45 protein-coding genes (1 of these 45 only partly in view) are annotated in these 57,671 nt (G+C 73.2%); 26 read left to right on the forward strand and 19 right to left on the reverse strand.

Annotation, left to right across the window (positions count from 1 at the left end):
- From ACZ6Y1_RS27455 to ACZ6Y1_RS27470, 4 genes are all read left to right on the forward strand, one after another.
- On the forward strand, window positions 1–142 hold the 3' portion of the coding sequence (locus ACZ6Y1_RS27455; RefSeq protein WP_469635282.1) for a DUF5685 family protein. 1,148 nt of this gene lie to the left of the window's left edge; the window shows 142 of its 1,290 coding nt (coding positions 1,149–1,290); its start codon lies off the left edge, out of view; the stop codon is at window positions 140–142.
- Window positions 143–263: 121 nt separating this feature from the next.
- Window positions 264–1,079: a DUF1684 domain-containing protein gene (locus ACZ6Y1_RS27460; protein WP_469635285.1), complete on the forward strand. Its 816-nt coding sequence runs from the start codon at window positions 264–266 to the stop codon at window positions 1,077–1,079.
- Between the two features lie 136 nt (window positions 1,080–1,215).
- Window positions 1,216–2,100 carry a S1 family peptidase gene (locus tag ACZ6Y1_RS27465; RefSeq protein ID WP_469635288.1) on the forward strand — a complete coding sequence of 295 codons (885 nt, stop codon included), beginning with the start codon at window positions 1,216–1,218 and terminating at the stop codon, window positions 2,098–2,100.
- Between the two features lie 98 nt (window positions 2,101–2,198).
- Window positions 2,199–2,678: a hypothetical protein gene (locus ACZ6Y1_RS27470; protein WP_469635292.1), complete on the forward strand. Its 480-nt coding sequence runs from the start codon at window positions 2,199–2,201 to the stop codon at window positions 2,676–2,678.
- A 23-nt stretch (window positions 2,679–2,701) separates the two neighbouring features.
- Here the strand turns inward: ACZ6Y1_RS27470 and ACZ6Y1_RS27475 are convergent, their stop codons facing one another.
- The 6 genes from ACZ6Y1_RS27475 to ACZ6Y1_RS27500 all read right to left on the reverse strand — a co-directional run bounded on the left by ACZ6Y1_RS27475 (window position 2,702) and on the right by ACZ6Y1_RS27500 (window position 12,736).
- Entirely contained in the window at window positions 2,702–3,598 is an 897-nt protein-coding gene (locus ACZ6Y1_RS27475) for a DUF4231 domain-containing protein (RefSeq protein ID WP_469635295.1), read from the reverse strand.
- A gap of 98 nt (window positions 3,599–3,696) precedes the next feature.
- Complete coding sequence (gene fxsT, locus ACZ6Y1_RS27480) at window positions 3,697–7,683, reverse strand: FxSxx-COOH system tetratricopeptide repeat protein (protein WP_469635298.1); 3,987 nt, start codon at window positions 7,681–7,683, stop codon at window positions 3,697–3,699.
- On the reverse strand, window positions 7,667–9,061 hold the full coding sequence (locus ACZ6Y1_RS27485; RefSeq protein WP_469635301.1) for a TIR-like protein FxsC: 1,395 nt from the start codon (window positions 9,059–9,061) through the stop codon (window positions 7,667–7,669). Before ACZ6Y1_RS27485 ends, fxsT begins: the two co-directional genes overlap by 17 nt.
- A gap of 80 nt (window positions 9,062–9,141) precedes the next feature.
- Window positions 9,142–10,263: an AAC(3) family N-acetyltransferase gene (locus ACZ6Y1_RS27490; RefSeq protein WP_469635304.1), complete on the reverse strand. Its 1,122-nt coding sequence runs from the start codon at window positions 10,261–10,263 to the stop codon at window positions 9,142–9,144.
- Entirely contained in the window at window positions 10,260–12,542 is a 2,283-nt protein-coding gene (gene fxsBH / locus ACZ6Y1_RS27495; RefSeq protein WP_469635308.1) for a radical SAM/SPASM protein FxsBH, inactivated beta-hydroxylase extension form, read from the reverse strand. Before fxsBH ends, ACZ6Y1_RS27490 begins: the two co-directional genes overlap by 4 nt.
- A 29-nt stretch (window positions 12,543–12,571) precedes the next feature.
- On the reverse strand, window positions 12,572–12,736 hold the full coding sequence (locus ACZ6Y1_RS27500; RefSeq protein ID WP_469635312.1) for an FxSxx-COOH cyclophane-containing RiPP peptide: 165 nt from the start codon (window positions 12,734–12,736) through the stop codon (window positions 12,572–12,574).
- Window positions 12,737–13,017: 281 nt separating this feature from the next.
- On the opposite strand from ACZ6Y1_RS27500, the gene ACZ6Y1_RS27505 reads away from it, so the two are divergent.
- Window positions 13,018–13,578 (forward strand): NADPH-dependent FMN reductase, encoded by a 561-nt coding sequence (locus ACZ6Y1_RS27505; protein WP_469635317.1) that lies wholly within the window; start codon window positions 13,018–13,020, stop codon window positions 13,576–13,578.
- A gap of 105 nt (window positions 13,579–13,683) precedes the next feature.
- On the opposite strand, the gene ACZ6Y1_RS27510 is transcribed toward ACZ6Y1_RS27505, so the two are convergent.
- Window positions 13,684–14,586 (reverse strand): alpha/beta fold hydrolase, encoded by a 903-nt coding sequence (locus ACZ6Y1_RS27510; protein ID WP_469635320.1) that lies wholly within the window; start codon window positions 14,584–14,586, stop codon window positions 13,684–13,686.
- 319 nt (window positions 14,587–14,905) lie between these two features.
- Between ACZ6Y1_RS27510 and adhE the strand changes: the two genes are divergently transcribed.
- Entirely contained in the window at window positions 14,906–17,512 is a 2,607-nt protein-coding gene (adhE, locus tag ACZ6Y1_RS27515) for a bifunctional acetaldehyde-CoA/alcohol dehydrogenase (protein WP_469635323.1), read from the forward strand.
- Between the two features lie 96 nt (window positions 17,513–17,608).
- Here adhE and ACZ6Y1_RS27520 read toward each other — a convergent pair whose 3' ends face one another.
- Complete coding sequence (locus ACZ6Y1_RS27520) at window positions 17,609–18,211, reverse strand: TetR/AcrR family transcriptional regulator (RefSeq protein ID WP_469635326.1); 603 nt, start codon at window positions 18,209–18,211, stop codon at window positions 17,609–17,611.
- A gap of 134 nt (window positions 18,212–18,345) precedes the next feature.
- On the opposite strand from ACZ6Y1_RS27520, the gene ACZ6Y1_RS27525 reads away from it, so the two are divergent.
- From ACZ6Y1_RS27525 to ACZ6Y1_RS27540, 4 genes are all read left to right on the forward strand, one after another.
- Window positions 18,346–19,734: a purine-cytosine permease family protein gene (locus ACZ6Y1_RS27525; protein WP_469635332.1), complete on the forward strand. Its 1,389-nt coding sequence runs from the start codon at window positions 18,346–18,348 to the stop codon at window positions 19,732–19,734.
- 118 nt (window positions 19,735–19,852) lie between these two features.
- Window positions 19,853–21,526, forward strand: a complete 1,674-nt coding sequence (locus ACZ6Y1_RS27530) for an amidohydrolase (protein WP_469635335.1) — start codon at window positions 19,853–19,855, stop codon at window positions 21,524–21,526.
- 903 nt (window positions 21,527–22,429) lie between these two features.
- On the forward strand, window positions 22,430–22,504 hold the full coding sequence (locus ACZ6Y1_RS27535) for a putative leader peptide (RefSeq protein WP_469635600.1): 75 nt from the start codon (window positions 22,430–22,432) through the stop codon (window positions 22,502–22,504).
- 42 nt (window positions 22,505–22,546) lie between these two features.
- A complete protein-coding gene (locus tag ACZ6Y1_RS27540) occupies window positions 22,547–23,794 on the forward strand; it encodes a vanadium-dependent haloperoxidase (protein ID WP_469635338.1) in 1,248 nt (415 codons plus the stop codon).
- Window positions 23,795–23,800: 6 nt separating this feature from the next.
- Here the strand turns inward: ACZ6Y1_RS27540 and ACZ6Y1_RS27545 are convergent, their stop codons facing one another.
- A complete protein-coding gene (locus ACZ6Y1_RS27545; RefSeq protein WP_469635343.1) occupies window positions 23,801–24,916 on the reverse strand; it encodes an ABC-2 transporter permease in 1,116 nt (371 codons plus the stop codon).
- 110 nt (window positions 24,917–25,026) lie between these two features.
- On the opposite strand from ACZ6Y1_RS27545, the gene ACZ6Y1_RS27550 reads away from it, so the two are divergent.
- The 3 genes from ACZ6Y1_RS27550 (at window position 25,027) to ACZ6Y1_RS27560 (ending at window position 30,794) form a co-directional block, all read left to right on the forward strand.
- Window positions 25,027–28,752: a DNA polymerase III subunit alpha gene (locus tag ACZ6Y1_RS27550; protein ID WP_469635348.1), complete on the forward strand. Its 3,726-nt coding sequence runs from the start codon at window positions 25,027–25,029 to the stop codon at window positions 28,750–28,752.
- The gene (locus tag ACZ6Y1_RS27555) at window positions 28,749–29,765 is read left to right on the forward strand and encodes a DNA polymerase Y family protein (protein WP_469635352.1); all 1,017 of its coding nucleotides are present in this window, start codon (window positions 28,749–28,751) and stop codon (window positions 29,763–29,765) included. The genes ACZ6Y1_RS27550 and ACZ6Y1_RS27555 overlap by 4 nt, the downstream gene beginning before the upstream one ends.
- Before the next feature lie 168 nt (window positions 29,766–29,933).
- Entirely contained in the window at window positions 29,934–30,794 is an 861-nt protein-coding gene (locus tag ACZ6Y1_RS27560; protein ID WP_469635356.1) for an esterase/lipase family protein, read from the forward strand.
- Here the strand turns inward: ACZ6Y1_RS27560 and ACZ6Y1_RS27565 are convergent.
- Both ACZ6Y1_RS27565 and ACZ6Y1_RS27570 read right to left on the reverse strand, forming a co-directional pair.
- On the reverse strand, window positions 30,791–31,828 hold the full coding sequence (locus tag ACZ6Y1_RS27565; RefSeq protein ID WP_469635359.1) for a lytic polysaccharide monooxygenase: 1,038 nt from the start codon (window positions 31,826–31,828) through the stop codon (window positions 30,791–30,793). The two genes, ACZ6Y1_RS27560 and ACZ6Y1_RS27565, sit on opposite strands and share 4 nt — an antisense overlap.
- Window positions 31,829–32,289: 461 nt before the next feature.
- The gene (locus ACZ6Y1_RS27570; protein WP_469635362.1) at window positions 32,290–32,775 is read right to left on the reverse strand and encodes a ribonuclease FAU-1 family protein; all 486 of its coding nucleotides are present in this window, start codon (window positions 32,773–32,775) and stop codon (window positions 32,290–32,292) included.
- Window positions 32,776–32,872: 97 nt separating this feature from the next.
- Here ACZ6Y1_RS27570 and ACZ6Y1_RS27575 point away from each other — a divergent pair, with 97 nt between their 5' ends.
- Window positions 32,873–33,259, forward strand: coding sequence for a GntR family transcriptional regulator (locus tag ACZ6Y1_RS27575; protein ID WP_469635368.1), 387 nt, complete (start codon window positions 32,873–32,875; stop codon window positions 33,257–33,259).
- Between the two features lie 162 nt (window positions 33,260–33,421).
- Here the strand turns inward: ACZ6Y1_RS27575 and ACZ6Y1_RS27580 are convergent, their stop codons facing one another.
- Complete coding sequence (locus ACZ6Y1_RS27580) at window positions 33,422–34,513, reverse strand: DUF5925 domain-containing protein (RefSeq protein WP_469635371.1); 1,092 nt, start codon at window positions 34,511–34,513, stop codon at window positions 33,422–33,424.
- Between the two features lie 241 nt (window positions 34,514–34,754).
- Here ACZ6Y1_RS27580 and ACZ6Y1_RS27585 point away from each other — a divergent pair, with 241 nt between their 5' ends.
- A complete protein-coding gene (locus tag ACZ6Y1_RS27585; RefSeq protein WP_469635603.1) occupies window positions 34,755–35,561 on the forward strand; it encodes an SGNH/GDSL hydrolase family protein in 807 nt (268 codons plus the stop codon).
- Here the strand turns inward: ACZ6Y1_RS27585 and ACZ6Y1_RS27590 are convergent.
- Window positions 35,531–37,222, reverse strand: coding sequence for a serine/threonine-protein kinase (locus ACZ6Y1_RS27590; protein WP_469635606.1), 1,692 nt, complete (start codon window positions 37,220–37,222; stop codon window positions 35,531–35,533). The two genes, ACZ6Y1_RS27585 and ACZ6Y1_RS27590, sit on opposite strands and share 31 nt — an antisense overlap.
- Before the next feature lie 291 nt (window positions 37,223–37,513).
- Between ACZ6Y1_RS27590 and ACZ6Y1_RS27595 the strand changes: the two genes are divergently transcribed.
- Complete coding sequence (locus ACZ6Y1_RS27595; RefSeq protein WP_469635376.1) at window positions 37,514–37,783, forward strand: hypothetical protein; 270 nt, start codon at window positions 37,514–37,516, stop codon at window positions 37,781–37,783.
- Between the two features lie 59 nt (window positions 37,784–37,842).
- Here the strand turns inward: ACZ6Y1_RS27595 and ACZ6Y1_RS27600 are convergent, their stop codons facing one another.
- From ACZ6Y1_RS27600 to ACZ6Y1_RS27610, 3 genes are read right to left on the reverse strand one after another with little or no spacing between them, the layout of a single operon-like run.
- Complete coding sequence (locus tag ACZ6Y1_RS27600; RefSeq protein ID WP_469635379.1) at window positions 37,843–39,063, reverse strand: CaiB/BaiF CoA transferase family protein; 1,221 nt, start codon at window positions 39,061–39,063, stop codon at window positions 37,843–37,845.
- Between the two features lie 51 nt (window positions 39,064–39,114).
- Window positions 39,115–39,906 (reverse strand): ABC transporter permease, encoded by a 792-nt coding sequence (locus ACZ6Y1_RS27605; protein WP_469635383.1) that lies wholly within the window; start codon window positions 39,904–39,906, stop codon window positions 39,115–39,117.
- Window positions 39,903–40,871, reverse strand: coding sequence for an ATP-binding cassette domain-containing protein (locus ACZ6Y1_RS27610; protein ID WP_469635386.1), 969 nt, complete (start codon window positions 40,869–40,871; stop codon window positions 39,903–39,905). The genes ACZ6Y1_RS27605 and ACZ6Y1_RS27610 overlap by 4 nt, the downstream gene beginning before the upstream one ends.
- 73 nt (window positions 40,872–40,944) lie before the next feature.
- On the opposite strand from ACZ6Y1_RS27610, the gene ACZ6Y1_RS27615 reads away from it, so the two are divergent.
- Window positions 40,945–41,673 carry a TetR/AcrR family transcriptional regulator gene (locus ACZ6Y1_RS27615; RefSeq protein ID WP_469635389.1) on the forward strand — a complete coding sequence of 243 codons (729 nt, stop codon included), beginning with the start codon at window positions 40,945–40,947 and terminating at the stop codon, window positions 41,671–41,673.
- Window positions 41,674–41,687: 14 nt separating this feature from the next.
- On the opposite strand, the gene ACZ6Y1_RS27620 is transcribed toward ACZ6Y1_RS27615, so the two are convergent.
- Window positions 41,688–42,812, reverse strand: a complete 1,125-nt coding sequence (locus ACZ6Y1_RS27620) for a type ISP restriction/modification enzyme (RefSeq protein ID WP_469635609.1) — start codon at window positions 42,810–42,812, stop codon at window positions 41,688–41,690.
- Window positions 42,813–42,962: 150 nt separating this feature from the next.
- Between ACZ6Y1_RS27620 and ACZ6Y1_RS27625 the strand changes: the two genes are divergently transcribed.
- Window positions 42,963–43,130 carry a hypothetical protein gene (locus ACZ6Y1_RS27625; RefSeq protein WP_469635394.1) on the forward strand — a complete coding sequence of 56 codons (168 nt, stop codon included), beginning with the start codon at window positions 42,963–42,965 and terminating at the stop codon, window positions 43,128–43,130.
- 19 nt (window positions 43,131–43,149) lie between these two features.
- Here the strand turns inward: ACZ6Y1_RS27625 and ACZ6Y1_RS27630 are convergent, their stop codons facing one another.
- Together ACZ6Y1_RS27630 and hmgA are read right to left on the reverse strand one after the other, a co-directional pair.
- Complete coding sequence (locus ACZ6Y1_RS27630; protein WP_469635398.1) at window positions 43,150–43,899, reverse strand: GntR family transcriptional regulator; 750 nt, start codon at window positions 43,897–43,899, stop codon at window positions 43,150–43,152.
- 45 nt (window positions 43,900–43,944) lie between these two features.
- Entirely contained in the window at window positions 43,945–45,258 is a 1,314-nt protein-coding gene (gene hmgA / locus ACZ6Y1_RS27635) for a homogentisate 1,2-dioxygenase (RefSeq protein ID WP_469635402.1), read from the reverse strand.
- Between the two features lie 149 nt (window positions 45,259–45,407).
- Here hmgA and ACZ6Y1_RS27640 point away from each other — a divergent pair, with 149 nt between their 5' ends.
- From ACZ6Y1_RS27640 to ACZ6Y1_RS27675, 8 genes are all read left to right on the forward strand, one after another.
- Window positions 45,408–47,546, forward strand: coding sequence for a right-handed parallel beta-helix repeat-containing protein (locus ACZ6Y1_RS27640; protein ID WP_469635405.1), 2,139 nt, complete (start codon window positions 45,408–45,410; stop codon window positions 47,544–47,546).
- Between the two features lie 268 nt (window positions 47,547–47,814).
- Window positions 47,815–48,642 (forward strand): cupredoxin domain-containing protein, encoded by an 828-nt coding sequence (locus ACZ6Y1_RS27645; RefSeq protein WP_469635612.1) that lies wholly within the window; start codon window positions 47,815–47,817, stop codon window positions 48,640–48,642.
- Window positions 48,643–48,883: 241 nt separating this feature from the next.
- Window positions 48,884–50,185, forward strand: coding sequence for a hypothetical protein (locus ACZ6Y1_RS27650; RefSeq protein WP_469635408.1), 1,302 nt, complete (start codon window positions 48,884–48,886; stop codon window positions 50,183–50,185).
- A gap of 54 nt (window positions 50,186–50,239) precedes the next feature.
- Window positions 50,240–50,860: a TetR/AcrR family transcriptional regulator gene (locus tag ACZ6Y1_RS27655; RefSeq protein ID WP_469635615.1), complete on the forward strand. Its 621-nt coding sequence runs from the start codon at window positions 50,240–50,242 to the stop codon at window positions 50,858–50,860.
- Window positions 50,861–51,090: 230 nt separating this feature from the next.
- Complete coding sequence (locus tag ACZ6Y1_RS27660) at window positions 51,091–53,352, forward strand: molybdopterin oxidoreductase family protein (RefSeq protein WP_469635412.1); 2,262 nt, start codon at window positions 51,091–51,093, stop codon at window positions 53,350–53,352.
- 73 nt (window positions 53,353–53,425) lie between these two features.
- Window positions 53,426–54,910: a CitMHS family transporter gene (locus tag ACZ6Y1_RS27665; protein ID WP_469635417.1), complete on the forward strand. Its 1,485-nt coding sequence runs from the start codon at window positions 53,426–53,428 to the stop codon at window positions 54,908–54,910.
- 98 nt (window positions 54,911–55,008) lie between these two features.
- The gene (locus ACZ6Y1_RS27670; protein WP_469635423.1) at window positions 55,009–56,421 is read left to right on the forward strand and encodes an aldehyde dehydrogenase family protein; all 1,413 of its coding nucleotides are present in this window, start codon (window positions 55,009–55,011) and stop codon (window positions 56,419–56,421) included.
- Between the two features lie 17 nt (window positions 56,422–56,438).
- Entirely contained in the window at window positions 56,439–57,518 is a 1,080-nt protein-coding gene (locus ACZ6Y1_RS27675; protein ID WP_469635427.1) for a Zn-dependent alcohol dehydrogenase, read from the forward strand.
- Window positions 57,519–57,671: the final 153 nt, after the last annotated feature.

Genomic DNA, 57,671 nt, shown 5'->3' on the forward strand with positions numbered 1-57,671 from the left:
GTGCTGCACCGAGCACGAGGGCCCGTGGTCCCGGGAGCGCAAGCAGCCCTGGTGCGACAACTGTGACGGATGCGACGGCTGTGACTGCTGCAACTGTGACGGCTGCTGCTGCGACGGGTGCGACTGCGGCTGCGACTGCTGAGGCTCGCTCGGCCTGAGGGCCCGTCAGGCCCGTTCCCCCTTCCGATCCGTGCAGGTCCGGACGGCGTACCCCGGCTCCACCAGGGGTTTCCGTCCGGACCGGTGTGGAAGGGTTGAGCGGCATGAGCGATGACGCAAATGATCCGCAGGCCGCCTGGCACGCATGGCACGAGCATCGGGTGGCCACCGTCTCCGCCCCTTATGGTCCCCTCGCGCTGATCGGCACCCACTGGCTCGCCGATTACCCGGAAGGTCGAATTCCGGCCGTTCCGGGGCAGTGGCGCGCGGCCGGCGGCGCGGTGGAGCTGACGGCCGCCCCCGGGGATTCCCTTCGGCTCGACGGCGAGCCCTTCAGCGGTGACGCCGTGCTCGCCGCCGACGAGGGGCCGCCCTCGCGCTCCCGGCTCACCGCCGGGGACCTGAGGCTCGTCGTGATCCGCCGCGAGGGGGAGTGGGCGGTACGCGTCTTCGACCCCGCGTCCGAGGCCCGCCGGAGCTTCCGCGGCATCGAGGCGACCCCGTACGATCCCGCATTCGTCCTGCCCGGCCGGTTCACGCCGTACGGCGAGCAGCGGACCGTCCAGGTGGACAACGTCGACGGGCAGGTGCGCGGACTCGGCCTCGGCGGTGAGCTCGCCTTCCGATTCGGCGGGGTCGAGCACACCCTCCAGGTCGCCGTCGACGAGGACGACGGCAGCCTCTGGGCCGTCTTCGGCGACGCCACCGGCGGACGCTCCAGCTACCGGTTCCGTTTCCTCAAACCCGGTGTCCCCGGGGAGGACGGCTCGATCACCGTCGACCTGAACCGGGCCCTGCTGCCGCCCTGCGCGTTCGCGGACCACTTCATCTGCCCCTTCCCACCCCCGGGGAACGTGCTGCCCTTCGAGGTGGCGGCGGGCGAGCGGCGGCTGAAAGACGCCCTTGCGACCGGTATCTGACGACAGGACACTCCCGACAGCGCTTGTCAGGGGCACGGCCAAAATTCACGCGCCGGTCATGCCTCCGACTGCGCCTCACGGGCGCCGGCACCCCCACAGCCGCCGGGCCCCCGAACCCTCTCCAGGAGGACGAGAAGTGAGGATCAAGCGCATCACCCGTACCAGGCTCCTCGCGGTGGCCACCGGCCTGGCCGCCGTCGCGGCGCTCGCGGCCCCCACCGTGGCGAGCGCGAAACCGCAGGACAGCGGTTTCAGCGAAGCACGGCTCGCCTCCGTCGGCGCGTCCGTGCTGCGCGCCGACGTCGCGGGCACCGCCTGGTACACCGACACCGCCACCGGCACCCTGGTGGTCTCCGCCGACTCCACGGTCTCCGCCGCCGACATCGCCAGAATCAAGCGCGAGGCCGGAGCCGACGCCGGCGCCCTGCGCATCGAGCGCACCCCCGGCAAGCTGTCGAAGCTGATCTCCGGCGGCGACGCGATCTACGCGTCCAGCTGGCGCTGCTCGCTGGGCTTCAACGTGCGCAGCGGCACCACGTACTACATCCTCACCGCCGGGCACTGCACCGACGGCGCGGGCACCTGGTGGACCAACTCCTCCCACACCACCACGATCGGCGCGACGGTCGGCTCCAGCTTCCCCACCAACGACTACGGACTGATCCGCTACGACAACACCTCGCTCGCCCACCCCGGCACGGTCGGCAGCCAGGACATCACCAGCGCCGTCAACGCCACCGTCGGCATGTCCGTGACCCGGCGCGGCTCCACCACCGGCATCCACAGCGGCTCGGTGACCGGACTCAACGCCACCGTCAACTACGGCGGCGGCGACATCGTCTACGGCATGATCAAGACCAACGTCTGCGCCGAGCCCGGCGACAGCGGCGGCCCGCTCTACTCGGGCACCCGCGCCGTCGGCCTCACCTCCGGCGGCAGCGGCAACTGCTCCTCGGGCGGCACCACCTACTTCCAGCCCGTGGTCGAGGCCCTCAACGCCTACGGGGTCAGCGTCTACTGACGCGTGACCCACGCGCCCCCGCCGCACCCCTGGACGTCCTCCCGCCTTCTGGGAGGATGTCCAGGGTGTCCGTGTCCACGGGGGAGGCAGGGTTCCGAATGAAGCGAATCGGCGTGACCGGGCACCGGTCCATCCCGGACGAGGTGCTCGCCCATGTGGACAGCGGCCTGCGTGCCGTACTGGGCGGCCACGAAGGGCCGTTGGAGGCCCTCTCCAGTCTCGCCGAGGGAGCGGACCAGCTCTTCGCCGCCATCGCCCTGGAATACGGCGCCGGCCTCACCGTGGTCATCCCCAGCGGGGACTACGAGGACTCCTTCGAGGACACCGAGTCCCTCGCCCGCTACCGCGGCCTCAAGCGGCGGGCCACCCAGGAGGTCCGGATGGACTTCCCCCGCTCCACCGACGAGGCCTACTACGCCGCCGGCACCTACATCGCCGACTCCTGCGACCGGCTCGTCGCCGTCTGGGACGGACTGCCCGCGCGCGGGCACGGCGGCACCGCCGAGATCGTCGCCTACGCCCGCGCCCTCGGCAAGCCGGTCACCGTGATCTGGCGCGAGGGCGTGACCCGGGACTGAGCCACGCCCTCGGCGCAGGTGCCTCAACTACTGTGCCGGGCCAGCCAGTCCGTGTGCTGGGGCGAGACGTACCGCTCGGTCTCGTACACCGCCGAAGGCCACTGCGACTCGGTGATGGTGGTCTGCATCACGACCATCATCGCCGCCAGGTCCTGCTCGATCAGCGTGTGCGCCTCGATCAGCGGATGGTGGCGGCGCACCTCGTTCCACGCGATGCCGGCCGCCGCCGCCGTGCTCAGCAGCCCCGTCAGCTCCGGCCCGGGCCCCGAACCGAACGCCCCGAACGCGGCGAACAGCAGGGCCAGACAGGTCAGCAACACGATCGTCCACGACCACAGGGCCGTCGCCCGCCGCGAGACCTCGGTCTTGCGCCGGTACCAGTTGCGCTGCTCGATCAGCCGGTCCCGGACGTACGTCTCCCGCCGCACCTGGTAGTCCAGGCCGCGCAGCCTGAACATCGCGCCGGTGATCTCCCCGCCCTCGGGGACCGCCCCGGAGCTCCGCGGATCCTCCCAGCCCATCTTCTTCAGCTCGTCCAGCCCCGCCTCCAGCCGCACCCGGTACGTGGCCTCCGCCCCCGCCTCGTCGCTGCCGAACGGCGCCCCGTGCACGGCGTACCGCCAGGCCAGAGACTTGATGAACTCGGCCGCGCTCCGGTTGAGCTGCCACTGCGGACGGGCCCGGCGCCTCGTCGCCCGTACGCCCACGCCCAGCACTCCGGCGTACGCGACCACGCTCACCAGCCCGAACAGGTACAACGAGCCCAGCCTGGGGCCCGTGGGCAGGGCCGCGGCCGCCGCGGCCGCGACGAGGAGCAGCAGCTGCGCGCGCGTCGCCTGGGTGGACTCGCGCTGCCGGGAGATCGCCGCCTGGTCGGTGTGGTGGAAGAGGGCCGGCAGGTCCTCGTTTCGAAAGGTCATGCTGTCGGGCACAGCGCCCCCCTGCTGTCGATCGGATCGATCGGATCGATCGCGTTTCGGCGGCGGGGACCGGTGGGGTCCCCGCCGCCCTCCTCGGATCACACGGCGAGCGGCTCCAGGTCGCGGTGGACCCGCCGCTCGTCACGGGCGTACCGGGTCAGACCGTGCTCCTCGCCGAGCAGCCGCGTCAGCTCGCCGACCGCCTCCGCGCGCAGCCGGGCCGCCTCCTCCTTGCGGCCCATGGAGTCCAGGCTGACCGCCATGTTGGAGGCGCTCGCCAGGGTCTCCGGGTGGTGTGCCCCGAGCGCCTCCCGCAGCCGCATCACCGCGAGCCGCTCCAGCTCCAGGGCGCCCTCCGGATCGCCCAGGTCGGCCCGGGTGTTGGCCAGGTTGAGGTTGGCGAAGACCGTGTGCGGGTGGTTGTCGCCCAGCACGTCACGCATCAGCCGGATCGTCTGCCGCAGCATCGTCTCCGCCGTGTCGGCGGCGCCCGTGCCCCAGTGGAAGACCGCCAGGTTGTTCACGGCCGCCAGGGTGTACGGGTGCCGCTCGCCCGGCACCTTCATGTACTCGTCCACCACCTCCTGCGCCAGGTCCCGGGCCGCGCCCGGCTCCCCGGTCGCGAAGAGGTCCGAGGCCAGGTTCAGCTCGCAGGACAGCAGGTCCGGGTTGACCGAGGTGTACTTGGCCCGGTAGCGGGCCCGGGTGGCCGTGGTCAGCCGGAGCGCGTCCTCCAGCTGGCCGGCCCGGCGCAGCGACACCGCGAGGTTCTTCGCCGCGGCCAGGGTGCCCGGGAAGGCCCGGCCCAGTGTGCGCTTGTAGCTCTCGTACGTCCGGCTGAGCAGCTGCACCGAGTCCTCGTACCGGCCGACCTCGCGCAGGTCGCGGGCGAGGTTCTGCGCGGAGGACAGGGTGTACGGGTGTTCCGGCCCCAGCACCTCCGTACGCAGGTCGTGCACCTCCTGGTCGATCTCGCGGGCTCTGGTGTACTGCCCGACGAGCCGCAGGTTCAGCGCCAGGTTGTTCGCCGCGGCCAGCGTGCGCGGGTGCGCCTCGTGGAAGATCTGGCTGAAGCCCTCGTGCGCGTCGGTCGCCAGCTCCATCGCCTCGCCGTACTGGCCCAGGGCGCCGAGGGTGTTGGCGAGACCGCTCATGGTCATGTACGTGTGCGGGTGCGAGGGGCCGAGGACGGCCTTCTGCCGCTCCAGGGTGACCTCGTCCAGCTCCTTCGCCTCCACGAACCGGCCCTGCGAGCGCAGGATGTTCGACAGGTGGAAACGCAGGTACAGGTACTGCAGGTCGTCGTTGCCCAGCATCTCCTTCCAGGCTTCCCGCAGCTCCTCGCCGAGCGCGTACGCGGCCTTGAAGTCACCGCGCTTCCACAGGTAGCGGACCCGGTCGATCAGCAGCCTGCGGGTCTCCGGCTCCTTGCAGTACCGGGCCTCCGACGGGGTCAGGTGCGACCAGATCGTGTTGAACCGCGGCCAGGTCTCCGGGTTGTCGATCGGCTCGTCGTCGTCCGGGCGGGCGCCGGCCAGGATCCGGTGGACGGCGTGCCGGGCCTCGCGCTGCTCCTCCTCGGTCATCTGCGACCGGATCACCGCCTGCACCAGGCGGTGCACCTGGATGCTGTTGCTGACCTGGTCGACCTTGGCCAGCGCGAACCGGCCGATCTCCCGGATCACCCGGCCCAGCACCAGCTTCTCCTGGAGCGAGGAGTCGTACGGCTTGAGGGCGTCGATCATCTCCTTGCTGTACAGCAGGTTCGCCGAGATCGGCTCCGGCGCCAGGAAGGCACAGAGCTGGAGCAGCCGCACCGCGGCCGGGGAGCGGGACTGCAGCCGCTCGATGGAGATGTTCCAGGTGGCGGCCACCGGCTCCGGGTATCCCGGCGGCTGGTTCAGCCCGAGCACCCGGGCCGCCTGCTGGGCCAGCTGCTCGATGTACGCGGACACCGGGGTCGCGGTCTCCGCGATCCACGCGCCCGCCTGTTCGACGGCGAGCGGCAGGTCCCCCACCGCTATGGCCACCTGCTCGGCGTCCTCCTTGCTGAGCCCGGGGGCCCGGCGCTGGAGGTGCTCGATGGACTCCTCGCGCAGGAACACGTCCACCGGGAGCGCGTCGCCGTACTGCGACCAGGACTGGTTGCGCGAGGTCACCAGCACGTGACCCGGGCCGCCCGGCGGGAAGAACCGCTTGAGCGTCTCCGGATCGTCCGCGTTGTCGAAGACCAGCAGCCAGCGCGAGGACGGCACCCCCCGCCGCAGCAGGTCTATCGCCTCCTGCGAGGCGGCCGCCATGTCCTCGCCGGTCTGCGCGCCGAGGCGCACGGCCAGCTCGGCGAGGGCCGCGACCACGTCGTCGGTCTGCTCCGAGGAGATCCACCACACCAGGTCGTAGTCGGCCATGAACCGGTGGACGTACTCCAGCGCCACCTGGGTCTTGCCGACGCCGCCGAGACCGAACAGGGTCTGCGGCTGCGGCAGCACCACGGAGATGCCGCCGCCGAGCTGGTCGCGCATCCGCTCCAGCACCATGGAACGCCCCGTGAAACCGGGGTTGCGGGGCGGCGCGTTCCAGATCTTCGGGACGGTCCCCGGGAAGCGCGGGCCCGGCTGGGTGGCGCTGGCCACGGTGTCGGTCAGGGCCGCCGGCCGCTCCACCGCGCGCAGCAGCGCGGTCGTGGCGTGCACCTCGTCGAGGCGGAAGAGGTCCACCGGATTGCGGTCGATGTACGGCGTGGCGAGGCGCACGTCGCCCACGCGCAGCGCCACCAGATGGCGCCGGCCCCCGGTCGGGTCCTCGGCGGCGGCCCGCTCCCACACGTCCACGGCACGGGCGGACTTGAGGTAGGCGCTGGAGAGCAGCACCACGGTCCGGGCGGCGTTGTCGACGCTGATGCCCGTACCGCCGATGGTGTCCCCGGAGTCCGCGCCCGGGGTCCGTTCGGCGGAGACGTCCCGGGGGACGACCCGGAAGCCGGCCCGGGTGAGCACCGACTCGATCCAGTCGGCCCACATCCGGTTCTCGGCGACGTACGAGAGGAACAGGTCGGCGGGGAGCGCGGGGCGGCGGCGGGTGAAGGCGTCCCGGATGCGCAGGCGCACCTCCTCGCCGATGACCGGCATGGAGGTGATGGCGCCCTCGGTGACCACGGTGGTGAGCCGCTCGAAGGCGGAGAGCAGGGAGTTGGTGAGTCCGGCCTCGTCGCCGAAGGTGGCCAGGGTCTCCTCGTAGGCGTAGTAGGGGCGGTAGGGGATCTCCACCGCGCCCCAGTAGGAGGTGAGTTCGTCCCCGACCAGCCCGTTGGGGAAGCGGTCGAACTTGATCCGGGCCAGCGCCCGGCCCGCGTCCGCCTTCTCCTTCTCGCCCTCGTCGATGCGCATCGGAACGGGGTAGATCTTGATGCCGCGGTCGTTGAACCGCTCGTCGATCTGCCGGGCCACCGAGGCGGCGCCGTCGATGGACTGGTCGGAGAGGGTGAAGCAGTCCACCAGGATGTCGGGCAGGTGGACCGTGCAGATGTCGGCGATGTCGGAGAGGCCGGTCCGGCTGTCGATCAGGACGTAGTCGTAGTTGCTCTTCATGTCCTCCCGTAAGGCGTCGAAGAAGAGCCCGCCGCCGAGCCGGTCGTAGAAGTTGTCCCAGTCGAAGGTGGAGACGGTCGCCGAGTACTCGCGGTTCTGGCGGCCCGCCGACACGAAGTCCAGGGTGCCGCCGTCCGGGAACTCCCAGCCGAGGGTCTCGGGGGTGAGGGAGACGGCGTGCGGCTGGATCCGCGCGTAGTCCCGGTGCCAGTCGTCGGCGCGCTGCACCGGGCTGGTCGCGGCCCACGCGTACTCGCTGATGAGGTCGATGACCCCGGTGGTGGCCCCGAGGGTGGACGGGTCCAGGAAGGGGTGGAAGAAGCGGTGCAGGCCCGGGGCCTCCAGGTCCCAGTCCACGGCGAGGACCCGCTTGCCGTTGGCCGCGAGGATCCAGGCGGTGTTGGCGAGCGCCATGGTGCGGCCCGTGCCGCCCTTGTACGAGTAGAAGGTGACGATGCGTCCGTCACGGCTGTCTTCGCTGTCACGACTCGCTGTCATCCGCGTCCCCCCGATCGGTGTCGTTGCTGTCGTGGCTGTGGTCGCTGTCTTCGTCGTGCGCGTCGTGTGCGTCGTCGTGTGCCCCGGCCGGGAAGGGCACCCTCGGCGGGGCGGGCGGACCGCCCATTCCCATGGGCCCCAGCAGCCGCGGCCGTTCGATCTGGGTGTTGCCGGCCGGCAGGTACACCTGGGCGTGTCTGAGGAACTGCTGGGCGGCGGCCTCGACCACCTGCGGGAGGATCTGGCCGAGCGTCTCCATGCTGGCCACGCCGTTGGCGGCGGCCCGGCACGCGGCCCTGCCCTGCCGCATCTTGACGGGCAGGGTCTCCTCCAGCCGCCGGGCCAGCTCGGCCTCCTTGGCGCGGCTCTGGCTGTCGTAGCGGTTCCACGGCACGACCACGTTGATCCACGGGCGGTGCTCCTGGTCGAAGGCGGCCAGGCGCTGGCGCCGGTGCTCGTCCTCCACCGCCCACCGGTCGACGATCAGGATCTCGGGGCGGGTCGGCGGCTGCTTGCTGTCGAAGTGCCCGGCCTCGTCGTCGAAGGAGGCCACGGTGGTCTGGTAGTTGAGGTTCTTGACCAGGTCCTCGGCGACGTACGCGATGGGCCGCTGGGCGACCGGGTGGTACGGGTTCCACTCCAGGGCGCTGTCCCCGTAGTACTCGGGGCTGCGGCCCTCCGGCAGGTCGTGCCGGGAGGAGGCGGCCACCGTCACGTGCAGGGTGCGGGAGGGACCGCCGGCGGGACTCCCCGTGGTGCCGAAGGCACTGGGGACCACCCGGTAGTCCACCGGCCGCACGGGTGCGAGGTCGACGTTCTTGCCGACGTGGACGATGCGCCGGGCGAGCTCGTAGACGGCCTTCTCGTACTGCTCCGCGTAACCGCGCAGCTTGATCAGTCCGTACAGCCCGTCGGTGACGTAGCGCTCGCCGAAGGTGTTGTGGTTGAACTGCAACCGCTCGGCCGGGCCTGGCAGTTGGGAGGGCGGGACCGGCACCCATAACGCGGGCACGATGGCCTCCGGCGGCTGGCCGCCCGCGCTGACGGCCCCGTGCTGGATGGCCCGCTGGGCGAAGGCGTACCACTCCTTGCCGCACATCTGGCTGGTGAAGTACCGCGGTGAGAACAGGGGAACGAAGACACGGCAGTTGGCGAGCGCCTCGGCGAGCCGTTCCGACCAGCCCTCACCGCTGCGTATGTCCCGGTCCATGAAGCCGACCGGGAATCCGGCGGGTAGGTCCGTCATCGCCATGACATGACCGCAGAGATCACGGAAGAGGCGCTCCACCCACATGTCCGGGTCGGGTCCCCCCGCGCCGAATCTCGGTGTATGCGCGTAGCTGAGAAAAAAGTACGGCTCCCCTTTTTTTGCGGGCACACGACCCCCGTCCCGAAGATTGCGAGCGAAGGAACATCATTCCGGAGCTGCTTCGCCGCATCCCCTCATCGTTCAGTCAATCAGCGTCGGTTTTCGGTCATCCATTCGAGCGCGTGATCAACGGCATCCGGAAGGGAGAAGAGCATGGCCGAGGCCCCTCCCACCCGTCCCCTGCGCACCCTGGAATCCGGGAACGCGCCACCGATCTCGGCGAAATCGCTGTCGTCCAGCGCGACGTCCTCGTACGAGGTCCACTCCCCCTCTTGCAGGTCCCCCTGCCGGTCCCGCGGGTCCCCCTGCCTTCCCCCTGGAAGGTTCACCTTCACCACACACTCGTACATGCGCAAGGGGGGGTTCGGAATTCGATACTCCGCGAGATGGAAAGCGGAGCAGACGGAAAATCCCACATTGATCATGAGTACCTGTGCCCCCTCCCAGCACATCTTTCCCAGCGGGGACTCCTCGCCCATGTGGCTTTCCAGCCGGTGTCCGGAACAGAGCCGCTCCGCGTCCCCGCCGACCGCCGCGAACGAGGTCTGCGGGTGGGCGCTGCGCGCGGCTCCGGGCGCGGTACGGACGGCCTCGGCGAGCGCGCCCATGCCCTGGCCGGGGGTGCTCGCCGGGTCGAAGGCGGGCATCCGCTCCCGGAACGCCAGCACCTCGGGCCCCGACAGCCCGGCGATCCGCGCCAGGTGCGCGCTGGAGGTGGTGGAGTTCTCCGGGGTGAACGTGGGCACCATGAGCGTCCCGCGCGGCCCGAGCACGCCCAGCAGGGCGTCCCGCAAGGGCTCCGGGGCGAGGCCCGTCCCCCCGAGCGAGGCGTGCACCAGCAGCCGCATCCCCGGCCGCACCCCGAGCAGCCTCAGCTGCACGGCGAGGGCCAGTACGCCTCGCGGCCCGCCGGGGGGAGCCGGGGCCGTCACCGCCCGGGCGGCGACGGCCCGGACAGGACCGTCGGACGCCCTGCCCGGGCGCCGGCCCGCGGCCGGGCCGCCGCCGGCCGGGACCGGGGGCCCGCTCAGGGGCGGGCTTGCCGCCGCGGCCGGGCCGCTCGGGGCGCGGGCCGCGCCCGGCGGCGCGAGCACGGCCCGCGCCGGTGCCGAGGCGGCCCGCGCCGGTGCCGAGGCGGCCCGCGCCGGTGCCGACGCGGCTGCCGGGGCCGGGCCGGGGTTGCCCGTGCTGCCGTGGCCGGAGGCCGTCACGCGTCCACCGCCTTGAGCTCCCAGCGGAGCTCCTCCACCAGCCGCTTGCCGGTGACGGTCAGCTCCGCCGCCCCCGCGAGCCGGTCCAGGGCCTGGTGGATGCGGTCCGAACCGCCCGGCTCCGGCGACTCCACGGCCCGGCGGTAGGCCTCCACGGCCACCCGTTCGTGCACGTCCGCCAGCAGCCGGGACACCGGGACGGGGCGGGAGCGCCACGGCGAGGGGTGCTGCCACTGCCCGTCCAGCGCGTACAGGTCGGCCACCTCGGTCAGCGCCCGCAGCCGCGCCCGGCGCCGTCCGGTGAGCAGGGCCAGCGCGGTCTCCGGGATCCCCGCCGCGTACGGCACCCCGAGCGCCCCCGGCCCGTGCCGGCCCGCCTCGCCCCAGCCGCCGGCCCGCGGGCCGCCCGCGAGCGGGGTCAGCGTGGTCAGCCCGTCGGCCGCCGACCGGGCGAACCCCGGCACGGCGGAGCGCAGCAGCGCCCACGCCCCGTCGAGGCGGCCCCGCCACTCCTCGGCCTCCCCGGCGCCGAGCCGCAGCCTGGGCGGGCGGGCGAAGCAGTTGCGGTACGGGTCGAGGTCCTCCAGCGCGACCGGGGCCCCGTCCGGCCCGGGGGACCAGGTCCGTACGGGCTGCCAGCGCGCGTCCCCCGCCGCGGGGCCGAAGCGGTGCTCGGTGATGCCGTCCCGGGCGACGTACCCCTCGTCGGCGACGCGCAGCACGGCCCGGCCCTCGGTGCCGGGTTCTCCGAGCCGCAGCAGCCCGAGCGTCGGCAGGTACACCTCGCCGTCGCGGAAGGCCACCTCGGCCGGCAGGTCCAGCCCGCCCCGCAGCACCGCGGCCGCCGCGAGCGCGGTCAGCCTGCGCGCGGACTCGGCGGCGTCCGGGGCGCCGGGGCCGTCCGGGGTGCCGGCACCGTCCGGGGTGCCGGCACCGTCCAGGGCCGCCAGGATCCAGGTACGGGTGAACGGGTGGTCCAGTACGGCGTCCAGCGCCCGCGCGCCCGCCTCCCCGGCCCGCTCCACCGCGCGGAGCAGCTCCCAGGCGCGGGCCCAGCCGCGCTCGGCGGCGAGATCGGCGTGCAGGCGGGCCAGCAGGACCCGGGTGAGCTCCTCCTGGGAGCGGGCCAGCCGGTCGGGATCGGTCAGCTGCGGAGCGGTCGTGGCGGCCGCGGTGCGGCCCTCGACCCCGTCCACCAGCTCGCGCAGATCGGTGCAGTACACGGAGGGGTTGTCGAAGCCGTTCGCCGCCCGGTAGCGGTGCGTGTAGAGGCCGCCGCCGCACGAACGTACGACGGGGCACCGGCGGCACGCATCGCTGACGCCCGCCAGCCCCAGCTGCCGGGCACGGACCCCGGGATGGGCCGCGACCTGGTCAAACGCATGGTCGAAGACGTTGAAGCCGGTGGCCGCGGCGCCCTCGAAGGCGCTCTTGAGGGAGTCCACCTGCTCCAGCGTGCCGTCGGTCTCGACGACGACCAGGTCGGTGGGGGCGAGCCCGAGGGACTCGGTCAGGCTGGGCCCGCCGCGCAGGGTGGACAGCAGGGAGTCGAAGAGCCGTACGGGGACGGGCCGTTCGAGCCGCTCCCAGTGGTCGAAGATCCGCAGCAGCCAGCGGGCGTACGCGTCGGGGGCGCCGTCGGGACGGGCCGGGGGCGTCTCCCACGTGGCATGGGGGAGGAGGAAGTCGACCCGGGGCGGCTCCAGTTCGACGAGCGCGTCCAGTACGGCGACCGGGTCGTTGGCCACGTCGACGGTGCAGAGCAGACCCTGGTAGAGGTGGCGGTACGGCGCGGAGCGGAGCAGGGCGACGGCGGCCAGGACCAGCGGGTGGCTCGTACGGCCGTCCGCGAAGCGGCGGTGGCGGTCGTTGGCGGCGCGGTCGCCGTCGAGGGAGATGCCGACCCGGACGCCGAACTCGTCGAAGAGGTCGAGATATCGGGTGCTGAGCTGGAGGCCGTTCGTGTGGATCCGCAGATCGAGGTCGGCCGTCCCGGCGAGGGCGCGGGTGAACTCCTCGCACACGAGGCGGAGTCGGGCGGGGCCCGCCAACAGGGGTTCCCCTCCATGGAGGATCACCGTGACGGAGGGGAGTGCATGGTCACGGGCATGTTCGGCGAGCCTGGACGCGGTGGTCGCAATAACCTCGGGGGAGATCACTTTCGGCCGGGCTCGCCAGCTCTGATCTGCGTGTTCGTAGACGTAGCAATGATCACAAGCAAGATCGCATCTGCTGTGAACTTTCAGGACGATCTCGCGAAAAGCGATCAGGCCGGTCATTCCACCAGTCTAGAGCGCTTACTCCACTCTCAGAGAGCGGAGTTGAAGATGGGGGCCTGGACGGAGCGGCCGGATTCCGTCTTCAGCACCCGGCCCAGTGCGACGGCCGCGGAAGCGCTGCGGACGTCGATCCGGTCGAGCGGGACCCGGTCGGCCTTGACCGTGCTGGTCGGGGGGGTTGCGGAAGTGTTCACGACACCGTCCTTGGGGAAGCCATGGTGAATGGGCATGTGAATGGCAGCAGCGACGCGCTGCTGTCAAGCGTGGACTTTACTCGGCCACACTCCATTGAGCGACCGAGACATGACGCCTGATCAACCGTTCTATAGAAAGCGTGCAGCATTACCCGAGGTCGGCTCATCACCCGTTCGCCGAAAGGCAAGATCCTTTTCTCTTCCCGGCGGTCACCGGACGGCCGCCATCCACCTACGGAACGGGCCTGACCTGCGCGGAGTCCACTCGGTAGGTTGGCCTGATGACCACCACACCGCTGATCCTGCTGTTGTCCGGAAGCCTGCGTGCCGGTTCGTCCAACGAGGTGGCCCTGCGCACGGCCCGGGCGGTGGCCGCCGAGGACCCCGCGCGGGTGCGCACGGTCCTCTACGAGGGGCTCGGGGCCCTGCCCCACTTCAACCCGGACGACGACACGGACCCCCTGCCGGAGCCGGTCGCCGCGCTCCGCGCGGCCATCGACCGTGCGGACGCGATCCTGATCTGCGCCCCGGAGTACGCGGGCACCCTGCCGGGCTCCTTCAAGAACCTGCTCGACTGGACGGTCGGCGGCACCGAGATCAGCGACAAGCCCGTGGCCTGGGTCAACGTCGCCGCCCCGGGCCGCGGCGGGGGCGCGGACGCCACGCTGCGCACGGTGCTCGGCTACACCGGCGCCGCGATCGTCGAGGAGGCCTGCGTACGGATCCCGGTGTCGTCCGGGGGGACGTCCGGTCCGGACGGGACGATCGACGACCCGGCCGTCAGGTCGCAACTCGGTGAAGTGCTGGGTGTGTTGGCGGGAAGGGGCCGCCCCACAGGCTGAGGTCCACAGGCTGAGGTCCACAGGCTGAGGTCCGCGGGCTGAGGTCCGCGGGCTGCCGGAGGCGGCGGGCCGGGAGCCGCCCGCCGCCGGGAGGCCCGAAGGGGGTCAGGCGGACCGCTGCTCGCTGAGCGGGGGCGCCGGCAGGTCGCGCAGGAGCCAGGTGAGGACGTCGGGCAGCGCGCGCAGGGCCGCGAAGTGCGCGGCCGCCGGGTCGAAGGTGGTCGTGGCGCCCGGGATCCTGCGGGCCAGCCAGCGGGCGTGACCCACGGGGGAGAACACGTCCAGCTCCCCGTGCCAGATCAGCACCGGGCAGCGGATGCCGGCGGGATCGAAGCCCCAGGGGCTGCTGAAGGCGAGCATGTCGTCGATCCAGCCCCAGGCCGAAGTCCGCACCCCCTCACGGTAGTTCCGCAGCAGCATCGACCGCAGGCCGGCGTCCGAGACGATCATGCGGTCGCTCGCGGTCAGCTCGCGGCGCAGCTCGTCGAGGAGCCGCCCGGGGTCCCGGGCGATGCCGGCCGCGCGGGGGATGAGCCGGGCCGCCAGTTCTTCCGGGTCGCTGGCGGCGGTGGTGTACTCCCTCACGTTCGACGCGGCCATCCCGGCGAACCAGTCCAGGTCCTCGGCGTCCCGTGGGGCCATCGGGACCAGGGCCGCCGTGCGGGTCACCCGGTCCGGCAGCAGTGCGGCGCAGGCCAGGGCGCCGGGGCCGCCGCCGGAGCGGCCGGCCACGGCGAAGGTGTCGAAGCCCAGTGCGTCCGCGATGGCGGCCACGTCCTGGGCGACGTCGGCGACGGTGCGGCCGGGGTGGCGGTCGGAACCGCCGTAACCGGGCCGGTCGTAGGCGATGAGCTGCATGCGGCGCTGGTAGAGGACCATGCCCCGGGGGGCCGGCCCGAGTCTGCTGCCGGGCATGCCGTGGAGCAGGAACACCGGTTTGCCGTCCGGATCGCCCCAGCGCTCCACCGTGAGCGCCCGTCCGTCCGCGGCGCGCACCTGATTGCGCACGCACTGCCTCCCTCGCGGTCGATTCCACTTGGTCACCGTGATTGTGCTCGCTGGGGGAGGGGCGCGGTAGGGCGCACTTCGCGCGAAATTCTTGTGAAAGTTTTCACAATTGCACAGGGGTCTTTAGTCCTCCCGCATATGCCCAGGTCAAGACGGTGACCTGGGGGGCGTGAACGGGCGTGAACGGACCTTCGGTCCCCCGGTTAAGGGCTTTTTCGGCGCCACTGATTCCGCTTTCTGGTGTCGAATTGAGGCATCAGGAAAACAGGTCCGCGCAGGCCTTGTGGCCGGGCGGGTTCGAAATGAAGGAGTTCCTGCCATGCGGGCCAACGAGATGGTGGACGGACTGGTCGAGAGGGCGCTGGGCGCCCTCGCCGGGTTCGAGTCGTTCAGCCAGGAGCAGGTCGACCACATCGTCAAGAAGGCTTCCCTGGCAGCTCTGGGCGCACACGGCGAACTCGCGCGGCTCGCCGTCGAGGAGACCGGCCGCGGCCTCTTCGAGGACAAGGCGGTCAAGAACCTCTTCGCCTGCGAGCACGTCGTCAACTCGATGCGCGGCCTGAAGACCGCGGGCGTCATCCGCCGCGACGAACTGAACGGCATCACCGAGATAGCCGAACCCGTCGGCGTGATCTGCGCGATGACCCCCGTCACCAACCCGACGTCGACCACCGTCTTCAAGGCGCTGATCGCCCTGAAGACCCGCAACCCGATCGTCTTCGCCTTCCACCCGTCGGCACAGAACTGCTCGGCCGAGGCCGCCCGCATCGTCCGCGACGCCGCCGTCGCCGCCGGAGCCCCCGAGGACTGCGTGCAGTGGGTGACCGCCCCCTCGATGGAGGCGACCGCAGCCCTCATGAACCATCCGGGCGTCTCCACCATCCTCGCGACCGGCGGCAACGCGATGGTCAGGGCCGCCTACTCCTGCGGGAAGCCCGCTCTCGGCGTCGGTGCCGGCAACGTCCCGGCGTACGTCCACAAGAGCGCCAGGCTCGGCCGCGCCGTCCACGACATCGTGCTCTCCAAGGCCTTCGACAACGGCATGATCTGCGCCTCGGAACAGGCCGTCATCCTGGACCGGGAGATCTACGAGCAGGGCCTGGCCGAGTTCCGGCGGCTCGGCGCCCACGTGGTCTCCGCCGCCGAGAAGACCAAGCTGGAGCAGTACGTATTCGGTACGACGGCCTACGCCGCGGACGTCTCCGGCGCGAAGCTCAACGCGGCGGTCGTCGGCAGGTCCGCGCGGTGGATCGCCGAACAGGCCGGCTTCACCGTCCCCGAGGGCACCTCCGTCCTCCTCGCCGAGTGCGCCGAGGTCGGCGAGAACGAGCCGCTGACCCGCGAGAAGCTCTCCCCGGTGCTGGCCGCCCTGAAGGCGTCCGACACCGAGCACGGTCTCGAACTGTCCGCCGAGATGGTCGAGTTCCACGGGCTGGGCCACAGTGCCGCCGTCCACGCCGAGGACGAGGAGCTCGTCGAGGAGTTCGGCCGGAAGGTCAGGGCGGTCCGCGTCATCGCCAACTCGCCCTCCACGTTCGGCGGGATCGGCGACGTCTACAACGCCTTCCTGCCCTCGCTGACCCTCGGCTGCGGCTCCTACGGCCACAACTCGGTGTCGGACAACGTCACCGCGGTGAACCTGGTCAACGTCAAGCGGATCGGACGGCGCAACAACAACATGCAGTGGTTCAAGGTCCCGCCGAAGATCTACTTCGAGCGCAACTCCATCCGCTACCTCGGTGAGATGGAGGGCATCAGCCGGGTCTCGATCGTCACCGACAGGAACATGGTCGCCCTCGGCTTCGTGCAGAAGGTCACCGACATCCTCCGGGCCCGTGAGGGCTCCGTCGCCGTCCAGGTCATCGACGGCGTCGAACCCAACCCGGAACTCTCGACCGTGCGGGCGGGCGCCGCGCTGATGCGGGACTTCGGGCCCGACACGATCATCGGCCTCGGCGGCGGCTCCCCGATGGACGCCGCGAAGATCATGTGGCTGATGTACGAGCACCCGGAGGTGGAGTTCGCGGACACCAAGGAGAAGTTCTTCGACGTCCGCAAGCGCGCCTACAGGTTCCCCTCGCTCGGCGGGAAGGCCAGGATGGTCGCCATCCCGACCACTTCCGGCACCGGCTCCGAAGTCACCCCGTTCGCCGTCATCTCCGACCCGGCCGCGGCCCAGAAGTACCCCCTCGCGGACTACGCGCTGACCCCGGACGTCGCCATCGTCGACCCGGTCCTTGCCATGGAGCTGCCGCCCACCGTGACCGCGGACTCCGGCTTCGACGCCCTGACGCACGCCACCGAGGCGTACGTGTCCGCGTACTCCAACGACTACACGGACGGCCTCTGCCTCCAGGCCATCAAGCTGATCTTCGAGAACCTCCGGCGGTGCGTCGTCGACGGGCCGAACGACCCCGAGGCCCGCGAGAGGATGCACAACGCCTCGACCGTCGCGGGCATGGCCTTCGCCAACGCCTTCCTCGGCCTGGTGCACGCCATGGCGCACACCCTGGGCAACACCTTCCACGTCGCCCACGGCCGCACCAACGCGATCCTGCTGCCGCACGTGATCCGCCACAACGGGACCGTCTCCCACAAGGCCACCCCGTGGCCGAAGGCCGAGGTCTACCGGGCGCCCGAGCGCTTCCAGGAGATCGCGAGGATGCTGGGCCTGCCGGCCGCCACCCCGGCCGAGGGCGTCGAGTCGTACGCCCGGGCCGTCGAGGAGCTGCGCACCGAGTGCGGGATCCCCGCCTCCTTCGCCGAGGCGGGCGTCGAGGAGCGGGCCTTCATGGAGGCCCTGCCGGTCCAGGCGATGAACGCCTACGCCGACCAGTGCGCCCCCGCCAACCCGCGGATGCCGATGATCGACGACATGAAGCGGCTGATGCGCCAGGCGTACTACGGCACGCGGCCGACCCCCTAGCGTCCGCCGACCCCGTAGCGTCCGCCGAGGACGGCGGCGGACGAGCCCGCCCGGGCAGTCAAAGGCCCGGGCGGGCCTCGCGCTACGCGTGGGGGATCACGCGTGGGGGATCAGGAGCGCCGCCGCCGAGCGGGCCTGCGCCAGCGCCCGGGCGCGGTCCGCGCCCCGCTGGCCGAGGACGACCCGGGTGCTCAGACCGTCCAGCAGGGCGAGGAGCTCCGAGGCCCGGGCCGGGACGTCCATGGGGGCGAACCGGCCCTGGTCCACGCCCTTGGCGAGCAGGGTCTCCAGGTCCCGCTGCCAGCTGTCGTCGATCTCCTCCTGGGCCGCCTTGAGCGGTTCGTTGGAGGCGGTACGGGCCCACAGCTCGATCCACAGGGTCCAGCGCGGGTCGCGCGGCCCCTCGGGCAGGTAGAGCTCCAGGTACTGGTCGAGCTTGCGGGAGGCCGTCACCCGGCGGCCGAGGAGGGCCCGGCGCTCCCCGGTGAGCAGTTCCTCACTCCAGCGCAGGGCCTCCAGCAGGAGCCGGTCCTTGCTGCCGAAGTAGTACAGGATGTGCCCGCCGCTGGTGCCGAGCCGCTCGGCCAGCTTGGACATGGTCAGCGCGGCGAGTCCGTCCTCGGCGATCGCCGCCATGGCCTCTTCGAGCATGCGTTCCTGGGCGATCTGCCCGTCGCGCCGCCGTGCCGCTCCTGCCACCGCACCCGCCCTCCGTCTTCCCTCGCCAGACCTTATCCCGAGCAGGGTCTTGACGGCCGACCTGTCCACCCCTCATCTTGAATGCCATTCAAGAATCTAGAACGCCGTTCAAGATCAGTCAGGGGTGCAAGCGGATGAGCGACGAGGTCTTCAAGGTCGAAACGCACGGCATAGACCCGATTCCGGACGAGGAGCGGCACGGCAGTGCCATGGACCTCTTCTGGCTCTGGTTCGGCTCCAACCTCACCTTCACCTACGTGATCAACGGCGCCCTGGCCGTGGCCTTCGGGCTCTCCTTCTGGCAGGCCACCGCCGTCGTCGTGGTCAGCGGACTGTCGTTCTTCGCCGTCAGCGCCGCCGGACTCAGCGGCATCCGCACCGGCACCGCCACCCTGGTCATCTCCCGCGCCGCCTTCGGTGTCCGGGGCAACTTCCCCGCCGGGGTGCTCAACTGGGTCGTGAGCATCGGCTACACCATCGTCAACACCGTCGTCGGCACCCTGGCGCTGGAGCTGATCCTCGACCGGACCGGCCTGGCGGACGGGAAGCCGGCCCGCGCCATCGCCCTCGCGATCACCCTCGCGCTGACCTTCACCGTCGCCATGTGGGGCCACGCCACCGTGCAGTTCGCCGAGCGCTGGGCGGCGTACGTGCTGGCCGCCGGATTCGGCGCGCTGCTCGTCCTCCTCCTGCCCGGCGCCGACACCTCCGCCCCGTCCGCGGCGGCCGGGCTCTCCGGCTGGAGCCTGGCCTTCGTGGTCATGCTGGCCGGGCCGTTCTCGTACCTGCCGATGCCCGCCGACTACACCCGCTACCTGCCCCGCACCACCTCGCTGAAGTCCATCACCTGGACCGGCGCCCTCGGCGGCTTCGTCTCCTCCGTGGCCCTCGGCGTCGCGGGCGTGGCGGCCGCCACCCGGACCGACATGACCGACGCGGTCGCCGGAGCCCAGGGCCTGCTCCCGGGCTGGTTCCAGCCCCTGTTCCTGGCCCTCGTGCTCGGCGGATCCGTCACCAACTCGATCATCACCCTCTACTCCTCCAGCCTGAACCTCCAGGTCCTCGGCATCCCGTGGAGCCGCGCCCGCGCCCTCGGCATCAGCGCCGCCGTGACGGCCGCCGGCTCGCTCGCGGCGCTGTTCCTCACCGACTTCACCACCTCCCTGCTCTCCTTCCTCTCCCTCCTGATCATCGTGTTCGCCCCCTGGGGCGGGGTCTTCCTCGCCGACATGCTGCTGCGCCGCTGCCACTACGACGCCGACGCGCTGCACGCCGGGAGCGCGGGCGCCTACTGGTACCGCGCCGGCTACCACCCGGCCGGCATGGCCGCCCTCCTCACGGGCATGGTCTTCGCCGCCCTGACCTGCGACTCCGCGCTGTGGACCGGTCCGCTCGTGGCCCCGCTCGGCGGCGCCGACCTCACCTTGCTCGGCTCGGTCGTCTCGGCGCTCACGTACTGGGCGCTGGCCCGCCGCGGGGTGTCGGCGGCGAGGCGCGTCCCGGAGGCCGTTCCCGCGCCCTGAGCGCCACGCGCCCGCCGCCGTTCGTCACCCCATCCCTCGCCCCCCATCCCTCGCCCCCATCCCTCGCCCCTCACCCGTCACCCCTCCCCCCCCGGTACCCGCAATGGAGCACACGCCGATGTCCCGTCCCCTCCCCGCCGACCTGCTGCTCACCGGAGCCCGGATCCACACCGTCGACCCGGACCTCCCCGAGGCCGAAGCCCTCGCCGTCCGCGACGGGGTGATCGTCTGGGTCGGCCCCGACGCCGGGGCCGCCGCCTGGGCCGGCCCGGACACCGAGCGGATCGACGCGGCCGGGAAGCTGGTCCTCCCCGGCTTCGTCGACGCGCACAACCACGTCCGGCTCGGCTCCGACGACGCCTGCGTGCAGCTCGCCGGAGTGCGCACGCTGGAAGGCATCCACGAGCGGATCCTCGCCTGGCGGGAGGCCAACCCCGACGCCGGGTGGATCGAGGCCGAGGCCTTCGACTACTCCGCGATCCCGGACGGCCGGATGCCGACGGCCGCCGACCTGGACCCGGTCACCGGGGACACCCCCGCGCTCTTGCTCTCGTACGACGTCCACACGGCCTGGCTGAACACGGCGGCGATGCGGCGCCTCGGCGTCACCCGCGACCGTACGGACCTGCCCTTCGGGACGGCGGCGGTGGACCCGCAGACCGGCGAACCCACCGGATTTGTCAAGGACTTCGCGGTCAAGGGCCTCTCGCGCGACGGCCACCGCGCGCTGCGCGAGCTGGGTCTGCCGTGGGCCTCGCCGGACCGGCAGTACGGACGGCTCGCCAAGAGCCTCGACGACGCGATCGGCTTCGGCATCACCACGGTGGTGGAGCCGCAGAACTCCCTCGACGACCTCGAACTCTACGAACGGGCCCGGGCGGAGGGCCGGCTGCGCTCGCGGATCGTGGCCGCGCTGTTCCACCCGAGGGGGACGGACGACGCGGACCTGGCCGACTTCGCGGACGCGGCCCGCCGGTTCTCCGACGACCGGCTGCGGGTCGGCCCGCTCAAGCTGTACATCGACGACGTCGTGGAGCCGCGCACGGCCGCGCTGCTGGAACCGTACGCGGGCTGCGGATCGCACCGGGGTGAGACCTTCTACCCGGCCGAGGAGTTCGCGGAGCTGCTGGCGAAGCTGGACGCGCGGGGCTTCCAGTGCTTCGTGCACGCGACGGGGGACCGGGGCATCCGGACGGTCCTGGACGCGGTGGAGCACGCGCGTGCGGTCAACGGCCCGCGCGACGCCCGCCACCAGGTGGTGCACGTGGAATGCCTGGACCCGGCGGACGTACCGCGCTTCGCCGAGCTCGGCGTGGTGGCCTGCATGCAGCCGAGGCACTGCGCACCGGAGATCGCGGGGCCGGGCCAGGACTGGGCCGAGAACGTGGGCGAGGAGCGGTGGCACAAGGCGTGGCCGATGCGGAGCCTGCGCGGGGCGGGGGCGGTGCTGGCGTTCTCCAGTGACTGGAACGTCGCCGAGATGGACCCGATGGTCGGCATCTACACGGCCGTGACGAGGCGGCCCCTCGGCGGGGGCGGCGAGGCGTGGCAGCCGGGCGAGACGGTGGACGTGGAGACGGCCGTGTACGGCTACACGATGGGCTCGGCCTACGCCAACTTCCTGGAGACGGAGCGGGGTTCCCTGACGGTGGGCAAGGCGGCGGACTTCGTGGTCCTGTCCCGGGACATCTTCACCGTCCCGGCGGAGCGGATCCCGGGCACGGTCGCCGAAACGGTGGTGGTGGCGGGGGAGATCGTCCACCGGGCCCCTGCCGGGGGCTCGGCCGCCTGAGGGGCTCCCCTGCCGGGGCCCGCGTCCGGCTCCGCCGAGCGCCCCCCCTGGCGGGGTGCGGGTCCGGTTCTGCCGGGTCGGCTCCGCCTGGCGGAGTGCGTGCGGGTCCGGCTGCGCCGGGGCAGCTCTCCAGGCGGGGTGCCCGTCCGGCTCCGCCGGGCCGGCCACCGCCTCCCGTGGCGGGGGTGCGTGCGGGTCCGGTTCTGCCGGGCCGGCCTCACCTGGCGGGGGTGCGTGCGGGGCCGGCTGCGCCGGGGCGGCCCTTTTCATGCGGGGCGTGTGCAGGGCCGGTGTTCTTTGCCGGGGGCTTCGTACGGCGGCCGGGGCCGGGGTGGGGTGTCGTCCGGGACTCATGATTTATGGCGCCCTGACGGGGGTTGCGATGCGCGGGTGGGCGGCGCGCCACAAATCACGTTTTACGTCCCGGACAACACCCCACCCCGTCCCCGCCCTGGGAGCCTGCCCCCGCCGGAGCCGGCGCTGCCACCGGCCGGGGGCAAATCCAGCCTCGCCGGCGTTTGAGGCGCGGGGTCTGGGGCGGAGCCCCAGGTCTTTGGGGCACGCCCGCCTCCGGGCCGCGGCCGCGTGGGGAGCTGGCCCCGCCGGAGTCGGCGCTGTCACCGGCCGGGGGTGAATCCAGCCTCGCCGGCGTTTGAGGCGTGGGGTCTGGGGCGGAGCCCCAGGTTTTTGCCCGCCTCCGGGCCGCGGCCGCGTGGGGAGCTGGCCCCCGCCGGAGCCGGCGCTGCCACGGCTGGGGGGCGAATTCAGCCAGGCGCGGGGTCTGGGGCGGGTCGCGGCCGCGTGTAACGCCATCGTGGCCGGCGGACGACAGGTCCGTGTCCGAACCGCCGTGGCCGGCAACGGCCGTTGCGGCCCGGCCGGGCTGCTGGCTAGCTTCGGCGCATGGAACGCAACCCCGGTCTGACGAAGCGGCGCCCGATCGACCTGATGAGGGTCACCGGCGCGATATGTCCGTGATCGTCCATCCCGGTCCCGCCGTTCCTTCCGCCAGGAGTCTCCGTGAAGCCGTCCCGCTCCGCCCTGCTCACCTTCGGGTCCGCCTTGGTACTGTCCGCCACCGTCGCCCTGCCCTCCGCCCAGGCCGCCCCCGTGGGTGACCGCGGCGTCGTCGTGCGCGAGTGGTACGACACCACCGCGCAGACCGTCGCCGCCGCGGGCGCGCCCACCCAGGTCACCAACAGCCGTACCTGGGCGATCGGCTGGCTCGCCGCCGCCCGGGCCGCCCGGGAGGCCCCCGGCGGGCGCGGGCGGGCCGCCTTCCAGGACGCGGCCGTCGCCTCCGCCGTGCACGACGCGCTCGTCGCCCTCGCCCCGAGCCGGAAGGCGGAGCTCGACGCCGCGCTCGCCGGCACCCTCGCGCGGATCCCCGACGGCCCCGCCGAGCAGCGCGGCGCCGCCGCCGGGGCCCGGCAGGCGAAGCTCGCGCTCGCCGACCGCCAGGGCGACGGCCTCGACCCCGCCTCGGTGAACGCGCCCTTCGCCGTGCCGGCCGCCGCGCCCGGCGTGTGGCAGCCGACGCCCGACGGCTACGCCCCCGCCGCGCAGTACGGCAACCGCGTCGCCAGGCCCTTCCTGCTCGACTCCCCGTCGCAGTACCGGGTCGGCCCGCCGCCCGCGCTCGACTCGCACCGCTACCGGACGGACCTGGCCGAGGTGCGCGCGTACGGGAAGTCCGACAGCACCGTGCGCACCGCGCGGCAGACCGAGACGGCGACCTTCTGGTACGGCTCCTCGCTGACCCTCTACACCGAGCCCCTGCGGGTGGCCCTGACCCGCTCGCACGGGTCGGCCGCCGACCAGGCCGGGCTCGTCGGGCTGTTCCACGCCGCCCTGGTGGACACGCAGATCGCGACCTCCGACAGCAAGTACGCGTACACCCGCTGGCGCCCGGTCACGGCGATCCGTACCGGCTCCATCGACACCGACCCGGCCTGGAGCCCGCTCCACAACACCCCGGCCCACCCGGACTACCCGAGCGGCCACGGCACCTACGCCGGTGCCGCCGAGGCGGTGCTGGACGCGCTGGCCGGGCCCCGTACCGAGCCGTTCTCCCTCACCAGCCCGACCGCGCCCGGGGTCCGGCGGACGTACACGAGCTGGGAGCAGCTGACGCGCGAGAACGTCGACGCGCGCGTCTTCTCCGGGATCCACAGCCGCTCGGCCGACGAGGCGGGCGTCACCCTGGGCCGGGCCGTCGGCGAGCACGCCCTGCGTGGGGCGGGTCGGCTGCTGAGGCCGCTGCGCTAGTACCTCTCACCTCTCCGTCCCCTCGCCGGCGAAGCGGGGGACGGAGGGGGCGTCGTCGGGGAGGCCGCTGCCCACGGCGGCCCCCGGCCGGCCCTTGCGGGAGACCGCGCAGGCCAGGGTGACCGCGGCGCCGAGCACCGCCCAGCCGGCCAGCACCAGCATCGGGCCGCCCGCGCCGTCGCCCTTGAAGTACGCGATGGAGCGCGCGGCGTACGTACCGGCGCCGGGGGGCAGGTAGGGGCCGATGGTGCTCCAGAACGGCGGCAGCAGCGGGTACGGGTAGGCGCCGCCGGCGCTCGGGTTGCCGAGCACCACGACCAGCAGGATCGCGAGGCCGATGCCGACCACGCCGGCCAGTCCCTGGAAGGCCAGGGTGATCGCGCCGACCGCGAAGACGACCAGGGTGCCCAGTCCCCACAGGGCCATGATGCTGCCGGGCAGCGCGTCCAGGACCGGTCCCGCGATCAGCGTGCCGAGCAGGCCCGCGGCGATCGAGTACAGCAGCAGCGCGCCGAGCCGGATGACGGCGCGGGCGGAGTTCGCGGGCCGGGCGCCGGCGCTGATCGCGAGGATCGCGGCGCACAGGTAGCCGCCCACGCACCAGCCGATGACCAGGTAGAAGGAGCTCAGGCCGCGGGCGTCGCCCTTGTCGGCGGGGGCAACGTCGGTGACCTTGAGGGTGCGGCCCCGGGCCTTCTCGACGAGGCCCACGACCTCCGTCAGCGCCTGGGAGAGCGAGGCGCCGGCACCGGAGGCGACCAGCAGTTCGTCGGTGGTGCCCGCCGGGTCGACGATCAGCGCTCCGTCCACGTCCCGGTTCTGGATCCGCTGGAGGGCCGCGGCCCTGTTCTCCACCGCACTGGCATCGAGCGGTGTGCCGGGCAGGGCGTCGAGCTGCTCCACGGTCCGCTCGGTGAGCTGTTGGACGGGGGCGGCCACGGCGATCGGGATCTCGCTGGGCTTCGGTTGGTGGAAGGCCCCGATGTACGAGGTGATGAAGGCCAGCTGGAGCGCCAGCACCCCCACGACCAGCAGGGCTGCCCGGGTGGTCACGGCGTCCTTGATCTCGGCGAGGAAGCCGCCGGACGGGCCTGCGTCGGAGCTCTCGGTGCGCTGGGTCATACCCCCACGCTCTGTGGGGCCGGTACGGGGCGCAGCAGGGGCGGGCCGAACGGATGACCCTCCCCTTGGAGGGTCGAACAAGTGTTTCGCACGGGTATTCGAATTGCTCTATGGTGGAGACGGGGGAGGTGTTCTACGAGCGAAGCAGGAGGCCGCGGGTGCCTGGTTTTACGCATCTGCACACCGTTTCGGGGTTCTCCATGCGCTACGGAGGCTCGCACCCGGAACGGCTGGCGGAGCGTGCCGCCGAGCGGGGCATGGACGCCCTCGCCCTGACCGACCGCGACACCCTGGCGGGTGCGGTGCGGTTCGCGAAGGCGTGCGAGAAGGAGGGGATCCGGCCGCTGTTCGGCGCGGACCTCGCCGTGTCGCCTGCGGCGGGCTCGAACGGTGCCGGTGCTGGTGCCGCCAGTGCCGGTGCCGGTCCCGGTCCCGGTGCGGGCCGTGCGGGGTCGGCCGGGTCGGGGGGCCCGGCCGGCTTCGGGGCCGGGGCGGGCGGGGGCCGTGAGGCCTCGTACAGGCTGCGGACCCCGGTCAAGGGCGGCGCCTTCGTCGACGAGTCCGCCGCGCGGGCCGTCTTCCTGGCCCGGGACGGGGCCGCCGGGTGGTCCGAGCTGTGCCGGATGGTCACCGCCGCGCACGCCGGTCCCGCCGGGGACGCGCCGGACGCGGGGCGGCAGCCCGTGGTGCCCTGGGAGGCGCTGCGCGGGGAAGGGGTCTTCGTGCTGCTCGGGCCCGGCTCCGACGTGGGGCGGGCCCTCGCCGCCGGGCGGCCCGACCGTGCCGCGCGGCTGCTCGCGCCGTGGCGGGAGGTGTTCGGGGACGCGGTCCGCCTGGAGGCCGTCCACCACGGCCGCACCGGTACCGGCTCCGGCTCGCTGCGGCTGGCCGCCCGTACCCTCGGCTTCGCCGTCGAGCAGGGCGTCCCGGCCGTGCTGACCAACGCCGTCCGGTACGCCGACCCCGGCCAGGGCCCGGTCGCCGACGTCCTCGACGCCGCCCGCCGGCTCGTCCCCATCGACCCCCGGGGCCCTCTCGACACCGGCGAGCGCTGGCTCAAGGCGCCCGCCGCCATGGCCGAGGCGGCCGACCGCATCGCCCAGGCCGCCGGACTGCGCCCCGCCGACGCCCGCCGGCTGCTCGCGGAGACCCGGCACACCTCCGAGGCCTGCTCCGTCGACCCCGAGGACGACCTCGGCATGGGCTCCGTGCACTTCCCCGAGGCCCGGCTGGTCGGCGCCGCCCACCGCACCGCCCAGCGGGTCCTCGCCTCCCGCGCCTCGGCCGGAATGGTGCTGCGCGGGTACGCGGACGACCCCGCGTACTGGGACCGGATGCACCACGAGCTCGACATCATCGCCTACCACGGCTACGCCTCGTACTTCCTGACCGTCGCTCAAGTGGTCGACGACGTACGGGAGATGGGCATCCGAGTGGCTGCCCGCGGCTCCGGCGCGGGCTCCCTCGTCAACCACCTCCTCGGCATCGCGCACGCGGACCCCGTCGAGAACGGCCTGCTGATGGAGCGGTTCCTGTCCAAGCGCCGCCGCGTCCTGCCCGACATCGACATCGACGTGGAGTCCGCCCGCCGGCTGGAGGTCTACCGGCGGATCATCGGCCGGTTCGGCGCCGAGCGCGTCGCCACCGTCTCCATGCCCGAGACCTACCGGGTCCGGCACGCCGTCCGTGATGTCGGTGCCGCCCTGTCCATGGACCCGGCCGCCGTCGACCGGCTCGCCAAGGCCTTCCCGCACATCCGGGCCCGTGACGCCCGTGCCGCGCTGGAAGAGCTCCCCGAACTGCGCGACGTGCGCGGGGAGTCGTACGGGCGGCTGTGGGAGCTCGTCGAATCCCTGGACGCGCTGCCCCGCGGGATCGCCATGCACCCGTGCGGGGTGCTGCTCTCCGACGCCTCCCTGCTCGCCCGTACGCCCGTGGTCCCCACCAGCGGCGAGGGCTTCCCCATGTCCCAGTTCGACAAGGACGACGTGGAGGAGCTCGGGCTGCTCAAACTCGACGTACTCGGGGTCCGGATGCAGTCCGCGATGGCGCACGCGGTCGCCGAGATCCGGCGCGGGACGGGGGAGGAGCTCGACCTGGACGACCCGGCGCAGGTTCCGCCGGGCGACGGGCCCACGTACGAGCTGATCCGCTCGGCCGAGACGCTGGGCTGCTTCCAGATCGAGTCCCCGGGCCAGCGGGACCTGGTCGGGCGGCTCCAGCCGTCGACCTTCCACGACCTGGTCGTCGACATCTCGCTGTTCCGGCCGGGGCCGGTGGCCGCCGACATGGTGCGGCCGTTCATCGAGGCCCGGCACGGGCGGGCGCCGGTGCGGTTCCCGCACGAGGACCTCGCGGACGCGCTGCGCGAGACGTACGGGGTGGTGGTCTTCCACGAGCAGATCATCGAGATCGTCCACGTCATGACCGGCTGCGGGCGGGACGAGGCGGACCGGGTGCGGCGCGGGTTGTCCGACCCAGACTCGCAGGGGCGGATCAAGGCCTGGTTCGCGGCGACGGCGCGAGGGCGCGGCTATCCGGCGGAGGTGATCGACCGGACCTGGGAGATCGTGGAGGCCTTCGGCTCGTACGGCTTCTGCAAGGCGCACGCGGTGGCCTTCGCCGTGCCCACGTACCAGTCGGCCTGGCTCAAGGCGCACCACCCGGCGGCCTTCTACGCCGGACTGCTCACACACGATCCGGGGATGTACCCGAAGCGGCTGCTGCTGGCGGACGCGCGCCGGCGGGGCGTGCCGGTGCTGCCGCTGGACGTGAACCGGTCCGCGGCCGCCCACCGTATCGAACTGGTGTCCGACGCGGCGAAAGGACCTCGGGAGGTGTGGGGGCTGCGCCTCGGCCTGTCCGACGTCCACGGCGTCAGCGGCGCCGAGGCGGACCGCATCGAGGCCGGACAGCCGTACGCCTCCCTGCGCGACTTCTGGGACCGGGCCCACCCGGGACGCCCGGTCGCCGAACGGCTGGCGCAGGTCGGTGCGTTGGACGCCTTCGGAGCCAACCGCCGTGACCTCCTGCTCCACCTGACGGAACTGCACGGCGCGCAGCGGGCCGCCGGGAAACGGGGCGGCAGCCGGGGCGGGGCGCAACTCCCCCTGGAGGGAGGCCGGTCCACGGCCTCCGTCGGGCTGCCGGATCTCTCCGACGCGGAACGGCTCAGCGCCGAGCTGGGCGTCCTCGGCATGGACGCCTCGCGGCACCTGATGGCGGACCACCACGCCTTCCTGGCCGAGCTGGGAGCGATTCCGGCACGGCGGCTGCGGGAGACCCGGCACGGGCAGACCGTACTGGTCGCGGGCGCCAAGGCGGCCACGCAGACCCCGCCGATCCGGTCCGGGAAGCGGGTCATCTTCACGACCCTGGACGACGGGACGGGCCTGGTCGACCTGGCCTTCTTCGACGACAGCCACGAGCGGTGCGCGCACACCGTCTTCCACTCCTTCCTGCTGCTGGTACGGGGTGTCGTGCAGCGGCGCGGTCCGCAGAGCCTGAGCGTGGTCGGGGCGGCGGCGTGGAACCTGGCGGAACTGGTGGAACTGCGGGCCGCGGGCGGCCTGGACGCGGTGGCGGCCCGCCTGGCCGCCTCCGGCGAGGGCATGGCCGACGGCGACGGCGACGGCGACGGCGACGGTGGCGGCAACGGCAACGGCAGCGGCAGCGGCGGCAACGGCGGCGGTGCGGCGGAAGGCCCGGTCCCCGGCCGCCGGATCCGCATGTCCACGGGGTACGAGATGAACCCCTGGGCCGACCTCCAGCCCCCGGGCGAGGGCCCCGCGACGGGCCGCAAGCTCTGGCACTCCAGCCCGGGGAGCGCGGGATGACCGCCGGCCGGGCCGTCATGTGCCTGCGGCTGCGCCCCGTCGGCGGGGGGCCGCTCGGGGCCGAGGCGTACGCCGGGGTGCTCGCGCTGCTCGGCGGGCTGACCCCGGCCGTGCAGGCGCTGCCGCCCGACGCCGCCCTCGCCGAAGTCCGGGGCGCGCTGCGCTACTTCGGCTGTGACGCCGCCCGGCTGGCCGCCGTGATCCGGGTGCGGGCGCTCGCCCTGTACGGCGTGGACGCCGCCGTCGGCGTGGCCGGCAATCCCATGCTGGCCCGGGCGGCGGCCCGCGAGGCCCGGTCCGGGGGAACCCTGCTGATCCCGGACGAACCCGCCGCCGTACGGGAGTTCCTCGCCGGCAAGCCCGTCGCCGCCCTCGACGGGGTCGGCCCCAAGGCCGCCCGCACGCTGTGCTCCTACGGTCTCGACTCCGTCGGCCGGGTCGCCGCCGCACCCCCCGCGGCGCTGCGGCGGATCCTCGGGGCCCGGCTCGGCCGCGAGGTGCACGAGCGCGCCCTGGGCATCGACCGGACCCCGGTCCGGCCGGGGGCGGCCGCCCGGACCGTCGCCGCCGAGCGGGCCTTCGACCTGGACGAGCTGGACCCCGTACGACACCGGCGGGCGCTGCTCTCGCTGACCGAGGAGCTCGGGGCCCGGCTTCGTACACGAGGATCCGGGGAACAGGGCCGGGGCCAGGTCTGCCGGACCCTCTCGCTCACCGTCCGCTGCGCCGACCGCACCACCCTCACGCGCACCCGCACCCTCGGCGAACCCACCGCGCACACCCCCACTCTCACCGCCGCGGCCTACTCCCTCTACGAGGGCCTCGGCCTCCAGCGGGCCAGGGTCCGCGCCCTGTCCCTGCGGGCCGAGGACCTGGGCCCGGCCGAAGGGGCCGCGCGGCAGCTCAGTCTCGACCCCGAGGACGAGAAGGCCCGCCGGCTGGAGGCCGTCACCGACCGGGTCCGCGCACGCTTCGGGCCGCACGTCATCGCGCGCGGCACGCTCGCGGCATGACGGCATTGCCACAGAGGGACGCTCGACACGCGAAGTTTTACCGACGCGTAACTTCCAACTCTTGCTACTCGACCGTAATTTAACGGCAGCAGCTCCCCCTTGTGATCCGGATCACGGGACGAACCCCCACGCCCCATCCCCTTGAGTCGAACGCAAGGAGATCACACGATGCTGCCCTGGAGACGACTGCTCCGCCAGCTGGCCGTCCTCACCCTCACCGCCGCCGCGCTCGTCGCCCCCACGGGCGTCGCGCAGGCCGCGACGGCCCCCACCAGCGGCTGGAACAACTGGTCCTGCAAGCCCTCCGCCGCGCACCCGCGCCCCGTCGTGCTCGTGCACGGCACTTTCGGCAACTCCTGGGACAACTGGCTCGGCCTCGCCCCGTACCTGGTGAACCGCGGCTACTGCGTCTACTCCCTCGACTACGGCCAACTGCCCGGCGTGCCCCTCTTCAACGGGCTCGGCCCCATCGACAAGTCCGCAGGGCAGCTCGCCGCCTTCGTCGACAAGGTGCTCGCCGCCACCGGCTCCGCGAAGACCGACATCATCGGTCACTCGCAGGGCGGCATGATGCCGCGCTACTACCTCAAGTTCCTCGGCGGGGCCGGGAAGGTCAACGCCCTGGTGGGGCTCGCCCCCGACAACCACGGCACCGACCTGCTCGGCTTCACCAAGCTGCTCCCGTACTTCCCCGGAGCCGAGGACCTGATCACCACCGCCACGCCGGGCCTCGCCGACCAGATCGCCGGATCCGCCTTCCAGCAGAAGCTGAACGCGGGCGGCGACACCGTCCCCGGTGTCACCTACACGGTGATCGCCACCAAGTACGACGAGGTGGTCACCCCGTACCAGACCCAGTTCCTGAGCGGCTCGAACGTCCGCAACGTCGTGCTCCAGGACCTCTGCTTCCTGGACCTCTCGGAGCACGTCGCCATCGGACTCACCGACCGGATCGCCTGGCACGAGGCGGCCAACGCCCTCGACCCGTCGCACGCCGAACGGACCACGTGCGCCTCGGTCTTCGACTAGCGCCCGTGGCGGCCCGTCGCCGAGGAGGTGCGGCGGCGGGCCAGCCCGAACAGCACGGCCGCACCCACGGCGAGGACGCCGGCCCCGGCGATCGCGATCGTCGGGGTGGCGCTGTTGCCGCCCGTCTCCGCGAGGTTGTGCGCGGTGGCGTGCGTCGGGGACGGTGCGGCGGTGGACAGCGCGGTCGCGTTCCCGTTCGTCTTCGGGTCGTTGTCGCCGTGGCCGTTGTGCTCGACCGTGGACTTGTCCGCTCCGGCGGCGATCTGCTGGTCCGTCGGCGCCGAGGGGGCCGCACTCGCACCCGCACCGGCCGTGGCCGTGGCCGTGGCGTGGGCCGTGGGCTTGGCGGTGGCCGTGCCCCCGCCGTTGCCGCCGTTGCCGCCACTCCCGCCGTTGTCCTTGCCGAAGACGACGTCCGAGCAGGTGTAGAAGGCCTCCGGGCTGTCCGAGCGCTGCCAGATGCTGTAGATCAGGTGGCGGCCGGACTTCTTCGGGACGGTCCCGGTGAACACGTAGTCACCGTTCTGCATGCCCGGGTCGGTGGCCTTCGCGAACGGCGCCGGCTCCAGGTCGGACCACTTCAGCGGCTGCGAGGGGTCGTACCCGTCCTTCGTCACGTACAGCTCGAAGGAGCCCTTGTGCGGTGCGGTCCCCTTGTAGCGGAAGGTGTGCGGGCCCGCCGTCATCGGGCTGGCCGGCCAGTCCGCGCGCGCCAGGTCCAGGCCCTGGTACTTGTCGTTGCCGGCGGAGCACAGCTGACCGTTGGGGATCAGCGCCCGGTGGTTGCCGGCCGCGTTGGCGATGTTCACGGCGTTCCAGTCGTAGAACGCCTGCGCCCCGCTCGCCGCGACGGCCGCCTTGCACGCCGCCGACTTGGGGGACTCGGGCCCTTCCGCGTAGCACGCCGCCACCCGGCTGACCGGATCCGTCATCGAGCCGTGCGCCGCCGCGGGAACGGCCGAGTACGCCGCCACCGCGAGCGGGGCGAGGGCGACGCTGGCGATGCGGGTCACGGTACGGCGGCGTGCGGGCATGGGTGGGCCTCCTTAGGGCACAGGCAGGGATGCGCCGGCGGAATCGGGCCCAGCGGCGCCGCCCCCCGGCGGCGCCACATCGGGCCCTTCCTGTCCTGGCCCCGCCAAGCTAGCCCCCCGGACCACGGCTTCCGCCGGATCCGGGCGCCCGGAGAGGATCTTTAGGGTCCGCTTAAGGAAGCGGTAAGCGAGGGCCAAGGAAGGGGCAGGAAAGGGACCGGGAAGGGGCCGCGGGAGCGGCTCCCGCAGTACCCGCCCGGCCCCCGTCCCGGCGCTCCGCGCCCGTACGCGACCCGCTAGGGGGTGTTGCGAAAGTCCCGCACGGCGCCCACGGCGCCCGGCACGCGCTCTCGCCGCACCGGCCGAAGCCCCGAGTACGCCCAGTACGAGGGGCTTCGCCCGGCACGCCGAGAGCACGCACCGGACACCGCGGGCACCGCACAGGACTTTCACAACACCCCCTAGCCCAGCAGCGCGGGCAGGCCGGCCGGGGTGCGGGCCTGCTCGTCCAGGGCGTCGAGGGCGCGGACGGCCTGGGCCGCGGCCTCCGGGTCGCTGGTGGCCAGACCGCTCTCGGCGAACTCGTCCTCGTCCAGGCGCAGTACGGCGCTCCCGTCCGCCGAGACCCACAGGTCCAGGTCAAGGTCCTCCACCGTGATCACCCCCTCGCGCACCACGGCCGGGCGCGTGACGTCGCAGTACCAGCCCTTGAGGACGCCGTCGCCGGTCCACACCTCCTTGACCGCGTACCAGCGGGTGCGCCAGAAGTGCTCGACGAACACGTCACCCGGCTCGAAGCGCACGAACCCGAAGTCGCGGACGCCCTCCGCCGCCCAGGGGGCGCGTACGGAGATCCGGTCGCCGTCGTCGGCCACCTGCGCGGCCGGGTAGCGGATCTTCTCGCGTCCGGCCTTGACCAGCGCCACGGTCAGCTCCTGCACGCTCACTTCGTCTCCTGTCGGTGTCGAGATCGCCCCCGAAACGCTAAGGGCGGCTGGGGCCGGGCGCCTCCCAATTAACCGGCGATGGTGGACAATCACCCGCGTGACCTCGACGAACCTGAAGATCGCCATCGACGTGCGGACCGGCTCGGCCGCCCCGTACGAGCAGCTGCGCGCGCAGATCGCCGACCGGGCCCGCACGGGCAAGCTGCCGGCCGGCTTCAAACTGCCGACCGTGCGGGGGCTGGCGGAGGAGCTGGGGCTGGCCGCCAACACCGTCGCGAAGGCGTACCGGGCGCTGGAGGCGGACGGGGTGATCGAGACGCGGGGGCGGAACGGGACGTTCGTCGCGGCGGCGGCCGAGGGTGCCGCCCGCGAGGCGGCGTCTGCTGCCCAGGCCTATGCGGAGCGGGTGCACCGGCTGGGCCTGACGGAGCCGGAGGCCCTCGCCGCCGCCGCGGAAGCCCTCCGGGCCCGGTACACCAAGTAGCCCGAGCCCCCGCGCCTCAAACGCCGGCGGGACTGCATCCAGCCGCACCTGGCGGACGGCAGCAGCCCGATCCAGCCCCGCCGGCGTTTGAGGCGCGGGGTCCGGGGCGGAGCCCCGGGAGCCGGGCCGCGCCCGAGGAGTCGCCCGCCGGCCCGCCGGAGGCTAGAGGTACAGGCCCGCCTCCGACGGCGCCTGCGCCGGCAGCAACGCCGGCCCCGTTCCCCGCCGCAGGGCGAAGAGCTCCGCCAGGCTCGCGCCCTCGCGGGACACGCCCTCGTCCGTGCCGAGCCACTCCACCGCCTCGCGGTGGGTCAGCCGGCCGACCTCGATCCGCGCCAGGCACCGGCCCGGGCGGACCACCGCCGGGTGGAGGCGTTCGAGGTCCTCGTTCGTCGTGACGCCGACCAGGACGTTGCGGCCCTGGCCCAGCAGTCCGTCCGTGAGGTTCAGGAGCCGGGACAGCGCCTGCCCCGCCGTGTGCCGGGCCTCACCGCGGATCAGCTCGTCGCAGTCCTCCAGCAGCAGCAGCCGCCACCGGCCCTTCGCCGTGCCCTCGTCCTCCCCGATCGCGATGTCCATCAGGTAGCCGACGTCGTTGAACAGCCGCTCCGGATCCAGTACGCAGTCCACCTGGCACCAGTCCCGCCACGACCGGGCGAGGGTGCGCAGCGCCGAGGTCTTGCCGGTTCCGGGCGGCCCGTGGAGCAGCAGCAGCCGCCCCGCGATGTCGTCCGGGGTCACCTTCATGAGCCGGTCCATCGCCCCGGCCACCGGCGCGGTGTAGTTCGGCCGGACCTCCGCCCAGGTACCGGCGGCGATCTGGCGGGTCGTCCGGTACGGTCCCCGGCGCGGGGAGACGTACCAGAAGCCCATCGTGACGTTCTCGGGCTGCGGTTCGGGCTCGTCCTGCACGCCCTGCGTGGCGTCGCCCAGCACGCTCTGCGCGAGTTCGTCGCTGACCGCGGTCACCGTGACGTCGGCTCCCCGGCTCCAGCGCGAGACGAGCATGGTCCAGCCCTCGCCCTCCGCGAGGGTGGCGCTGCGGTCGCTGTCGCGCGCCGAGCGCAGGACCGTCGCGCCGGGCGGCAGCAGGGTGGCGTCGGCCTTCACCCGGTCGATCGACAGGCTGTGCGAGTACGGCTGTTCACCGGACGCGAACCGGCCGAGGAACAACGCGTCCACGACATCCGACGGCGAATCGCTGTCGTCGACATTGAGCCGGATCGGCAGCGCGTCATGCGGGTTGGCTGGCATGGCGCCCATGATCCGGCACGCGGTGCCCACTTGCACCCGTGTTTCCCCGGTTCGGGTGGCAGGTTCCCTCTTCAAACGCAGGCCAGGTGAAGATTCGGTCCGGAACTCTGCCCCGAACATTCTTGGCATGGACACTTCCAGAAGATCCCGGCTCCTTGTACCACGGACTCAGCAGTAACTCCGGCGGAAACCGGCCGGAGCGACCCCCACACCCCCACAAGGGAGCCGCACCCCCATGAGCATGAGAATGACGCGTTTCGCCGCCTTGACGTCCTCGCTGTTACTCGCGGCGGGGGCGTCCCTGTTCGGCGCGGGCCAGGCGGCCGCCGCGGCGCAGGCCGACTTCGGCTACGTCGCCCTCGGCGACTCGTACTCCTCCGGTGTCGGTGCCGGCAACTACGACAGCGCGAGCGGCAACTGCAAGCGCACCACCCGTGCCTACCCCGCCCTGTGGGCCGCCGCCCACGCCCCGCAGACCTTCTCCTTCGCCGCGTGCTCGGGCGCCCGTACGGGTGACGTCCTGTCCGGCCAGCTCGGCCCGCTCAACTCCGGCACCGACCTGGTCAGCATCACCATCGGCGGCAACGACGCCGGATTCTCCGACGTCATGACGACCTGTGTGCTCCAGTCCGAGACCACCTGCGTCGCCCGCGTCAACCAGGCCAAGGCGTACGTCGACTCCACCCTCCCCGGCCAGCTCGACCAGGTCTACAACGCCATCTCCGGGCGGGCGCCGTCCGCGCACGTCGTCGTCCTCGGCTACCCCCGCTTCTACAAGCTGAACGGCACCTGCGTCGCCGGCCTCACCGAGGGCGAACGCTCCGCCATCAACGGCGCGGCCGACTACCTCAACGCCGCCATCGCCAAGCGCGCCGCGAACCACGGCTTCACCTTCGCCTCGGTCGCCGGCGCCTTCACGGGACACGAGATCTGCTCCGGTGACGCCTGGCTCCACAGCGTCAACTGGCTGAACATCGGCGAGTCCTACCACCCGACCGCCGCCGGACAGTCCGGCGGCTACCTGCCCGTCTTCACGAACGCGGCCTGACCGGCCACGCGATCCGCGGCCGCCGCGCTCGGCGCCGGGCTCGGCGTCGCGCTCGGCGTCGCGCTCGGCGACGGCACCGGGGACGGGCCCGGACCGGGGGAGGAGGCTCCGCTCGTCGGGGCCTCCTTCTCGCACGTCACGGAGGTGTCCACCCACTGGGTGGTCACCTCCGCCGGACCCCGCACCTCCAGCCGTACGGCGTCGGCCCAGTCCGCGTCCGCCACGTACGTGAGCTCACTGTGCTCCAGCCGCCGGCTCCTCGGCCCGCCCGCCTCGTACGTGACGGACTGCCAGCCCGGCCCCGAGCTCTGCCCGCTCCGCGTGGCCCACCGGTACTCCAGCGTCACCGGGGTCCGCTCCACCTCCACCGTGGCGGTGAAGGCGGGCGCCCGGTCCGCGGCCGGCGGGCAGGGCCCGGTGTAGGCGGAGCGCACGACGTCCACGAAGGCGAGCACGTGCCGGCCCGCGGCACCCGACGGCGAGGCCGACGCGGAGGCGGGCGCAGAGGCGGACGGCGCTGCCGAGGGCGTCGCCGTGGCGGCCCGCGAACCGCCGGCCGAACCGGTCGGACCCCCGCCCCCGCCCTCTCGTGCGCCCTGGCGGTCCTTCACCAGCAGCCACCCCAGCAGGGCCAGCGCAGCGAGCAGCACCACGATCCCGACGGTCAGTACCGCCCCGGCCCCGCTCCGCCGCGCCGTCGCCGGCTCCGGTCCGGACCCGGGAGGAACGGGCTCGGTCCGTGGCTGCTGCCGGGCGTGTCCGTGGTCGTGGTGGTGCGCGACGGCCGTCGGCGAGTCCGGCCCCGACACCGGCCCGCCCGAGGCCCGTGCGGCACCGCCCGCACCCACCACCCGCAGCATCCGGGCCGCCTCCGCCGCGTCCAGCCTGGCAGCAGGGTCCTTGCGCAGCAGCCCCTCCAGTACGGGCTCCAGCGGCCCCGCCCGCAGCGGCGGCGGCAACTCCCCGTCCACCACCGCCCGCAGCACCTCCACCGGGCTCCCGCCCCGGAACGGCGGGACGCCCTCGACGGCGGTGTACAGCAGGACCCCGAGCGACCACAGGTCCGAAGCGGGGCCGGGATCCTGCCCGAGCGCGCGCTCCGGGGCCAGGAACTCCGGGGAGCCGACCACCTCGCCCGTCATCGTGATCGCCGAGGAGCCCTCCAGACTGGCGATCCCGAAGTCGCTCAGCACCACCCGGCCGTCGTTGGCCAGCAGCACGTTGCCGGGCTTGACGTCCCGGTGCAGCACCCCCGCGTCGTGCGCGGAGCGCAGCGCGGCCAGTACCTGTTCCCCGATGTGCGCGGCGCGCTGCGGGGGCATCGGCCCCTCGGCCTCCAGCACCTCGGCCAGCGAGAGGCCCCGTACGAGCTCCATCACGATCCACGGCCGGCCCTCCTCGGAGGCCACGTCGTAGACCGTGACGACCCCGCGGTGCGACACGCGGGCCGCCGCCCAGGCCTCCCGCTCCAGGCGCCGGTACATCCGGGCGAGTTCGCCGGCCTCCATCCAGGCCGGCGCCCGTACCTCCTTGACGGCGACCTCGCGGGCCAGCACCTCGTCCCGGGCCCGCCACACGACGCCCATCCCGCCGCGGCCGATGGGCTCCAGCAGCCGGTAACGGCCGGACACGACACGATCGGAGTGCGATTCCCCACCCACGTCACCCGGTCCACCCACGTTCCCAGCCACGCGAGCCTCCCATGCGTCATCGGGCGATCACTCCAAGTTAGCGCAGGGCGGGCGATGTGGCTCCTGTCGTGACGTGACCGGTGACGGGCTGTTCCGAACTCGGCGCATCCATGCGGAGAGTGACGGCCGACTCCGCTGAGTAATCGTCAACTCCCTGTCGCGACAGGGGTAATTCACACCACCGGGATACCCGCGGGCGTTGCGGGGACGATAGGGTTAACCTGCCCGGGCCGGGTGCCCTCGTACGGGTGGGGAGAGATCATGGAACAGATAGCAATGCGCAGCAGGCCGCCACGCGTGCCTGCCATCACCTGCGGCAGCAGCGCGAGCAGTTCGCGCCTCGACCGCCACCTCGCCGTGCTGGGCGGACCCGCCGTCCCGCACCGGGAGACCGCCGAGGCGACCCTGCTGATGCGCGAGCTCACCTCCCGCGACCACACGCACCGTGTGCGGAGCCGGAGCGAGCGCGTCTCGCTCTTCGCCCCGCTGCGACGTCTGCGTCGCACGCTCTTCGGCAGCCGCCGGTCGTAACCTGCCCGTCCGGCCCCGCACCGCAGCCGTCGGCCGTCCCGGCCGCCGGTTCCCCGGCCCTACGCAACCACGCCCACCACACCGTCCCGGCGAAGGTCCGAGATCTGCGCGCCCGTCATCCCCAGGGCGCGCAGCAGGGCCTCGGTGTGCTCACCGAGCGCGGGCACCGCTCCCATGCGCGGTGCCGCGCCACCCGGCAGGCCGATCGGCGGCAGCAGGGCCCGCAGCGGGCCGGCCGGTGAATCCACCTCCCGCCAGCGGTCCCGGGCCGCCAGCTGCGGGTGCCCGGCGAGCTGTGCCACGGAGTTCAGCCGCGCGCAGGCGATGCCCGCCGCCTCCAGCCGCCCGATCGCCTCGTCCGCGCCCATCCGCCCCAGTGCCTCCGCCACCACCGCGTCGGTCTTCTCCCGGTTCACGGTGCGCGCGGCGTTCGTCGCGTACGACGGGTCCTCGGCCAGTTCGGGCCGCTCCAGTACCCGCACGGCCAGCCGCCGCCACTCGCGGTCGTTCTGCACGGAGAGCAGCACCCGGTCCCCGTCGGCCGTCGCGTAGGCGTCGTACGGCGCGATCACGGCGTGTGCGAGCCCCGTCCGTACGGGCTGTTCCCCGCCGTGCATCGTGTGGTGCAGCGGATGCCCCATCCACTCCGCGAGCGCGTCCAGCATGGACACCTCCACCCTGCCCCCGCGTCCCGTGACCCCGCGGCGCAGCAGCGCCGCGAGCACTCCCGAGAAGGTGTACATGGCCGCCGCGATGTCCGCGGCCGGGATGCCCGCCTTGACGGGCCGCTCGGGGGTGCCGGTCACCGACACCAGCCCCGCCTCGCACTGCACGAGCATGTCGTAGGCCCGCTTGTGCGCGTACGGCCCCTCCGCGCCGTAGCCGGAGACGTCCACTGCGACCAGCCGCGGATGGCGCGCGCACAGGGCGGCCGAGTCGATCCCGAGCCGGGCGGCGGCCCCCTGGGCGAGGTTCTGCACGAACACGTCGGCACCCGCGATCAGTTGGTGCAGGACCTCCAGGCCGCGCGGGTCCTTCAGGTCGAGCGCGATGGACTCCTTGCCGCGGTTGGCCCACACGAAGTGCGAGGCGAGACCGTGCGCGGCGGTGTCGTAGCCGCGCGCGAAGTCGCCGCCGTCGGGGCGCTCGACCTTGATCACCCGCGCGCCGAGATCGGCGAGCTGGCGGGTGGCGAAGGGGGCCGAGACAGCCTGTTCGACGGCGACGACGGTGATGCCGTCCAGCGGGAGCGGTTCGGGTGCGGCGCTTTCGGTGTCCATGGCACCGATGCCTATCCCGTACGACCCCGCCCTGTCACCCCCCGGGAGCGGTCAGCCCGCCGCGCCCCGGGCGAACCGCCGGGCCGCGAGCGGTGCGAACACCGCGAGCAGCAGCGCCGACCAGAGCAGCGCCCCCGCCACCGGGTGCGCGGCCGGCCAGGCGGCGCCCGGCGCGGGCTCCGCCCCGGCGTTCCCGCACAGGTCCCGTACGGCGGTGGCGACCGCGCTGATCGGGTTCCACTCGGCGACCGTGCGCAGCCAGCCGGGCAGCCCGGCCGTCGGCAGGTACGCGCTCGACAGCATGGGCAGAACGAAGGTGGCGCTGCCGAGCTGGCCCGCCGCCTCCTCGCTCCTGCTGAGCAGGCCGAGGCACGTGCCGGCCCAGGCCGCCGCGAAGCGGAACAGCAGGAGCACCCCCAGGGCGCCCAGCGCGCCGGGCAGGCCCGTCTCGACCCGCCAGCCCATCGCGAGCCCCACCAGCATCAGCGGCACCATCGAGACGGCGGTGGTCAGCAGGTCCGCCGCCGTCTGTCCGAGCGGGACGGCGGCGCGGCTCATCGGCAGGGTCCGGAAGCGGTCCGTCACCCCGCGGTGGGCGTCCTGCGCCGCGGTGAACATGCCGGTCATCAGGCCGTTCGCGGCGGTGGCGGCGAGCAGTCCGGGGACCAGGAACTCGCGGTACTCGGCGCCCGGCATGGCCAGCGCGCTGCCGAAGACGTAGCCGAAGAACAGCAGCATCGTGACCGGCATGGTCTGCGTGAGGATCAGCAGCGCCGGGGCGTGCCGGGCCTTCTGCAGCTGACGGGTCAGGACGGCGCCGCCGTCGGACAGCAGGGTGCTCATGCCGCGTTCTCCTTCGGGGGCGTGGGCGCGGGGACGCGCGTGAGGCGCAGGAACACCTCGTCGAGGGTGGGCGGGCGCAGGCTCGCGTCGGTGACGGGCACGCCGGCGGTGTCGAGTGCCCGGATGATCCGCGGCAGCGTCAGCCCGGCGTCGAGGACGGTCACCCCGACGGTGAGGCGCTCCGCGTCGAGCGCGGGCAGGCCGCCGGTGAGCCGGTCCAGTACGGCCGCCGCACCCGAGAGGTCCGCCGGTCCGGCGACGGTCACCTCGGCGCGGGCGCCGATCCGTGCCTTGAGCTCGGCGGGGGTGCCGTTCGCGACGGCCCGGCCGCGGTCGACGACCGTGATGTCGTCGGCGAGCCGGTCGGCCTCCTCCAGGTACTGCGTGGTGAGCAGCACCGTGGTGCCCTCCGCGGCGAGTTCCCGTACGGCGCTCCAGATCCCCTCGCGGGCCGACGGATCCAGGCCGGTGGTGGGCTCGTCGAGGAACAGCACGCCGGGGCGGGTGATCAGCCCGGCGGCCAGGTCGAGGCGGCGGCGCATCCCGCCCGACCAGGTCCCGGCGACCCGGTCGGCGGCCTCGCCGAGCCCGAAGCGCTCCAGCAGCCCGTCGGCGCGGGCCCGGCCGGCGGAGCCGCGCAGTCCGGCGAGCCGGGCGAAGAGGCGCAGGTTCTCGCGGCCGGTCAGGTCCCCGTCGACGGAGGCGTACTGCCCGGTGACCCCGATGGCGCGCCGGACGGCGGCCGGCTCCCGGATGACGTCGTGACCGGCGACGAGCGCGCGGCCGCCGGTGGGCGCGGTGAGGGTGGTCAGGATCCGCACGGCGGTGGTCTTGCCCGCGCCGTTGGGGCCGAGGAGGCCGCAGACCGTGCCCTCGGGCACGGCGAGGTCGAGCCCGCGCAGGGCGTGGACCTCCCCGTAGTTCTTCTCCAGACCCTCACTAAGTACAGCGTACGTAGTAGTCATGAGCGGCACCCTACCGCACTACGTACGGCGTACGTAACTAAGATGGGGGCGAGACGACGAGGTGATCCGAGCGATGACAGCCGGCGGCCGACCCGCTGAACCCGAAGTGATCTGGTCCCGCCCGCAACGGGCCGGCCGGGGGCCCAGGCCCGCGCACAGCCGCGAGTCGATCGCCGCCGAAGCGGTGCGCATCGCCGACGCGGAGGGGATCGAGGCCGTCTCCATGCGGCGCGTCGCCGCCGGGATCGGTGCCGGGACGATGTCCCTGTACAACTACGTGCCGCGCAAGGACGACCTGTACGAGCTGATGGTCGACGCGGTCAGCGGGGAGTACGCGTTCACGGAGCCGACCGGCGACTGGCGGGCCGACCTGCTCGCCCTCGCCCGCCAGACACGGGACCTGATGCACCGCCACCCATGGCTGCCGGGCCTCCTCAGCCCCGTGCACGGCTTCAGCCCCAACGCCCTCGCGTACCTGGAGCACAGCCTGGACTGCCTGGCCCCGCTGGACGTGCCGGACGGCGAGAAGCTGGAACTCGTCGCCGCCGTCAACGGCATGGTGTCCACCTACGTGGCGAGCGAACTGGCGCTGGCCGAGCGGGCCCGCTCCCTGCCCTGGAGCGAGGCCGCCGAAGCGGGCGCCCGGGCCGCCTGGCTCGGCTCACGGCTGGCCACCGGGCAGTACCCGCGGCTGGCCGCCGCCCTCACGAGCGCCCGGCCCGCCCCCGGACCGGGCCTGGACATGGCCGCCGTCTTCGACCGGTCGGTGTCCCGGCTGCTCGGGGCCTGGGGCGGCGCGTAGCCGTCACGTGCCGCTCAGAGCAGCGCGAACTGCCCGCCCGGGCCCTCCTCCTGGTGGTCCAGCACCGAGGCCGGGCGCCGCGCCGAACGCGGCGGCGGGAGCACCCCGGCCGCCCGCAGGCCGGCCGCGGGCAGCAGGGGGCCCGGCTCGAAGGCCGCCCGCTCCGGCGCCAGTCCCGCCAGCAGCGCCAGCGTCGTCACCAGCGCCAGCAGCTCCGAGGTCCAGGCCTGCGGCCACTGCGCCGGACCCAGCGCCGCCAGTCCCTCGGCATCCGGGGCGCGGTGCGCCACCCGGGCCGCGAACCACGCCTCCAGCACCCGCACGCCCTGCGCCTCGTACTCCCACGCCCCGGGCGGCACGGGCGAGACCGTGCCGTCGCCGACGCGCAGGGTCTCCGTCTCCGCGTCGTACGACAGCCCCTGCGGCCACGCCCCGACCGCCGAGCGTACGTACGGCCTGCGGCCGCCGGGCAGCCGGGGCGGCTCGCCGCCGCGCGCGCCGCGCAACTGGACGGTGAGCAGCCGGTGTCCCAGCTCCAGCCCGGCCCGCCAGCGCCCGGGATCGGTGCAGAGGGGGACCTCGTACCCCCGCGGCCCCGGGCGGCCCGCGGCGAGGACCCAGCACAGCAGGTCCTCCGGGGTCACCCAGCCGCCGTACCGCTCGCCGAGCAGGGGGAGCAGGCCCGGGGCGACATTGGGCTCGGCGCCGCCGGGACGCCGGTGCAGGGGCCTGATCCGCCCGAGCCGGCCGGCCGGGAGGTGCGCGCTGACCAGCAGCCCGGGGGTCTCGACGGCGAACAGCTGGTGCTCGTCCAGGACCCGCCACAGCTCCGGGCGGGCCGAGTCGATGAGCCGCTGGTCGGGCAGGAGCCACTGCTCGTCGAAGGGCTCGAGGAGCACCCGTACGGGCTCCGGGCACGGACCGGGCTCGTCCGCGAAACGGGCCGTGGCCGCCGAACGCTGCCCCGGCAGCGCGGCCGCGCCGGAGGCGGGCGTGCGCAGCCGGCTCGGGCGGAACAGCCGCTCCCGGTCGGCGCCTTCGGCACCGGTCAGGGCCGCCCAGCGGGCGCGCAGGGACGCGGGATCGGGCGCGGCCACCCAGTCCCGCCCCAGGCGCAGGCCCCCCACGGACCAGGGCATCAGATCGTCCAGCAGCGGTACGTCTTCGCTCACGCCGCCGATGGTAGCGACGGGGCCCGGCGGCCGGGCTGCGCCCAGGCCGAAGAGCTACGCTCCTTGTGTACGCGTATGACGGGTATGTCAGTAATCGGGATCGACCGAGGAGACGTCATGAGTCAGTACGACGAATACTCGACTCCGTCGCAGGCCGAGGGGGAGCGGCTCGACGAGGACATGGACCAGACCCAGATGCGGCAGACGCACCACCCGGAGACGATGCGCACCACGCCCTCCCAGGCCGAGGGCGAGCGGTCCGCGGAGGACGACGAGAAGCGGTAGTCGCAGCCGATGCTGGGTGTCAGTGCGCGTCGACCGTCACCGTGAAGGAGAACCGGTCGCCGCGGTAGCGGATCCGCGCCACGTCCACCACCCGGCCGTCCTCGTCGTACGTCACGCCCGTGTAGTGCAGGATCGGGCTGAGCAGCGGGACCTGGAGCAGCTCGGCCGTCTCCGGATCGGCGAGCCGGGCCTCGACCGTGTCCGTGATCCGGCTGATGCGCACCCCGACGACGTCCCGCAGCACCTTCGTCATCGGCCACCGTTCGAGATCGGCGAGCTGCACGGACTCGGCGAACTCCGGAAGGACGGCGTTCTCCGCCCAGTTGCTGGGCTCCCCGGTCTCCCGGTCCTGGCGCAGCCTGCGGTACGTGACCACCTCCGGGGTGTCCGGGAAGTGGTCCAGCAGCTCCCCGGACACCGCCGTCCGGCCGTGCCCGAGGATCGTCGTGCGCTCGCCCGACTGCTGGGCCACGATCGTGTCGACCGAGCCCAGCAGCCGCACCGGGGCGGCCCGCCGGGCCCCCGGTTCGATGAACGTGCCGCGCCGCCGGTGGCGGCTGATGAGCCCCTCGCCCTCCAGCTCCTTGAGCGCCTGCCGCATGGTCAGCACGCTCACCCCGTAGTGCTCGGCGAGCTGCTCCTCGGTGGGCAGCCGCAGCGAGGCGTCCGGAGTGCGGCCCAGTATCGAGGCGCGCAGCGACTGCGAGACCTGGTACCAGAGGGGAAGTTTCCGGTTCAGGACCAGCGAGTCGGGGGCGAAGGCGGTCACGGGTGGGTCTCCGTAGCGGCTGACAGGGGTGTTGTCCTGCGCATATTAGGCGCGGAAGTGGCGCTGGAGCCCCTGCCAGACGTCGTCGTATCCGCGCTGGAGGTGGTCCGCGCCGGCTGCCTGGGCGGTGGCGGTGATCGGCCAGCGGGTCTCGAACATGAAGGCCAGGCCGTCGTCGATCTTCTGCGGCTTCAGCTCGGCGGCGCTCGCCCGGTCGAAGGTCTCCCGGTCCGGGCCGTGCGCGGACATCATGTTGTGGAGCGAGCCGCCGCCGGGGACGAACCCCTCGGCCTTGGCGTCGTAGGCGCCCTCGATCAGGCCCATGTACTCGCTCATCACGTTGCGGTGGAAGTAGGGCGGGCGGAAGGTGTCCTCGCCGACCAGCCAGCGCGGGGCGAAGACCACGAAGTCCACGCCCGCCAGCCCGGGTGTGTCGGTGGGCGCGGTCAGCACCGTGAAGATCGACGGGTCCGGGTGGTCGTAGCTGATGGACCCGATCACGTTGAAACGGCGCAGGTCGTAGACGTACGGCACGTGGGTGCCGTGCCAGGCGACCACGTCCAGCGGGGAGTGGTCGTAGGTGGCCGACCAGAGGTTGCCGCAGAACTTGTTGACCACCTCCGTCGGGCGTTCGACGTCCTCGTACGCGGCGACCGGGGCCCGGAAGTCGCGTGCGGCGGCGAGCCCGTTGGCGCCGATCGGGCCCAGGTTCGGCAGCTCGAAGGGCTGGCCGTAGTTCTCGCAGACGTAGCCGCGGGCGTCGTCGTCGAGGAGCTCGACGCGGAAGCGGACGCCGCGGGGGATCAGGGCGACCTCGCCGGGGCCGGCGGAGAGCAGGCCGAGCTCGGTGCGCAGCAGCAGGCCGCCGCGCTCGGGGACGATCAGCAGCTCGCCGTCGGAGTCGCTGAAGACCCGGTCGGTCATGTCGGCGTTGGCGCTGTAGAGGTGGACGGCCATTCCGGTGCGCTGGGCCGCGTCGCCGTTGCCGCCCAGGGTCCACAGGCCGGCCAGGAAGTCGGTGCCGGGGGCCGGGTCGGGCAGCGGGTTCCAGCGCAGCCGGTTGGGGTCCGGGACGGTCTCGGTGAAGGGCGCGGTGCGCACGGCGCCGTTGTCGACGCGGGTGAAGGGCGGGTGCGCGGCCGAGGGGCGGATCCGGTAGAGCCAGGAACGGCGGTTGTGGGTGCGGGGCTCGGTGAAGGCGCTGCCGCTGAGCTGCTCGGCGTACAGGCCGAGAGCGGCCCGCTGGGGCGAGTTCCGGCCGAGCGGAAGCGCGCCGGGCACGGCCTCCGAGCTGTGCTCGTTCCCGAAGCCGGTGAGGTACTCCAGTGCCTCGGCCGTCTTCCTGGCCTGCTCGCTCATCTGCTGCTCCCGCTCCGTCGAAGGAATCCTATGCCCGACAGTAGGATTCCGCGCCCCGCGCGTCAACGGCGGGCGGGGCGCGGGGGTCGATCGGATTGGCCGCGCCGAGGGGGATCCCAAAAGATGAACAATGCTCTACTCTCACGCGCATGTCGTGGACCCGCAGGTCTCCTGCCGTGCCGGCGGCGCTCCTCGCCGCCCTCCTCGCCCTCCTGGCCCTCCTCGTCGCCGCGCCCGCCGCCGAAGCGCACGAGGAGCGCCCCGTCACCCTGCCCGACGGCAGCGGATCCGTACCCGAATACCGCACGGCGGAGCCGGACCTGCTGGTCTGCAAGACCGACCGGGCCGACTTCGAACGCCGGACATCCGCCTTCCCGCAGGCACTGCGGGACCGCAACCTCGCCCTGTTCGACCGGTGCGGGAAGAGCGGCTACCGCCACCTCCAGGAAGCCGTCGACGCCGTCGACCGGCCCGGGATGAACATCGCGATCCTTCCCGGCCTGTACGAGGAGGAGCCCTCCCTGGGCAAGCCGACGGGGGAGTGCGCCTCGCTCAAGGCTCCCAACTCCGCCCTCGGCTACCAGATCCTGAGCTACGAACAGCAGGTGGCCTGCCGCCACAACCAGAACCTCGTCGCGATCCTCGGCAAGACGAACCTGCAGATCGAGGGCACCGGCGCCGCGCGCACGGACGTCGTCATCGACGCCAAGTACCAGAAGCTGAACGCCATCCGCGCCGACAAGTCCAACGGCATCTACTTCCGCAACTTCACCGCGCAGCGCACCACCTTCAACTCACTGTACGTCCTGGCGGGCGACGGCTTCGTCATCGACGACGTGCTGACCCGCTGGAACGACGAGTACGGGTTCCTCACCTTCGCCAGCGACCACGGGCTCTACAAGAACTGCGAGTCCTACGGGAACGGCGACTCCGGCATCTACCCCGGCAGCGCCTCCAACATCAACGACGGCCGCGGCTACGACGTCCCCCGGTACTCCATCGAGATCACCGGCTGCCGCAGCCACCACAACATGGTCGGCTACTCCGGCACCGCGGGCGACTCCGTATGGGTGCACGACAACGAGTTCGACCAGAACATGGGCGGCGCCTCCATGGACAGCGCCTTCCCCGGCCACCCCGGACTCCCGCAGAACCACGCCAAGTTCGAGCGCAACCTGATCCACGACAACAACCAGGACTACTACGGCCACGTCGCCGACGGCACCTGCGCCAAGCCGCCGATCGAGCGCGGCTACGAGCGGGGCGTGGTCTGCCCCCAGATCTCCATGCCCCCGGGCACCGGCATCATCACCGCCGGCGGCAACTGGAACCTCTACGAGAACAACTGGGTATACGGGCACGAACGCGCGGGCTTCTTCCTCAGCGCCGTCCCCGCCTTCATCCGGGGCGAGGAGGCGTGGTCCAAGCAGACCGACACCTCCCACCACAACCGGTACGCGGGCAACGTCCTCGGCAAGGACAGGTCCGGAGCCGCCCGCCCCAACGGCATGGACGTGTGGTGGGACGGCCAGGGCCGCCGGAACTGCTGGCAGAACGGCCCCGACGGCTCCACCCCGGGCACGGTCCCCCAGTGCGGCGGAGCGCGCGGCGAGGTCTCGGGCGCCTCTGCCCGCCTGGTCGGCGAACCGGTCAAGCTGGTCCAGCTCCTCGTCTGCGCGGACTACAGCGTCCAGGCGCGCAAGCTCCCGGCCGGCTGCGACTGGTACGGCGCGCGCGGCCCGGAGCGGGTCGAGACCCAGATCGCGCTGGCCGTGGCGGCGGTGCTGCTCCTGGTCGGCGGGGTCCTGTGGCGGCGCCGCCTGCGCCCCTCAGGCCTCGCCACCGTGGCCTCCCTCCTCGGCCTCGCGGGCCTGGCCCTGGACGTGGCCGGCTCCACCATGCCGCTCACCGCGACCTTCGTCCCCGCGCTGGCCCTCCTCCTGCTCGGCCTGTGGTGGACGGGCGTCGGCATCGCGCTGCGGCCCACCCGCCCGTGGCTGGCCCGCCTGACCCTGCTGCTGGCCGGGCTGACCCTGCTGGACGCCTTCGACAAGGCGGTCCTGATGATCCCCTGGACCCCCCTGAGCCCCGCCTGGATCCGGGCCCTGGTCGCCCTGGTCTGGGTCCTGTGGGCCGCCGTCGCCTCGGCCCGCCCCGCCACCCCCGCCCGCCCGGCCGGCCCCGGCGGCGAACCGGCCGGCGACCGCTCCCCGGTCCCGGCGGGCCCCTCCCCGTCCCTGAGCGCGACCGCCCCCGAACCCCCGTCGGCCCCGGAGCCCACCGCATGACCCGCCACATCCCGGCGCCGACGGGCGCCCGGTTCACTGCCCGCCCGGCCGGTGGGTACCACCCGGCCGGGCGGGTCCTCCACGGAAGGGGAAGGGCGCTGTGAGCGACGACCGGTCCGGCGACCGTCCCGCAGGCCGTCCCGCCGACCGTCCCGCAGGCCGTCCCGCCGACCTTTCCGGCGAGCGGATCCGGTGCGACGCCTGTGCCGCCCGGCCCTGCACGCCGCGGCCGCCGCGCGGGCGCGCCAGAGCCGCCCGGGGCGCGGCGCTGCTCGCCCTCGTCCTGCTCCTCGCGGGCGGCGCGGCGACGGGCTGCGGCGGGCGGGCCACCACCCACCACAAGCCCGGCACTAGCCACGAGCAGGCCTCCGGCAGTGCGGGCACCCTGCTCACCACGGACGACGGCGCGGGCCACCGCCTCCGGGAGGTCCCTGCCGAGGGCGCGCCGGAGGTCCAGCTCGCCGCCCGCCCGGACTCCGAGGACGGCTGGAACCTCCAACTGACGGTGAAGAACTACCGCTTCACCCCGGACAGCACCGGCGGCGCAGCCCTCCCGGGCGCCGGCCACGCCCACCTCTTGCTCGACGGGAACAAGCTCGCCCGGCTGTACGGCCCCTGGTTCCACCTGTCCGCCGCGCAGGTCCCCGAGGGCACGCACACCCTGACCGTCCGGCTCTACGCCGACGACCACACCGCCTGGGCGGTGGCGGGCAAGCCGATCGAGGGCACGATCCAGCTCACCGCCGCCACCCCGGCACCCGGCGGCAGCCACAGCCACCCCCCGTCGGTGTCCCCGCCGTCCGCCCCGCCGGCTTCCCCGGCCGCGCCGGAGGCGGACCGCACGGTCACCGTCACCGTCCGGGACGGCAAGGTCAGCCCCGCCCCGGCCCGCACCGAGCTGCGGAAGGGCGAGCGCGTCGCCCTGCGCGTCACCAGCGACCGGGCGGACACCCTGCACGTACACGGCTACGACAAGGAACTCACCCTGCCCGCAGGCCAGGAGGCCACCCTGATCCTGACGGTCGACCGTACGGGCCTCTTCGAGGTCGAGACCCACGAGTCCGGCCTCGTCCTGACCCAGCTCCTCGTCCGATGACCCCGCACCCGAGGCCGCACGCCCACCCGCGGCCGTACGCGCACCCGCGGCCGTACGCGCACCCGAGGCCGTACGTGCACCCGCAGGCGCCGCCGTGGCTCCCCGGACTCGGGCCCGAGCCCGGGACGCCCGGCCGCGCCGACGGCGCGACACCGACCCCGGCCGGCCGATGGTGAGCCCCGTCGGGCCGGCGCCGGGGCCGGTCCCCCGCGCGAGCGGCGTTGGCGGCGTCGGCCAGGGCGTGGTCCAACACCCGGCCGATCCGCTCACCACACTCGCGCACGGGATCGGATCCCAGCACGACCTGCCGATCTCTCCCTTCTACGCGTTCGCCGGCGCCTTCGCCGCGCTGTTCGTCTCCTTCCTCGCGCTGGGCCTGCTCTGGTCGGCCTCCCGCTTCCGCGGAGACCGCTCGGGGCTCGCCCTTCCCGCCGCCTTCCAGAGGGCCGCCGACGCACCGGCCACCCGCACCGCCCTGCGCGCCCTCGGCCTCGCCGCCGCACTGACCGTCCTTCTCCACCTCCTCCTCGGTCCCGACGACCCCGCCCGCAACCCCGCTCCCGGCGCCGTCTACGTACTCCTCTGGGTCGGACTCGTCCCCGCCTCCCTCCTCCTCGGCCCCGTCTGGCGCCGGCTCAACCCGCTCCGCACCCTGCACCTCCTGCTCTCCCGGGCCCCGCACCGCCGCACCCCCGGCCGCTCCCTCCCGGCCCGGCTCGGCCAATGGCCCGCGGCCGCAGGGCTGTTCGCCTTCACCTGGCTCGAGCTCGTCGCTCCCGATCCCGCATCCACCACCACCCTCCTGATCGCACTCGCCCTGTACGCCACCGTCCAGCTGCTGCTCGCCGCCCGCTTCGGCGAGCGCTGGTTCGACGACGGAGACGCCTTCGAGGCGTACTCCACCCTCTTCGCCCGTCTCTCCCCCCTCGGCCGCCGCGCCGACGGCCGTCTCGTCCTGCGCAACCCCTTCCACGGACTCGACGCGACACCCGAGCGGCCCGGACTCGTCGCCACCGTCTGCGTCCTCCTCGGTTCCACCGCCTACGACGGCTTCTCCGACCACCCCTCCTGGATCGACACCCTTCAGACCTCCCCCCTCGGCCGCACCCCCACGGCCACCCTCGGACTGCTCGCTTCCATCGCCCTCGTCGCCACCCTGTACTGCCTCTGCGCGGCGGCCACCCGCCTCGTCAGCGGCCCGCACCCCGGCCCGCTGACCGCCTTCGCGCACTCACTGGTGCCGATCGCGCTCGGCTATCTCGTCGCCCATTACTTCTCCCTCCTCGTAGTCGAAGGACTACGCACAGTAATCATGGCACTGGGCACTGACAACGCCCCGGAACCCTTGTCGCCACTGGGTCCGGGCGGTCTCGCCGCCCTCCAGGTCCTCGCCGTCGTCACCGGTCACGTGCTCGGAGTCGTAGCGGCCCACGACCGCTCCGTACGTCTCTTCCCGCCCGCGAAAGCGGTGGCCGGGCAGCTCCCGCTGCTCGCGCTGATGATCACGTACACCCTCGGAGGGCTGAGCCTCCTGCTGAACTGACCCGGGACGAACGAGTCCGGGCCCCTGCCGAACCCGGAAGCGAGGAGCGGCATGATGGACCCCGTGCCTCCCGCCCATCCCATGCGCCGAACGCCCGTCCAGCAGCGCAGCGCCGACCGGCTCGCCCGGATCCTGGACGCCTGTGCCGAACTCCTCGACGAGACCGGGTACGAGAACCTCAGCACCCGGGCCGTCGCCCTGCGCGCCGGTGTGCCGATCGGCTCGGTCTACCGCTTCTTCGGCAACAAGCGGGCCATGGCCACCGCCCTCGCCCACCGCAACCTCGACACCTACGCCGACGGCATCGCGGACCGCCTCGCCGACATCCCCGCCACCGACTGGCGGCCCGTCGTCGACGCCGTGCTGGACGAGTACCTCGCCATGAAGCGCACCGTCCCCGGTTTCGCGCTCGTCGACTTCGGCGTGCCCGCGCCGCCGGTCGAGGGGCCGGACGCCGACCCCAACAACCTCGTCGCCGCCCGTCTGACCGAACTGCTCTGCGCACACCTGAGCCTGGCCCCGGACACCGCCCTCGAGCGAGCGGTCCTGGTCGCCGTCGAGGCCACGGACGCGCTGGTCCAGCTTGCCTTCCGCACCGATCCGGCGGGCGACCCCGCCATCGTCGCCGAGACCCGCGCGATGATGCACGCCTACCTGGCCCGCGTACTGGACTGACCCACCACCACGGCACTAATCCACCACCACGGCACTAATCCACCACCACGGCGCTGAGCCGCCGTCGGCCGGACCCCTGCCGGCGGGGACCGGCTCCCGGCCCGACCCCGTGTGCCCGCCCGGCTCCGGTGCGAGCCCGATGCGGCCAGACCCTCCCCACCGTGCGTACCGGTCGGTATGCTCGGTGCGCCCCGCCTGCCCGTGCCGCAGCCTGCCGCCCTGGAGGGCCCATGCCCCGCACCGCCCTGCGCATCTGTCCCCTCTGCGAAGCCACCTGCGGCCTCACCCTCACCATCGAGGGCACCGCCGTCACCGGCGCCCGCGGTGACCGCGAAGACGTCTTCAGTCACGGCTTCATCTGTCCCAAGGGCGCCGCCTTCGCCCAGCTAGACGCCGACCCCGACCGGCTGCGCCGGCCCCTCGTCCGCCGCGACGGCCGGCTCCAGGAGGCCACCTGGGAAGAGGCGTTCGACACCATCGCCGCCGCAGTCCCCGCCCTCGTCCGGGAGCACGGGGCGCAATCGGTGGGCGTGGTGCTCGGCAACCCGAACGTGCACACCATGGCCGGAGCCCTCTACCCGCCGCTGCTCCTCAAGGCCCTCGGCACCCGCAACCTCTTCACCGCCAGCACGCTCGACCAGATGCCCAAGCACGTCTCCAGCGGCCTGCTCTTCGGCGACCCCTTCGCGATCCCGGTCCCCGACCTCGACAGGACCGACTTCCTGCTGCTCCTGGGTGCCAACCCGGTCGAATCCAACGGCTCCCTGTGCACCGCCCCCGACTTCCCCGGCCGGCTCAAGGCCCTGCGCGCCCGCGGCGGCACCCTCGTCGTCGTCGACCCGCGCCGCACCCGCACCGCCGCCCTCGCCGACCGCCACCTCGCCCCGCGCCCCGGCAGCGACGCCCTGCTGCTCGCGGCCCTCGCGCACACCCTGCTCGCGGAGAAGCTCACCACCCCCGGCGGACCGGAGGGACCGGAGGGGCTGGAGGGACCGGACGAAGGGATCCGGGGACTCGGGGAACTCGCGGCCGCGCTCGAGAGTTTCACTCCTGAGGCCGTGGCACCCGCCTGCGACCTCCCGGCCGACGAGATCCGCACCCTCGCCCGCGAACTGGCGGCCGCGCCCACCGCCGCCGTCTACGGCCGGATCGGCAGCTGCACCGTCGAGCACGGCACCCTCGCCAGCTGGCTGGTCGACGTACTGAACATCCTCACCGGCAACCTCGACCGGCCCGGCGGCGCCCTCTTCCCGCTGCCCGCCACCGGACCGCGGCCGCGCCCCGCCGGGCCCGGCAAGGGCTTCGCGCTCGGCCGCTGGCGCAGCAGGGTCAGCGGCCACCCCGAGGTCAAGAGCGAACTGCCCATCGCCGCCCTGGCCGAGGAGATCGAGACCCCGGGGGAGGGGCGGATCCGCGCCCTGATCTCCATCGCCGCGAACCCGGTCCTGTCCGCACCCGACGGCGACCGGCTCGACCGGGCGCTGGCCGGCCTCGACTTCATGGTCTCGGTCGACCCGTACCTGAACGAGACCTCACGCCACGCCCACGTCGTACTGCCCCCGCCGCCGCCCTCGCAGAGCCCGCACCACGACTTCGCCTTCAACGGCTTCGCCATCCGCAACCAGGTGCGCTACACCCGCGCCGCCGTCCCCCTCGAAGCCGGACGTCTCGACGAGTGCGAGATCCACGCACGTCTCGTCCTCGCCGTCTCCGGCATGCACGGCACCGCCGGCCCGGACGCCGTCGACGACCTCGCCGTGCGGAGCACCCTCGGCAGGGAGACCGCCGATCCGCACTCCCCGCTGTACGGGCAGGACCCGGCCCGCCTCGCCGGCCTGCTCACGGGCGCTAGCGGCCCCGAACGCCGCCTGGACCTGATGCTCCGACTCGGCCCGTACGGAGACCTGTTCGGCGCCGCCGACGAGGGGCAACGGCTCAGCCTGGAGCGGCTGCTCGCACACCCGCACGGCATCGACCTGGGTCCCCTGCGCCCCCGGCTCCCGGGCGTGCTGAGGACCCGCAGCGGCGGGATCGAGCTGCTCCCGGAGCCGATCGCGGCCGAGCTCCCCAGGCTGCGCGCGGCGCTCGCCGACCGCCCCGCCGCGCTGGTGCTCGTGGGCCGCCGCCACCTGCGGTCCAACAACAGCTGGATGCACAACGTCCCGGCCCTCACCGGAGGTTCCAACCGCTGCACCCTCCAGGTGCACCCCGAGGACGCGGGGCGGCTGGGACTCACCGACGGCGGCCGGGCCAGGATCACCGCCGCCGGCGGCAGCCTGGAGGTCCCCGTCGAGATCTCCGACGCCGTCCGCACCGGAGTGGTGAGCCTGCCGCACGGCTGGGGACACGACCGGACCGGCACCCGGCTCTCGGTGGCGGCCGCCGTGCCCGGCGCCAACGTCAACCAGCTCCTCGACGGCACCCTGCTCGACCCGCTGTCCGGCACGGCGGTGCTCAACGGCTTCCCCGTCGAACTCGCACCCCTGCCCTGAGCTGGGGTTTTGCTCGTATTGCTCACGGCTCGACGTCTTGTTGGCCCAAGGAGGCGGCACCTACCTTCCCCCCATGCTGACCTTCCTCGGCTTCGCCATGATCGCCACTTTCCTGGTCCTGATCATGATGAAGAAAATGTCGCCCATCGCGGCGCTCGTCCTCGTCCCCGCCCTGTTCTGCGTCTTCGCCGGACAGGGCGCGCACCTCGGCGACTACGTCATCGAGGGCGTCGGGAAACTCGCCCCGACCGCCGCCATGCTGATGTTCGCCATCGTCTACTTCGGCGTCATGATCGACGTCGGCCTCTTCGACCCGATCGTGCGGGGCATCCTGCGCTTCTGCAAGGCCGACCCCGTCCGGGTGGTGGTCGGTACCGCGGTCCTCGCGGCGGTCGTCTCGCTCGACGGCGACGGATCGACCACCTTCATGATCACCGTCTCGGCCATGTACCCGCTCTACAAGCGCCTCGGCCTGAGCCTGGTGGTCATGACGGGGGTCGCGGCCACGGCGAACGGCGTCATGAACACCCTGCCCTGGGGCGGCCCCACGGCCCGCGCCGCGACCGCGCTCAAGCTCGACGCCGCGGACATCTTCGTCCCGATGATCCCGGCGCTGGCCGTGGGACTGCTCTTCGTCTTCGTCCTCGCCTACGTCCTCGGGCTGAAGGAGCGCCGCCGGGTCGGTCTCCTCTCCCTGCCGGGGGCCGGGGCGGCGGAAGAGGAGGAGCTGGTCATGGCCGCCTCCGGGACGGGCCGGGGCGACGCCGCCGGGAACGCGGCGGGCGGCAAGGGTCCCGCAGCGGGCTCCGCCTCGGCCGCCACCGACTCCGCCCCGGCCGCCACCGGCTCCACCCCGGCCGCCGGCGCCTCCGCGGGGACGCCGGACGCCGCGGGCGCCGCCGCTCCCGAGGACGGCTTCCAGGGTCTCGACCCGCACCGTCCGACCCTGCGACCGCGCCTGTACTGGTTCAACGCCGCCCTCACCGTCGCCCTCCTGGCCGCGATGATCATGGAGCTGCTGCCCATCCCGGTGCTGTTCCTGCTCGGCGCCGCCCTCGCGCTCACCGTGAACTTCCCGCACATGCCCGACCAGAAGGCCCGGATCGCGGCCCACGCCGACAACGTCCTGAACGTCGCGGGCATGGTCTTCGCCGCCGCCGTCTTCACCGGCGTCCTCACCGGCACCGGCATGGTCAAGCACATGGCCGACTGGCTCGTCGGCGCCGTCCCCGAAGGCATGGGCCCGCACATGGCGCTGGTCACCGGCCTGCTCAGCCTGCCGCTCACCTACTTCATGTCCAACGACGGCTTCTACTTCGGCGTCCTCCCCGTCCTCGCCGAGGCCGGCGCCGCCCACGGGGTCTCCCCGCTGGAGATCGCCCGCGCCTCCCTCGTCGGCCAGGCCCTGCACATGTCCAGCCCGCTGGTTCCGGCCGTCTACGTCCTCGTCGGCACGGCCAAGGTCGAGTTCGGCGACCACACCCGGTTCACCGTGAAATGGGCGGCGCTGACCTCCCTCGTCGTCCTGGCGGCAGGGATGCTTTTCGGCATCATCTGATCCCCGCCGCCTCTGGCGCCCAGAAAACTACCGGCGCTAGTTTGTAGGGTGTCCGCGAGGTCTGGTCTACGCACTCGTGCGTGCTCGGGAGGAATGGCATGAAGGCCCACGACGGGATGTACATCGGCGGCGCATGGCGGCCCGCCGCCGGAAGCGACCGCATCGAGGTCGTCAACCCGGCCGACGAGCAGGTCATCGCCTCGGTGCCGGCCGGCACCGAGGAGGACGTGGACGCGGCCGTACGAGCGGCCCGCGCCGCCCTCCCCGGCTGGGCGGCGACGCCCGCCGCCGAGCGGGCCGCCCTGATCGGCGCGCTGCGCGACGTACTGATCGCCCGCAAGAGCGAGATCGCCGAGACCATCACCGCCGAACTCGGCTCCCCACTCGGTTTCGCGGAGATGGTCCACGTCGGGTCACCGATCGCCGTGGCCTCCTCGTACGCCGAACTCGGGGCCACGTACGCCTTCGAGGAGCGCATCGGGAACTCCACCGTGCTGCTGGAGCCCGTCGGGGTGGTCGGCGCCATCACTCCCTGGAACTATCCGCTGCACCAGGTCGTTGCCAAGGTGGCACCCGCTCTCGCCGCCGGCTGCACCCTCGTACTCAAGCCGGCCGAGGACACCCCGCTGACCGCACAGCTCTTCGCCGAAGCCGTGCACGAGGCGGGCATCCCGGCCGGGGTCTTCAACCTGGTGACCGGAACCGGCCCGGTCGCCGGGCAGGCCCTGGCCGCCCACGAGGGAGTCGACCTGGTCTCCTTCACCGGCTCCACCGCCGTCGGCAGGAAGATCGGCGCCACGGCCGGCGCCGCCGTCAAACGCGTCGCCCTCGAACTCGGCGGCAAATCGGCCAACGTCATCCTGCCCGGCGCCGACCTCGCCAAGGCCGTCGCGGCAGGCGTCGGCCACGTCATGAACAACGCAGGCCAGAGCTGCAACGCGCTCACCCGGATGCTCGTCCACCGGGACCACTACGAGGAGGCCGTCTCGCTCGCGGCCGCCGCCGTCGCCAAGTACCCCACCGGCGACCCCCGCACCCCGGAAACCCGCCTCGGCCCGGTGGTCAACGCCAAGCAGCACGAACGCGTCCGCGGCTACATCGCCAAGGGAATGGAGGAAGGCGCACGCCTCGTCGCCGGCGGCCCCGACTCCCCGCACGAGCAGGGCTACTTCGTCGCCCCGACCGTGTTCGCCGACGTCACGCCCGACATGACCATCGCCCAGGAGGAGATCTTCGGCCCCGTGCTGTCGATCCTGCCGTACGAGGACGAGGAGGAGGCCCTGCGCATCGCCAACGGCACCGTCTACGGCCTCGGCGGCGCCGTCTGGGCCGAGGACGAGGAGACGGCCGTTGCGTTCGCCCGCCGCATGGACACCGGGCAGGTGGACATCAACGGCGGCCGCTTCAACGTGCTCGCGCCCTTCGGCGGCTACAAGCAGTCGGGCGTCGGCCGCGAGCTGGGCCCGCACGGTCTGACGGAGTACCTCCAGACCAAGTCCCTGCAGTTCTGAACACGGAGACGACGACCATGGTCCGCGCCGCCATCCTCCCCGCCGTCGGAGCTCCGCTGGAGGTACGGGAGATCGTGCTGCCCGATCCCGGCCCCGGACAGGTCCGGGTCCGGCTCACCGCAGCCGGGGTCTGCCACTCCGACCTCTCCCTCACCAACGGCACCATGCGGGTCCCCGTGCCCGCCGTCCTCGGCCACGAGGGCGCGGGCACGGTCCTCGCGGTGGGCGAGGGAGTCACCCACGTCGCCCCCGGCGACGGGGTCGTGCTCAACTGGGCCCCGTCCTGCGGGCAGTGCCACCACTGCGCCATCGGCGAGGTATGGCTCTGCGTCGAAGCGCTCACCGGCGTCGGGGCCGTCTACGCGCACGACGCGCAGGGCACCCCGCTCCACCCCGGGCTGAACGTGGCCGCGTTCGCCGAGGAGACCGTCGTCGCGGCCAACTGCGTGCTGCCCGCGCCCACCGGGATCCCGCTCACCGAGGCCGCCCTGCTCGGCTGCGCCGTGCTCACCGGTTACGGCGCCGTCCACCACAGCGCCCAGGTTCGCCTGGGCGAATCCGTCGCCGTCTTCGGGGTCGGCGGCGTCGGCCTGGCCGCGCTGCAGGCCGCGCGCATCGCGGGGGCGGGCCCGATCGTGGCCGTGGACGTCTCCCCGGCCAAGGAGGAACTGGCGAGGGCGGCCGGGGCCACCGGGTTCGTCCTCGCCTCCGACACCACCGCTAAGGAGATCCGCGCCCTCACCGGCGGCCGGGGCGCGGATGTGGCCGTGGAGTGCGTCGGCCGGGCCGAAACCATCCGCGGAGCGTGGGAGTCCACCCGGCGCGGGGGCCGCACCACGGTCGTCGGCATCGGCGGCAAGGAGCAGCAGGTCACCTTCCACGCCCTGGAGATCTTCCACTTCGCCCGCACCCTCACCGGCTGCGTCTACGGCAACAGCGACCCCGCCCGCGACCTCCCGGTGATCGCCGAACACGTCCGCGCGGGCCGCCTCGACCTCGGCGCCCTCGTCACCGACCGCATCACCCTCGACGGCATCCCGGCGGCCTTCGACGCGATGCTGGCGGGCAAGGGCGGCCGCTCGCTGGTCGTCTTCTAGACCGAACCGAACCGAACCGAACCAAGCGACCCGGCCCGCAATGGGGCGCCCTCCCTCCCTGTGTCCAGGCAGGTAGGGCGCCCCGAGTCCCGTAGTCCCCCGGCGTGAGTTCCCGGCCGTGCTGCGGGCGACCCTGGCGGCCATGGCGCTTCC

Source organism: Streptomyces sp. NPDC053432 (genome assembly GCF_055585365.1).

Excerpts from the sequence above, each read along its gene's own strand:
- ACZ6Y1_RS27640 (WP_469635405.1), top strand. The coding sequence starts at position 45,408 with ATGTCGTGGACCCGCAGGTCTCCTGCCGTGCCGGCGGCGCTCCTCGCC.
- ACZ6Y1_RS27580 (WP_469635371.1), bottom strand. The coding sequence starts at position 34,513 with ATGCCAGCCAACCCGCATGACGCGCTGCCGATCCGGCTCAATGTCGAC.
- ACZ6Y1_RS27670 (WP_469635423.1), top strand. The coding sequence starts at position 55,009 with ATGAAGGCCCACGACGGGATGTACATCGGCGGCGCATGGCGGCCCGCC.
- ACZ6Y1_RS27470 (WP_469635292.1), top strand. The coding sequence starts at position 2,199 with ATGAAGCGAATCGGCGTGACCGGGCACCGGTCCATCCCGGACGAGGTG.
- ACZ6Y1_RS27555 (WP_469635352.1), top strand. The coding sequence starts at position 28,749 with ATGACCGCCGGCCGGGCCGTCATGTGCCTGCGGCTGCGCCCCGTCGGC.
- ACZ6Y1_RS27530 (WP_469635335.1), top strand. The coding sequence starts at position 19,853 with ATGTCCCGTCCCCTCCCCGCCGACCTGCTGCTCACCGGAGCCCGGATC.
- ACZ6Y1_RS27675 (WP_469635427.1), top strand. The coding sequence starts at position 56,439 with ATGGTCCGCGCCGCCATCCTCCCCGCCGTCGGAGCTCCGCTGGAGGTA.
- ACZ6Y1_RS27545 (WP_469635343.1), bottom strand. The coding sequence starts at position 24,916 with ATGACCCAGCGCACCGAGAGCTCCGACGCAGGCCCGTCCGGCGGCTTC.
- ACZ6Y1_RS27610 (WP_469635386.1), bottom strand. The coding sequence starts at position 40,871 with ATGACTACTACGTACGCTGTACTTAGTGAGGGTCTGGAGAAGAACTAC.
- ACZ6Y1_RS27615 (WP_469635389.1), top strand. The coding sequence starts at position 40,945 with ATGACAGCCGGCGGCCGACCCGCTGAACCCGAAGTGATCTGGTCCCGC.
- ACZ6Y1_RS27525 (WP_469635332.1), top strand. The coding sequence starts at position 18,346 with ATGAGCGACGAGGTCTTCAAGGTCGAAACGCACGGCATAGACCCGATT.
- fxsBH (WP_469635308.1), bottom strand. The coding sequence starts at position 12,542 with ATGACCGGCCTGATCGCTTTTCGCGAGATCGTCCTGAAAGTTCACAGC.
- ACZ6Y1_RS27665 (WP_469635417.1), top strand. The coding sequence starts at position 53,426 with ATGCTGACCTTCCTCGGCTTCGCCATGATCGCCACTTTCCTGGTCCTG.
- hmgA (WP_469635402.1), bottom strand. The coding sequence starts at position 45,258 with ATGAGCGAGCAGGCCAGGAAGACGGCCGAGGCACTGGAGTACCTCACC.
- ACZ6Y1_RS27655 (WP_469635615.1), top strand. The coding sequence starts at position 50,240 with ATGGACCCCGTGCCTCCCGCCCATCCCATGCGCCGAACGCCCGTCCAG.
- ACZ6Y1_RS27605 (WP_469635383.1), bottom strand. The coding sequence starts at position 39,906 with ATGAGCACCCTGCTGTCCGACGGCGGCGCCGTCCTGACCCGTCAGCTG.
- fxsT (WP_469635298.1), bottom strand. The coding sequence starts at position 7,683 with ATGACAGCGAGTCGTGACAGCGAAGACAGCCGTGACGGACGCATCGTC.
- ACZ6Y1_RS27595 (WP_469635376.1), top strand. The coding sequence starts at position 37,514 with ATGGAACAGATAGCAATGCGCAGCAGGCCGCCACGCGTGCCTGCCATC.
- ACZ6Y1_RS27600 (WP_469635379.1), bottom strand. The coding sequence starts at position 39,063 with ATGGACACCGAAAGCGCCGCACCCGAACCGCTCCCGCTGGACGGCATC.
- ACZ6Y1_RS27550 (WP_469635348.1), top strand. The coding sequence starts at position 25,027 with ATGGTGGAGACGGGGGAGGTGTTCTACGAGCGAAGCAGGAGGCCGCGG.
- ACZ6Y1_RS27625 (WP_469635394.1), top strand. The coding sequence starts at position 42,963 with ATGAGTCAGTACGACGAATACTCGACTCCGTCGCAGGCCGAGGGGGAG.
- ACZ6Y1_RS27505 (WP_469635317.1), top strand. The coding sequence starts at position 13,018 with ATGACCACCACACCGCTGATCCTGCTGTTGTCCGGAAGCCTGCGTGCC.
- ACZ6Y1_RS27620 (WP_469635609.1), bottom strand. The coding sequence starts at position 42,812 with ATGCCCTGGTCCGTGGGGGGCCTGCGCCTGGGGCGGGACTGGGTGGCC.
- ACZ6Y1_RS27565 (WP_469635359.1), bottom strand. The coding sequence starts at position 31,828 with ATGCCCGCACGCCGCCGTACCGTGACCCGCATCGCCAGCGTCGCCCTC.
- ACZ6Y1_RS27585 (WP_469635603.1), top strand. The coding sequence starts at position 34,755 with ATGAGAATGACGCGTTTCGCCGCCTTGACGTCCTCGCTGTTACTCGCG.
- ACZ6Y1_RS27560 (WP_469635356.1), top strand. The coding sequence starts at position 29,934 with ATGCTGCCCTGGAGACGACTGCTCCGCCAGCTGGCCGTCCTCACCCTC.
- ACZ6Y1_RS27460 (WP_469635285.1), top strand. The coding sequence starts at position 264 with ATGAGCGATGACGCAAATGATCCGCAGGCCGCCTGGCACGCATGGCAC.
- adhE (WP_469635323.1), top strand. The coding sequence starts at position 14,906 with ATGCGGGCCAACGAGATGGTGGACGGACTGGTCGAGAGGGCGCTGGGC.
- ACZ6Y1_RS27660 (WP_469635412.1), top strand. The coding sequence starts at position 51,091 with ATGCCCCGCACCGCCCTGCGCATCTGTCCCCTCTGCGAAGCCACCTGC.
- ACZ6Y1_RS27475 (WP_469635295.1), bottom strand. The coding sequence starts at position 3,598 with ATGACCTTTCGAAACGAGGACCTGCCGGCCCTCTTCCACCACACCGAC.